This window comes from Actinokineospora inagensis DSM 44258 (assembly GCF_000482865.1).
In the GTDB taxonomy this organism is placed as follows: domain Bacteria; phylum Actinomycetota; class Actinomycetes; order Mycobacteriales; family Pseudonocardiaceae; genus Actinokineospora; species Actinokineospora inagensis.
In genome coordinates, this window is the sequence record NZ_AXWW01000010.1 from 1 (window position 1) to 57,671 (window position 57,671).

At 69.8% G+C, this 57,671-nt stretch carries 50 protein-coding genes (1 of these 50 running past the window's edge); 12 read left to right on the forward strand and 38 right to left on the reverse strand.

What is annotated here, in order from left to right; genetic code table 11:
- Positions 1 to 185: 185 nt before the first annotated feature.
- The 3 genes from H504_RS38335 to H504_RS0103095 are packed head-to-tail and all read right to left on the reverse strand — an operon-like array spanning position 186 to position 3,978.
- Positions 186 to 1,970 (reverse strand): dynamin family protein, encoded by a 1,785-nt coding sequence (locus tag H504_RS38335; RefSeq protein ID WP_026421574.1) that lies wholly within the window; start codon positions 1,968 to 1,970, stop codon positions 186 to 188.
- Positions 1,967 to 3,637, reverse strand: coding sequence for a dynamin family protein (locus H504_RS0103090; RefSeq protein ID WP_026421575.1), 1,671 nt, complete (start codon positions 3,635 to 3,637; stop codon positions 1,967 to 1,969). Before H504_RS0103090 ends, H504_RS38335 begins: the two co-directional genes overlap by 4 nt.
- Entirely contained in the window at positions 3,634 to 3,978 is a 345-nt protein-coding gene (locus H504_RS0103095; protein ID WP_026421576.1) for a hypothetical protein, read from the reverse strand. The genes H504_RS0103090 and H504_RS0103095 overlap by 4 nt, the downstream gene beginning before the upstream one ends.
- 82 nt (positions 3,979 to 4,060) lie before the next feature.
- Here H504_RS0103095 and H504_RS0103100 point away from each other — a divergent pair, with 82 nt between their 5' ends.
- Entirely contained in the window at positions 4,061 to 4,597 is a 537-nt protein-coding gene (locus H504_RS0103100) for an RNA polymerase sigma factor (RefSeq protein WP_026421577.1), read from the forward strand.
- Positions 4,598 to 4,607: 10 nt separating this feature from the next.
- Here the strand turns inward: H504_RS0103100 and grpE are convergent, their stop codons facing one another.
- The 17 genes from grpE to hpaD form a co-directional block, all read right to left on the reverse strand.
- Positions 4,608 to 5,426: a nucleotide exchange factor GrpE gene (grpE, locus tag H504_RS38340; RefSeq protein ID WP_051385434.1), complete on the reverse strand. Its 819-nt coding sequence runs from the start codon at positions 5,424 to 5,426 to the stop codon at positions 4,608 to 4,610.
- An 11-nt stretch (positions 5,427 to 5,437) separates the two neighbouring features.
- Complete coding sequence (locus H504_RS33045) at positions 5,438 to 6,088, reverse strand: hypothetical protein (protein WP_035303175.1); 651 nt, start codon at positions 6,086 to 6,088, stop codon at positions 5,438 to 5,440.
- 258 nt (positions 6,089 to 6,346) lie between these two features.
- The gene (locus H504_RS0103115; protein WP_026421578.1) at positions 6,347 to 7,609 is read right to left on the reverse strand and encodes an aspartate kinase; all 1,263 of its coding nucleotides are present in this window, start codon (positions 7,607 to 7,609) and stop codon (positions 6,347 to 6,349) included.
- Position 7,610: 1 nt separating this feature from the next.
- Entirely contained in the window at positions 7,611 to 8,987 is a 1,377-nt protein-coding gene (locus tag H504_RS0103120) for an aspartate aminotransferase family protein (protein ID WP_026421579.1), read from the reverse strand.
- Positions 8,984 to 13,039 carry a Pls/PosA family non-ribosomal peptide synthetase gene (locus tag H504_RS41800; RefSeq protein ID WP_051385435.1) on the reverse strand — a complete coding sequence of 1,352 codons (4,056 nt, stop codon included), beginning with the start codon at positions 13,037 to 13,039 and terminating at the stop codon, positions 8,984 to 8,986. The genes H504_RS0103120 and H504_RS41800 overlap by 4 nt, the downstream gene beginning before the upstream one ends.
- A 554-nt stretch (positions 13,040 to 13,593) precedes the next feature.
- A complete protein-coding gene (locus H504_RS0103130; protein WP_026421580.1) occupies positions 13,594 to 13,839 on the reverse strand; it encodes a DUF2630 family protein in 246 nt (81 codons plus the stop codon).
- Positions 13,840 to 13,955: 116 nt separating this feature from the next.
- Positions 13,956 to 14,468 carry a DUF3558 family protein gene (locus H504_RS43950; RefSeq protein ID WP_425394029.1) on the reverse strand — a complete coding sequence of 171 codons (513 nt, stop codon included), beginning with the start codon at positions 14,466 to 14,468 and terminating at the stop codon, positions 13,956 to 13,958.
- Positions 14,417 to 14,959: a DUF3558 family protein gene (locus H504_RS39385; RefSeq protein ID WP_157440171.1), complete on the reverse strand. Its 543-nt coding sequence runs from the start codon at positions 14,957 to 14,959 to the stop codon at positions 14,417 to 14,419. Before H504_RS39385 ends, H504_RS43950 begins: the two co-directional genes overlap by 52 nt.
- A gap of 11 nt (positions 14,960 to 14,970) precedes the next feature.
- Positions 14,971 to 15,357 (reverse strand): hypothetical protein, encoded by a 387-nt coding sequence (locus H504_RS0103140; RefSeq protein WP_026421582.1) that lies wholly within the window; start codon positions 15,355 to 15,357, stop codon positions 14,971 to 14,973.
- 71 nt (positions 15,358 to 15,428) lie between these two features.
- A complete protein-coding gene (locus H504_RS0103145; protein ID WP_026421583.1) occupies positions 15,429 to 15,836 on the reverse strand; it encodes a type III secretion system chaperone family protein in 408 nt (135 codons plus the stop codon).
- 65 nt (positions 15,837 to 15,901) lie between these two features.
- Positions 15,902 to 16,690: an SDR family NAD(P)-dependent oxidoreductase gene (locus H504_RS0103150; protein ID WP_026421584.1), complete on the reverse strand. Its 789-nt coding sequence runs from the start codon at positions 16,688 to 16,690 to the stop codon at positions 15,902 to 15,904.
- A complete protein-coding gene (locus H504_RS33055; protein WP_084467335.1) occupies positions 16,687 to 17,343 on the reverse strand; it encodes an SDR family NAD(P)-dependent oxidoreductase in 657 nt (218 codons plus the stop codon). The genes H504_RS0103150 and H504_RS33055 overlap by 4 nt, the downstream gene beginning before the upstream one ends.
- A gap of 506 nt (positions 17,344 to 17,849) precedes the next feature.
- On the reverse strand, positions 17,850 to 19,346 hold the full coding sequence (gene hpaE, locus H504_RS0103160) for a 5-carboxymethyl-2-hydroxymuconate semialdehyde dehydrogenase (protein ID WP_026421585.1): 1,497 nt from the start codon (positions 19,344 to 19,346) through the stop codon (positions 17,850 to 17,852).
- A gap of 32 nt (positions 19,347 to 19,378) precedes the next feature.
- Entirely contained in the window at positions 19,379 to 20,305 is a 927-nt protein-coding gene (gene dapA, locus H504_RS0103165) for a 4-hydroxy-tetrahydrodipicolinate synthase (RefSeq protein WP_026421586.1), read from the reverse strand.
- 45 nt (positions 20,306 to 20,350) lie between these two features.
- Positions 20,351 to 21,001 (reverse strand): GntR family transcriptional regulator, encoded by a 651-nt coding sequence (locus H504_RS0103170; protein ID WP_026421587.1) that lies wholly within the window; start codon positions 20,999 to 21,001, stop codon positions 20,351 to 20,353.
- Positions 20,998 to 22,395, reverse strand: coding sequence for a fumarylacetoacetate hydrolase family protein (locus tag H504_RS0103175; protein ID WP_026421588.1), 1,398 nt, complete (start codon positions 22,393 to 22,395; stop codon positions 20,998 to 21,000). Before H504_RS0103175 ends, H504_RS0103170 begins: the two co-directional genes overlap by 4 nt.
- Positions 22,392 to 23,258 carry a 3,4-dihydroxyphenylacetate 2,3-dioxygenase gene (gene hpaD / locus H504_RS0103180; RefSeq protein WP_026421589.1) on the reverse strand — a complete coding sequence of 289 codons (867 nt, stop codon included), beginning with the start codon at positions 23,256 to 23,258 and terminating at the stop codon, positions 22,392 to 22,394. Before hpaD ends, H504_RS0103175 begins: the two co-directional genes overlap by 4 nt.
- 265 nt (positions 23,259 to 23,523) lie before the next feature.
- Between hpaD and H504_RS0103185 the strand changes: the two genes are divergently transcribed.
- The 8 genes from H504_RS0103185 (at position 23,524) to H504_RS0103225 (ending at position 30,400) form a co-directional block, all read left to right on the forward strand.
- Positions 23,524 to 24,489 carry an AraC-like ligand-binding domain-containing protein gene (locus H504_RS0103185; RefSeq protein ID WP_026421590.1) on the forward strand — a complete coding sequence of 322 codons (966 nt, stop codon included), beginning with the start codon at positions 23,524 to 23,526 and terminating at the stop codon, positions 24,487 to 24,489.
- Between the two features lie 120 nt (positions 24,490 to 24,609).
- Positions 24,610 to 24,981, forward strand: a complete 372-nt coding sequence (locus H504_RS0103190; RefSeq protein WP_245614056.1) for a hypothetical protein — start codon at positions 24,610 to 24,612, stop codon at positions 24,979 to 24,981.
- A gap of 58 nt (positions 24,982 to 25,039) precedes the next feature.
- Positions 25,040 to 25,540, forward strand: coding sequence for a DUF3558 domain-containing protein (locus tag H504_RS33060; RefSeq protein WP_245614062.1), 501 nt, complete (start codon positions 25,040 to 25,042; stop codon positions 25,538 to 25,540).
- A gap of 86 nt (positions 25,541 to 25,626) precedes the next feature.
- A complete protein-coding gene (locus tag H504_RS33065) occupies positions 25,627 to 26,136 on the forward strand; it encodes a DUF3558 domain-containing protein (RefSeq protein WP_245614063.1) in 510 nt (169 codons plus the stop codon).
- 269 nt (positions 26,137 to 26,405) lie between these two features.
- Entirely contained in the window at positions 26,406 to 26,777 is a 372-nt protein-coding gene (locus H504_RS0103210) for a hypothetical protein (protein WP_026421592.1), read from the forward strand.
- A 45-nt stretch (positions 26,778 to 26,822) separates the two neighbouring features.
- Complete coding sequence (locus H504_RS0103215; RefSeq protein WP_026421593.1) at positions 26,823 to 27,344, forward strand: DUF3558 domain-containing protein; 522 nt, start codon at positions 26,823 to 26,825, stop codon at positions 27,342 to 27,344.
- A gap of 177 nt (positions 27,345 to 27,521) precedes the next feature.
- A complete protein-coding gene (locus H504_RS0103220) occupies positions 27,522 to 28,973 on the forward strand; it encodes an aldehyde dehydrogenase family protein (RefSeq protein WP_026421594.1) in 1,452 nt (483 codons plus the stop codon).
- On the forward strand, positions 28,970 to 30,400 hold the full coding sequence (locus H504_RS0103225; RefSeq protein ID WP_026421595.1) for an aldehyde dehydrogenase family protein: 1,431 nt from the start codon (positions 28,970 to 28,972) through the stop codon (positions 30,398 to 30,400). The genes H504_RS0103220 and H504_RS0103225 overlap by 4 nt, the downstream gene beginning before the upstream one ends.
- Positions 30,401 to 30,439: 39 nt before the next feature.
- Here H504_RS0103225 and H504_RS0103230 read toward each other — a convergent pair whose 3' ends face one another.
- The 3 genes from H504_RS0103230 to H504_RS33070 form a co-directional block, all read right to left on the reverse strand.
- A complete protein-coding gene (locus H504_RS0103230) occupies positions 30,440 to 31,105 on the reverse strand; it encodes a L,D-transpeptidase family protein (protein ID WP_026421596.1) in 666 nt (221 codons plus the stop codon).
- 545 nt (positions 31,106 to 31,650) lie between these two features.
- Positions 31,651 to 32,004 carry a hypothetical protein gene (locus H504_RS0103235; RefSeq protein ID WP_026421597.1) on the reverse strand — a complete coding sequence of 118 codons (354 nt, stop codon included), beginning with the start codon at positions 32,002 to 32,004 and terminating at the stop codon, positions 31,651 to 31,653.
- Positions 32,001 to 32,864, reverse strand: a complete 864-nt coding sequence (locus tag H504_RS33070; protein WP_084467339.1) for a helix-turn-helix domain-containing protein — start codon at positions 32,862 to 32,864, stop codon at positions 32,001 to 32,003. Before H504_RS33070 ends, H504_RS0103235 begins: the two co-directional genes overlap by 4 nt.
- 200 nt (positions 32,865 to 33,064) lie before the next feature.
- On the opposite strand from H504_RS33070, the gene H504_RS43955 reads away from it, so the two are divergent.
- On the forward strand, positions 33,065 to 33,364 hold the full coding sequence (locus tag H504_RS43955) for a DUF397 domain-containing protein (protein ID WP_084467340.1): 300 nt from the start codon (positions 33,065 to 33,067) through the stop codon (positions 33,362 to 33,364).
- On the opposite strand, the gene H504_RS0103245 is transcribed toward H504_RS43955, so the two are convergent.
- The 12 genes from H504_RS0103245 to H504_RS0103300 form a co-directional block, all read right to left on the reverse strand.
- Positions 33,333 to 34,364, reverse strand: a complete 1,032-nt coding sequence (locus H504_RS0103245) for a helix-turn-helix transcriptional regulator (RefSeq protein ID WP_026421598.1) — start codon at positions 34,362 to 34,364, stop codon at positions 33,333 to 33,335. The two genes, H504_RS43955 and H504_RS0103245, sit on opposite strands and share 32 nt — an antisense overlap.
- Before the next feature lie 353 nt (positions 34,365 to 34,717).
- Positions 34,718 to 34,882: a hypothetical protein gene (locus H504_RS40775; protein ID WP_157440172.1), complete on the reverse strand. Its 165-nt coding sequence runs from the start codon at positions 34,880 to 34,882 to the stop codon at positions 34,718 to 34,720.
- A gap of 36 nt (positions 34,883 to 34,918) precedes the next feature.
- Entirely contained in the window at positions 34,919 to 35,887 is a 969-nt protein-coding gene (locus tag H504_RS0103255; RefSeq protein WP_026421599.1) for an aldo/keto reductase, read from the reverse strand.
- The gene (locus H504_RS0103260) at positions 35,884 to 36,858 is read right to left on the reverse strand and encodes an alpha/beta hydrolase (protein ID WP_035303181.1); all 975 of its coding nucleotides are present in this window, start codon (positions 36,856 to 36,858) and stop codon (positions 35,884 to 35,886) included. Before H504_RS0103260 ends, H504_RS0103255 begins: the two co-directional genes overlap by 4 nt.
- Positions 36,859 to 39,048, reverse strand: coding sequence for a N,N-dimethylformamidase beta subunit family domain-containing protein (locus tag H504_RS0103265; RefSeq protein ID WP_026421601.1), 2,190 nt, complete (start codon positions 39,046 to 39,048; stop codon positions 36,859 to 36,861). It lies immediately after the preceding gene.
- 56 nt (positions 39,049 to 39,104) lie between these two features.
- Entirely contained in the window at positions 39,105 to 40,082 is a 978-nt protein-coding gene (locus tag H504_RS0103270) for a methyltransferase (RefSeq protein ID WP_026421602.1), read from the reverse strand.
- Entirely contained in the window at positions 40,079 to 41,209 is a 1,131-nt protein-coding gene (locus tag H504_RS0103275; RefSeq protein ID WP_026421603.1) for a zinc-binding dehydrogenase, read from the reverse strand. Before H504_RS0103275 ends, H504_RS0103270 begins: the two co-directional genes overlap by 4 nt.
- A gap of 168 nt (positions 41,210 to 41,377) precedes the next feature.
- Positions 41,378 to 42,244 (reverse strand): branched-chain amino acid ABC transporter permease, encoded by an 867-nt coding sequence (locus tag H504_RS0103280; RefSeq protein WP_026421604.1) that lies wholly within the window; start codon positions 42,242 to 42,244, stop codon positions 41,378 to 41,380.
- A 48-nt stretch (positions 42,245 to 42,292) separates the two neighbouring features.
- Positions 42,293 to 43,450, reverse strand: a complete 1,158-nt coding sequence (locus H504_RS0103285) for an ABC transporter substrate-binding protein (protein WP_026421605.1) — start codon at positions 43,448 to 43,450, stop codon at positions 42,293 to 42,295.
- 43 nt (positions 43,451 to 43,493) lie between these two features.
- Positions 43,494 to 45,254 carry a branched-chain amino acid ABC transporter ATP-binding protein/permease gene (locus H504_RS33075; RefSeq protein ID WP_035303182.1) on the reverse strand — a complete coding sequence of 587 codons (1,761 nt, stop codon included), beginning with the start codon at positions 45,252 to 45,254 and terminating at the stop codon, positions 43,494 to 43,496.
- Between the two features lie 33 nt (positions 45,255 to 45,287).
- Positions 45,288 to 45,989: an ABC transporter ATP-binding protein gene (locus H504_RS0103295; RefSeq protein ID WP_026421606.1), complete on the reverse strand. Its 702-nt coding sequence runs from the start codon at positions 45,987 to 45,989 to the stop codon at positions 45,288 to 45,290.
- Between the two features lie 258 nt (positions 45,990 to 46,247).
- Positions 46,248 to 48,197 (reverse strand): primary-amine oxidase, encoded by a 1,950-nt coding sequence (locus H504_RS0103300; RefSeq protein WP_026421607.1) that lies wholly within the window; start codon positions 48,195 to 48,197, stop codon positions 46,248 to 46,250.
- Between the two features lie 109 nt (positions 48,198 to 48,306).
- Here H504_RS0103300 and H504_RS0103305 point away from each other — a divergent pair, with 109 nt between their 5' ends.
- A complete protein-coding gene (locus H504_RS0103305; RefSeq protein ID WP_026421608.1) occupies positions 48,307 to 48,636 on the forward strand; it encodes a nucleoside triphosphate pyrophosphohydrolase family protein in 330 nt (109 codons plus the stop codon).
- On the opposite strand, the gene H504_RS0103310 is transcribed toward H504_RS0103305, so the two are convergent.
- On the reverse strand, positions 48,623 to 50,038 hold the full coding sequence (locus H504_RS0103310) for a chemotaxis protein CheW (RefSeq protein ID WP_026421609.1): 1,416 nt from the start codon (positions 50,036 to 50,038) through the stop codon (positions 48,623 to 48,625). The genes H504_RS0103305 and H504_RS0103310 overlap by 14 nt on opposite strands.
- Complete coding sequence (locus tag H504_RS0103315) at positions 50,035 to 52,842, reverse strand: PAS domain S-box protein (RefSeq protein WP_245614057.1); 2,808 nt, start codon at positions 52,840 to 52,842, stop codon at positions 50,035 to 50,037. Before H504_RS0103315 ends, H504_RS0103310 begins: the two co-directional genes overlap by 4 nt.
- 221 nt (positions 52,843 to 53,063) lie before the next feature.
- On the opposite strand from H504_RS0103315, the gene H504_RS0103320 reads away from it, so the two are divergent.
- Positions 53,064 to 54,191 carry an LLM class flavin-dependent oxidoreductase gene (locus H504_RS0103320; protein ID WP_035303184.1) on the forward strand — a complete coding sequence of 376 codons (1,128 nt, stop codon included), beginning with the start codon at positions 53,064 to 53,066 and terminating at the stop codon, positions 54,189 to 54,191.
- A gap of 355 nt (positions 54,192 to 54,546) precedes the next feature.
- On the opposite strand, the gene H504_RS0103325 is transcribed toward H504_RS0103320, so the two are convergent.
- On the reverse strand, positions 54,547 to 57,671 hold the 3' portion of the coding sequence (locus tag H504_RS0103325; RefSeq protein WP_026421612.1) for a M20/M25/M40 family metallo-hydrolase. Its footprint extends 376 nt past the window's final position; 3,125 of the gene's 3,501 nt are visible here — the last part of the coding sequence; the start codon falls outside the window, past its right edge; its stop codon occupies positions 54,547 to 54,549.

Consider the following 57,671-nt stretch of genomic DNA (forward strand, 5'->3'; position numbering starts at 1 on the left):
TGGCGGGTAAGGCCACGTCTTTCCAGTGGCCCCGCCTTTTTGCCTTACCCAGGCTGCCGCTAGGGGCCCCAAACAAAACAACTTCACCACAACGGGCACCCCCGCTTTAATCTGGCGCCCGAGGCCGGCGTCGCCGCCAGGCGACAAGGCCGAACAGCGAGGCGAAGCCGAAGCCCAGTGACCCCTCACACCTCCCCAAGAACACGCCCAAGCACCCCCGCCCGCTCCACCAGTCCCGCCGCAGCCCCCGCACCCCCTCCCCCCACACCAGCAACAGTCAACGCCTTCCGCCGAGCAACCAACCCCTCATGCTGCTTCACCAAAGCCTCATCAACCGCCTGCTCAGCCACCGCCCGCCAAGTCAGCACCGCCCGATCCACCGCATGCGTCATATCAACCGCCGCAGCCCCAAACGCATCCCGCAAAGCACTGGTCAAAGCCGCCCGAGTCCGCCCAGTAGCAGCCAACCGCCGCTTGTGCGTAAAGAACCCCACAGCCAACACCGACCCCAACGCCAGCGGCGCCAACGGCGACAACGCCGCAGCACCAAGCGCCGTGGCCAAATAGCTGACACTCCCCGCCATCATCACCGTCGGCAACCCCTCCGCAAAGAGATCAAACCGAGCCGCCACCCGAGTCGCGGTGAACGAAGGACCGTCAGGCCGGGCAAGAATCGCAAGATCTACCACCTCGGCATCCACCCCCGAAAGATACCCGGCAAACGCCGGAACAGCGATCTCCTCCACCGCCACCGTGATCTCCACCCAAGCAGCAGCCATCGACTGATCAAGGCTGTCCGGCAACGCGTCCACATACCGCGACATCGCCCCCGGCGAGCTCAGCTCAGCGATCTCATCCTCATACACCCGACGAAACCGATCCAAAACAGCCTTCACCTGCCGACCAGCATCACGAGCAAGAAGCTGCTGATCCAGCGCGTGCAGCTTCCGATCACGACGCCGACCGGCAAGCGCGGCCAACTCCCCGTCCACCTCAGCCAACCGAGCAGCCACCGCGGCCTCATCCTCAGCCGCCACAGCCGCCGCATCCCCTTCAACCGAGGCCAGTTCACGCGCCGCAGCCGTCGCCAACGCCAGCACACCCCCCGCCCGAATCAGCTCACGCCGCTCCGCCCACATACCCACATGCCGCTCCAGCGCCGAAAACCCACTCCGTTCCCGTCGCGCGGCAGCACGCTCACTCTCCCCCGCCGCAGCCAACACCTGAGCCGCCTCGGCAAGTTTCGCGCTGACCGGCAGCCACGGAGCACTCAGCAAACGCGCGGCAGAGCCATCAACCGATCGGGCGAGCCGCTCACGGTTCTCAGTCAGCAACTCACGCCACCCCGCCGAGTCCTCCACCTTGGTCAGCACAAACGCCACCGTGGGCACCCGCGAAGCAGCCTCACGAAGAAAGTCCAACTCATGCCGCAGAATCGGCTGATCCTGCGCGGACACCGCGAACAACAACACATCCGCCCGACACAGCGCAGCGACCGTCGCATGCCGGTGCCCCACCGTCAGGCTGTCCACCCCGGGCGTGTCCACCAGCCGAATCCCCCGCAGCACAGGGCTGTTGACCGTGATGTCCACCCCCGTGACACCACGACGCCGCGCCGGATCACCGAGAACCGAGGCGTACTCGGCAAGGCGAGCCGGATCGATGGTTTCGGACTCCTCACCCCGGCGAACCACAGCGGTAACCGAGTCCCCATAGGACAGTGTCACCTGCGTCTCACTGGCGATGTCCGCGTCGACCGGCAACAACCCGGGCACGCCCGCCAACGCGTTCACCAGTCTGCTCTTGCCGCGCTTCTGCGCCCCGGCGACAACCACCGTGGTGACCGACTCCGACCACCGGTTCGCCTGTTCAGCCAGGACCCCGGCCAGGTCTTCCCGCCCCAGCCGCACCGCGAGGCCGTGTGTGTCGTTGGCCAGCCGTAGGACCTGGCGGACGATGTCTTGGGTCACGAACGGCTCCCGGCAAGACTTTCGAAGGCAGCGCACGCGGCTTCCAGCGCGCGTCGGACAGCGGGCGGCAGCGGCCGGTGCAGCAGGGCGCGGAACCTGGTCGCCGTGCCCAATTCATCCACATCGGACGTTCGGCCGTCCAGCAAACACCGCACCGCCCGGCGATCCGCCTCGGCGATGAGCGGTTCATCGCGCAAACGTTCCACCAGCGCGCGATCAAAGCTCACCGGAGCAGCCGCGTCGGCGATGTCCTCCAACGCGGCGAGCACGTCGTGCGCTCGGTGCCCCGCGACGGTGTGACCCGAGACGAGCGCTACCTCGCGCCAGGACCGGGAAGCCTGACGAGCGGCCCGGACGACTTCCTCGGCCCTCGATCCCGGTGGGAGACCAAGTCGGGCAGCGGCCGTGTCCCCGCGAACCAGCCGGAACAACTGTTCGGTCATGTCCTGGTCCAGCACCAGACCACCGGCGGCCACGGCGGCACACGCGGAAAGCACCCGCAGGCCACCGAGTTCGTCCGCGAGCGGCCGGTTCTCGTCCACAGTGGACATCAGCTTGCCGATCAGGGCGCCGTCCGGACCACCCGCGAACCGGCTGCCGAGACCACGCAGCCTGACCAGGGCGGCATGCGCCTTGAGCAGGTCCGCGTGCCGGGTGAACCGACCGATCACCGCCGCCAGACCGGGTTCGACGAACCCGGAACACCGCACGAGTTCCCGGTGGACCTCGTCAAGCCCGGCGTCGGGATGGTTCCGCAGATACTCGACCGCGACGGTGATCCCGTACCTGTGCAGCCGCTCCACCAAGCGCTCACCGGCCGGGTCCGCGCCGAACTCGGTCAGGTCCAGCAGCAGGTCTTCCACCACGACCGGCGACTTCGCGGCCAGCGAGCGCAGCTCGACCAGGTCCTCGGTGCTCAACAGCCGCGCCCGCCCGGTCTCGGCGAGCAGCCCGATGACCGGGGTCACGTCCAGCACGGTCGGACCGAGTTCCGCCGCCGCGCGAGCCGTCAACCGACGCGCGGTCGGCCACGGGTCGGTGTCGTCGGCACGCCGGTCGACCTGGCTGAGCACGGCGGCCGTGTTGACCGCGGTGAGTCCGCACGCGGTGGCGAGCGACCTGAACTGGTCCAATGTGTCCGCGTCGAACCGCTGGACGTAGCGCAAGACATAAACCAGGGCCTGTGCGTGCTCGGCCGCGGCGTCGCCGAACAGGAGGGCGCGGGTCGTTTCCTCGGAGTCGGTGACGGTGTTGAGGCCCGGGGTGTCGATCACGGTGACGGTGCGCAGCCACGGGTCCGGCAGGCGCACCCGGATCCGGACGACGTCCCCAGCAGGCCCGCCGAGGTCACCGAGCGGCAGCGGGACCGACCGGGTGCGGCCCGCGGCGTCCTCGACCAGGGCGTGCGGGGTCGGGCCGTACTCGTACCAGGTCACGACCCGGGTGCACTCCCCCGCGTCGACCGCCGCCACCGGGCGACCGAGGATGGCGTTGATCAGGGTCGACTTGCCCGCGCTGACCGCTCCGGCCACGGCGAGCTGCAGCGGTCGGTCGAGCCGGTCGGCGATGGCAGCGAGCTCCGCGCGCAGGCCGAGGTCGGTCGCGCGGTCGGCACCCGAGCGGCACAGGGCGCGCAGGACCGCCGCGGCCCGGTCGGGATGGGTCACCAGTGCACTCCAGGATGGCCGTCGTCACCCTGCCCATCGGTGTGGTCGTACCAGTCGCTACCGGGATCACCGTGGTCGGCCATGTGGTGGTCATCAACGTGGTGGTCATCGGAGTGGTGATCGGCGTGGTCGTCAGCGTGGTGGTGGTCGAACAGGTCGTAGCCGAGGTCCTCGTGGGAGTGGGGCTCGGCGTGGTCGAGGTCGGGCAGCAGGTCGTGCTCGACGGGCTCGTGGCCGGTGAAGGTCACGTCGAGCATCGCCGCGCTGGTCTCCGGCGGCAGCGGCCGGACACTGTCGAGCAGCAGCGCACGCAGCGCGTCCTGGGAGAACTCCTCAGTCACCGATGACCTCCGGGCGATAACGCGACCCCCGGTCGCGGCGAATCACCGACTGACCCCGAGAGATCGTCGAGAGTGGAGCGCGGTGACCCCTGGCCCCTTCCCGGACCCGGAGGCCGACCTCGTGCGGGCCGCCGCGGCCGGTGACCAGGCGGCGTTCCGCGTGCTCTGGGCGGACGCGGAGCGGCGGGCGTACGCGCTGTGCGTGCGGCTCACCGGCAACCACGCCGACGCGGCGGACGCCCTGCAGGAGACCCAGGTCGCCGCGTGGCAGGGCCTGCCCCGGTTCACCGGGTCGTGCACGTTCGCGGTGTGGGTCTACGCGATCGCCCGCAACGCCGCACTGACCGTGCTGCGCACCCGCAAGCGCCGCGCCGAGGTCGACCTGGACGGTGTCGCCGAGCCCGCCTCCGGCCCGTTCGCCGACGCGGTCGCGACCACCATGGACGTCCGGTCGGCGCTGGCGACCCTGCCCGAGCGGCACCGGGAAGCCATCCTGCTGTGGGCGGGCGGCCTGACCTACGACCAGGTCGCGTCCGTCATGGCGGCCCCGGTCAACTCGGTGCGCGTGTGGATCCACCGTGGACGCCGCGCACTGCGCGAACAGCTCGGGCACCAGTAGCTCGACCTCCTCAGCGGTACAGGACGACGTCCGGCAACCGCAGCACGGCGCCGCGGTCGAGGTACCCGGGTTTGACCGTCTCGGCCACCCGATCGCGCAGGTCCGGCCGCGGCGCGTCAACCGAGCCGACGGCGGTGTGCCGGTGCGGGTCGAACAGCTCGCCGTCCGCGCGGACCGGCGTGACCCCGACCGCCCCCAGCGCCCCGAGCAGGTGGTCGGCCAGGCCAGGTCCGCGTTCGGTGAGCTGGTCACGCAACCGGATGGCTGCCTGGACGAGGGCGGCGCGGTCGTGCGGCTGGTCGAGCAGCCGGGTCACCTGGGTGCGGATCGCCTCGCCCGGCGCGTTGGCCGCGACCACCCGCAGCGCGTCCGCCAGCACCACGCTGTCCTCGGGCCGCCGGTGTTCGGGCAGACCCAGCATCGGCGTGGGCGACAAGCCGTCGCCGAACCCGGCGACAGCGGGCGGGACCGACACCCGGCGGCGGGTGATCGCGAACCCGGCGCCCGCCAACACGAGCACGCCGAACCCGATCAACGCGGGCAGCAGCCAGGGCGACCCGCCCGATTCCGGTTCGCCGGGCTGGGGGGCGTTCGTGCCGTTACCCGCCGTGGGCTGCTGGGTGCTGGGCTGCTGAGTACTGATCTGCTGGGTGCTGGGCTGAGCCGTGCTGGTCTGCGGCGCCGTGACAACGGGCGTCCCGGGCACCGCCGTTGTCGACGGCGGCGCGGCGGGCTGGGTCGGCTGCGGCTGGGCGTGCGCGGACGGCGCCGCAAGCACGAACAGGGCGGTCAGGACGCAGGCGACGGCGGACAGGCGGGGGCGGGTCACGGGGGGATTGTTCACCCGTCGATGGCGTCTTGAGCGCGGGAGATGGCCTGGTCGGTCCCGATGTAGAGGTCGGTGGCCGTCTCGTGCGCCTCGGTGAGCGCCGAGCGCTGCGCGTTCTCGACGGTGATCTGGTGGTCGACCTGGTCGGCGTAGATCTGGCCCTCCAGGGCGGCGGTGTTGCGGGACACGGTGTCGATGTGCTGGTTGGCGGCCGCGACGTCGTCGGCGGACACCGAACCGGGGTGCAGCGCGTCCTGGTAGAGCGTGTGCGCGTCGGCGAGACCGCTGGTGGTCATGTCCATGACTGCCTGGGTGCCGCTGGGGATGTCGTACGGCGCCGGGTAGGCCGAGGAGATGTCGCTGTAGTCGGTGTGGGCCGCGTCGGGGTAGATGGCGGCGGTGCTCAGGTCGCCGTAGGTCGGGTCCGTGGAGTAGCCCGGGTCGGCGGAGTAGCCGGGGTCGATCGAGTGGTCCAGGGCGGCCGTGTGGTCGTAGGCCACGTCGGCGTACCCGTCGCCGCTGAGGTCGTACACGGTGACGTCGACCTGGCCGTCACCGTCCACATCGGACGCGACGGCGTCCGCGACGTGGTCACCGTTGGTGTCGACCATGGCGGTGTCCACGGTTCCGTCGTTGTTGGCGTCGGCGACGTAGAGGTCCATCGTCCGTCCTTCCGTCCGGGGTTCGCTGACTACCAGACGGCGGTGGCGGCGGAAGAGTTACACCGACTTCGAAACAAGCTCCCCGGGTGCGTTGACCTGGGAGAAGAGGAGTGCGGCCCCGTCAAGGCTGATCGGGGGGCTGTCAGAAGACTTGGCCGGGGCCGCACTCACCAGTTCGCGGCACCGGGGGGCCGTGTTACACGCCCCCCGGAAACTCCCCCGGACGGGGCTGGTGTTGACCGTCGGTGACGGAATCGATCACCAGCCCCGGCCGCTGCCCGCGTAGACCACGGCCTGGTCCCCGGTGTCGCCCGCGCCCAGCTCGAAGACCTCGTGCAGGGCGCGCACCGACCGGTCCAGCTCGTCCTCCCCGCACAGGGCGGAGAGCCGCAGCTCGGACGTGGTGAACAGGGCGATCCGGACGCCGAGCGCGGCGAACGTCTCGTACACCGTGGCGGTGACGTCGGCGGTGAGCGCGGCGCCGACCACGGACACCTTGCCGACGCCCTGGTCGCAGGCCACCGCGTCGAACCCGATGTCGTCGGCGGCGGCGTGCAGGGCGCCGACGGCGGTCCGCGCCGCGGACCGGGACACCACGCAGGACAGGTCGACCCACCCACGCGAAGCCCGGTGCACCGGCATGTCGACCTCGACACCGGCGTCGGCGAGGGCGCGGAACACCCGGGCAGGCCGCAGGACGTCGTCGGGGACACCGGTGACCGACAGCAGGGCGGTACCGCGGTCGTGGGCGATGGCGGTGATCGCCGTCTTCTCCATCTCCACCTCCTGATCAGCCAGGATCGTGCCGGGTTGGTCGGTGAACGAGGACCGCACGTGCAGCACGACACCGTGCCGACGGGCGTACTCGACGGAGCGGGGCATCAGGACCTTGGCCCCGTTCGCGGCGAGTTCGAGCATTTCCGCGTAGCCGACCCGCTCCAGCAGCCGGGCGGTGGGCACGACCCGCGGGTCGGCGGTGCAGACACCGTCGACGTCGGTGTAGATCTCGCAGACGTCGGCCCGCAGCGCGCCCGCGATGGCCACCGCGGTCGTGTCCGAGCCGCCGCGGCCGAGGGTGGTGACGTCGTCGGTGTCCTTGCACAGGCCCTGGAACCCGGCGACCAGCACGACCTGGCCGCGGTCGAGCTCCTGCCGGACCCGGGTGGGCAGCACGTCGACGATGCGCGCGGCGCCGTGCTCCGGCGTGGTGAACACCCCCGCCTGCGGCCCGGACAGCGAGCACGCCGGGACACCCAGGTCGGTCAGCGCGATGGCCAGCAGCGCGTTGGAGATCCGCTCGCCGGAGCTGAGCAGCATGTCCAGCTCGCGGCGCGGGCCGGGCACTCGGGACACCCGGTCGGCCAGGTCGAGCAGTTCGTCGGTGGTGTCGCCCATGGCGGAGGCGACCACCACCACGTCGTGCCCGGCCCGGCGGGTCTCGGCGACCCGCTGGGCGACCCGCAGGATCCGCTCGGGGGTCCCGATCGAGGAACCGCCGTACTTCTGCACCACGAGTGCCATGTCAGCCCCGTTCCCGGTGTGGCAGGGCCTCGATCGCCTCGACGAGGAGGTCGCAGGCGGTGTCCAGGACCTCGGCGGTGACGTTGAGCGGCGGCAGCAACCGGACCACGTTGTCGTCGCGGCCGCCCAGTTCGACGATCAGGCCCTGGCGGAGCACGGTGTCGCGCACGGCGGCGGCCAGCGCCCCGGCCGGGGTGCCGTCGGGGGCGTCGGCCAGCTCGATGCCCCACATCAGGCCGAGGCCGCGCACCTCGCGGACCAGCGGGTGCCCCTCGATCCGGGCGAGCCGCTCGACGACCTGCTCACCGCGGGCGACGACGTTGCCGAGCACGTTGTCCCGCCGGATGATCCGCACCGACTCGGCGCCCGCGGCGAAGGCGAGCTGGTTGCCGCGGAAGGTGCCGGTGTGCGAACCGGGGGCCCACACGTCCAGCCGCTCGTCGTAGAAGATCACCGCGACCGGGGAGCCGACGCCGCTGAGCGCCTTGGAGGCGATGACGACGTCCGGGACGATCCCGTACTGCTCGAAGGCGAACCAGGTGCCGGTGCGGCCGCAGCCGGTCTGCACCTCGTCGACGACCAGCGGGATGTCCAGCTCGGCGGTGACCGCGCGGACCCGGCGGACGAACTCCGGCCGGGCCGGGATCACGCCGCCCTCGCCCTGCACCAGCTCCATGATCACCGCGGCGGGCTTGGCGATGCCGCCGTTCGGGTCGCGCAGGGACCGCTCCAGGTAGGTGACGCAGTTGGTCTCGCAGGTGTCCGGGCGCAGGCCGAGCGGGCACCGAGCGCACGACGAGTACGGGAAGAAGTGCACGCCCGGCATGCCGTTGGCGATCGGCCGCTTCTGCGACACGAGACCGGTCAACGCCATCGCGGCGTGGCTGGCGCCGTGGAAACCGCCCTGGAAGGACACGATGTCGCCGCGACCGGTGGCGGTCTTGCACAGCTTGATGGCCGCGTCGACCGCGTTCGCCCCGGTCGGCCCGCAGAAGTGGATCTTCGTCCGGTCCCGCATGGCGGCCGGGAGCATGGACAACTGCGCCTCGGTGAACGCGTCCTTGGCCGGGGTCGGGAAGTCGAGGCCGTGGGTCAGCGACCCGAGCTGCTCGACCATGACCCGCACCAGCTCCGGGTGGTTGTGCCCGAGGGAGAGCACCCCCGCGCCCGCCAGGAAGTCGATGAACACGTTGCCGTCGACGTCCCGGACGAAGCTGCCCTCACCGCGCTCGATGGCGATCGGCAGGCCACGCGGGTAGCTGCGCGCGTTGGACTCGGTGCGCGCCTGCCGGGCCAGGTACTCCGCGGAGCGCGGGCCGGGCAACGGGGTCTCCACCCGCGGCCTGCGCAGCTCGGTCTCGGCGATCAGGTTGGTCATCGGGTCACTCCCGGGGTGTGCGCGGTTGCGGGGGTCGCGGAGGCGGCCGGGGCGGCGGTCTCCGTTGGCTCGGTCAGCTCGACGGCGGGGTTGCCGCACCACCGGGACCCCGGGGCGGTCTCGCTGCCCTTCATCAGGAACGCGTCCGCGTCGACCACGGTGTTGTCGGCCATCTTCACTCCATAGTGGACGAACGCGGCGACGCCGACCGCGGTACCGGCGCCGAGCGCGATCCGGTCGGACTTGAAGGTGCCGTCCTCCAGCGAGTGCCCCTGGACGACGGCGAAGGCGTTGAGCGCGGTGTCGGCGCCGACGGTCACCAGGGACCGCTCCGGGATGCCCACGCCGTCATCGAACACCCGGCGGCCCATCCGCACCCCGAGCAGGCGCCACACGAGGACCTTGGCCGGGGTCCCGTTGAACAGGTTGATGTAGCGGCCGGAGCTGAGCTTCCAGTAGCGCTCGTGCCGCCAGAACGACCGGTCGTAGATGGAGCAGAACCGGGGCTTGAGCGGCCGGAACCCGTGCACCAGCCGTTCGGCGAGGGCACCGAACAGCAGCACGAACCCGGTGGTCGCCAGCAGACCCGCCGCCGTCGCCCAGGTGCCGTACCGGGGATAGAGACCCGCCGCGATCGTGTTGATCACCACGATGCCCCACAGGTCGACGCTGCGGGTGAGCAGGAACAGCAGGATGGTCACCAGGTTGAACCGGTTCTTGGCGGCCAGCCGCCTGCGGAACTCCGGTCCGGACTTGAGGTGGTCGAACCGGCTGTCCCGCTGGACCGACCGCGGGATCTCGAAGGCGGGCGAGCCGAGCAGACCGGTGTCACCGCGCGGCGGGCCGTCCACCGGCACCATCACCTTGGTCGCCAGCAACACGTTCTCGCCGGTGCGGCCGTCCGGCGGGTAGAGGATGTTGTTGCCGAGGAAGTTGCGCGGTCCGATCTCGGTGCGGCGCAACCGGAACGCGGTCGACGAGAACTCGGCGTTGGCCACCGAGAGGCCGTCGGACACCATCGTGCCGGGGCCGACCCGGGTGAGCAGCGGCGAGTCGTGCTTGACCTCGATGCCGAAGTTCGAGCCGGTCTGGATGTAGCCACGCAGGTTGTAACCCAACCAACGCAGGTAGTGCACGATGTAGGAGCTGTCGCCGAACAGAAACAGGTATGTGCGCATGTTCGTCAACCGGGAAGTCAGGCGCTGCATCGTGTACTTGACGCCGTAGAGCGGATACACCTTGTCCGGCTTGAGGAACAGGCTCAAGAACCTCGGAATCGCCGACACCAGAAGCAGACCGACGAGCACCGCGGCGACGAACACCGCGCCCGCTCCGGCCAAGTCGACCAGGTAGAAGCGCGGGTCGGCGGCGTTGACCGGGACCAGGTTCAGGAACAGCTCCCACACCAGGTCACCGACCAGCATCACGACCGGCAACGTCCAGCAGGTGAGGAACACCAACTGGGCCAGGCTGTAGAACACCCGACGCACCCGACCTGCCCGCGCCTCGACGTCCGGTCGGTAGTCCACTGTGGTCGGTCGAGCGGGTGAGCCGTGCCAGCTCTCCCCCGCCGGGACCGCCTCACCCGCGGACAGGTGCGAGGCGTGCGCGAGTTGCGCGTCGTCGCCCAGGGTCGTGTTGATGTCCAGGACCGCGGTCTCGCCGACGTAGGCCCCGGCGCCGATGGTGACCCGGCCGATGGTGATCTTCCCGGCCTCGGCGCGGTAGCCGAGCAGATAGGTGTCCTTGCGGACGACCGCGCCCGCGCCGATGGTGAGCAGGTCCGTGCACACGGGCACGTTCTGGGTCAGCACCAGCGCGCCCTTCCCGACCTTCGCACCCATTGCCCGCAGGTACAGGGAATACAACGGGGAACCGGTGAACATCCGGATCGGGTTGAACCTGGTGACCGAGCGGACGACCCAGAACCTGAGGTAGGTCAACCCCCAGATCCGGAACGTCCCCGGTTTCCACCTGCCGACCAGCAGCCATTTCAGCGCCACCGGCACTACGCAGGCGACCAGGAACGCGGCGCCGCTGAACCCGGCGGCCCGCAGGTACATGCTCGGCGCGCTCGTCCCGGCCATCACCCAATCAAGGCCGATGTCGAGGAGCAGACCGGACAGGTAGGTGTAGGCGAGGAAGAACAGGGCCTGCGCGGCGCCGCACAACACGTAACGCCACCCCTTGATCGGGTCGACCGCGGCGGCCACCCTGGCGGCGGTCCGCGGCTTGCCGGGCAGGGCATCGGCAAGATCGCGGACGGACGGGTGTTGGTACACCTGCTGCATGGTCACAGTGGCGAGGTCCGCGCGCGCACGGACCCTGGCGCAGAACCGGGAGATCAACAGCGAGTCGACCGCGAGGTCTTTGAAGAAGTGACCAACGGCGGACACCCGCTCGACCCCGAGCACGCCGGCCAATTCCTCGGCCAACGCCGCCTCAAGCGGCGACCCCGGCGCGACGTAGTCCTTTGTGGATGCTTGACGCCGACCGCTCGGCACGGGCAGGTTCTTCCGGTCGGCCTTGTTGCTGGTGGTCAACGGAATGGCGTCGAGCCGCTCCAGGTAGGCGGGAACCATGTACGCCGGTAAGCGCTCACGCAGGTGTTCGCGGAGGTCGTCCTCGTCCACCCGCCCCGAGGTCGAGTAGTAGCCCACCAACTCCACCGTGTCCGGGTTCGGGCGGTGGGTGTCCACAACGGCCGCCGCCACCCCGGGGGCGCTGAGCAGGACCGACTCGATCTCGGTCAGCTCGATCCGGTAGCCGCGGATCTTCACCTGGGTGTCGATCCGGCCCAGGTACTGGATGTGGCCGTCGTCGTCGACCCGGCCCAGGTCGCCGGTCCGGTAGATCCGGCCGGACGGGTTGTTCCCGATCCCGACGAAATCGTCGATGAACGCCTTCTCGGTCAGGTCGTCCCGGTTCAGGTAACCCCGGGCCAGTCCGATACCTGCGATCCCGATCTCCCCGGTCGCGCCGCGCGGCAGGACGACCTGGTGCTCGGGGTCGAGGATCACCACCGAGTAGGTCGGCAGCGGGACGCCGATGGTCACCGGGCGGTCCGGGGCCAACGGGGTCCACGTCGCCGTCACGGTCGCCTCGGTCGGGCCGTAGACGTTCAGGAACCGGCGATCCGCGTGGTGCCAACGGGCCACCAGGTCCTGCGGGCAAGCCTCGCCGGACACCAGCAGGAACCGCAGCCCCGGCAGGTCGTCCGGCAGGGTGGCGAGCAGCGTGGGCACGCAACACAACGCGGTGATGTCGCGCTCCCGCAGGAACTCGCCCAACTCGTGGCCGACGAGCGCCCCGCCTGCCTGCCGGGGCACCAGCGTCGCCCCCACCGCCCACGGCACCCACGTCTCCTCGACGGAGAAGTCGAAGGCGATCGTCATGCCCTGGTAGACCCGGTCGTCGGGGCGCAACCCGTACACCTCGGCCGCGACCCGCACGAAGTTGCAGATGCTCGCGTGCTCCACCGCGACACCCTTCGGGCGACCGGTGCTGCCGGACGTGTAGACGATGTAGCACAGGTCGTCGACCGGCCCACCGCACTCGTCGTCGGCCAACGGCGCGCTGTCCACCGCGTCGATCGCCGCCGCCGCCGAATCCACGCCGAGCACGGCCGTCTCGCTGTCGGCCAGCACCGGCACCAGGTGCTCCTGGGTGAGCACCAACCGCACGTCGGCGTCGCCGACGATGTAGCCGACCCGGTCCGGCGGGAACCCCGGGTCCAGCGGCACGTACGCCGCGTTGACCTTCAACACCGCCAACATCGCGATGTACGCCAGCCACGCCTGGTCGAACAGCAGGCCGACCCGGTCACCCGCGCCGACCCCGCGACCGAGCAGGTAGCGCGCCAACCGGTTCGCCCGGTCGTCGACGTCGGCGTAGCTGAGCACGAACTCGCCGGTGTCGACGGCCGGGTGATCCGACCGCCGGAACAGGTGCTGCAGGCGCTCCCCAGCGCGCCACCGCACCCCGTGTGCGAAGCCCACCCCCATCAGGACCCCGGTGTCGTCGACGAGCGCCTCGGACTCCGGTGCTGCCATATCGAATTCCCTTCACCTAGCAGCGACCCCACATGGATTACACGCAGATGCCGCCAACCGGCATTCACAGTCGTCGCCAGAGTTGCGACCCGCGAAACATAACCGGTGCTAAGTAACCACAACCAGCCCCTACCGGGTGTATGAATTCACAATTCACCACCTGAAAGGACTAGCATTCCCACAGGTTCCCATTCTGTGAATGTTCCGATACCAAAGTCTTGAACGTCCAACGACCAACACATAACGCTACCGACCAGTCCGGTCCGATTCGCTGGGAACCCTACTCAAGTGGTAGGCTGAACGAGCCATCAGTATGGCCCACGCGCGGCAGGCTGATTCGCCTTGTATAAGCTAGGCCAATAACACTCATCCATTCGTGGGACGTGCGCCGTTTTACCAGGATGATGACCTCAGCGGATGTTTACAAACTGTGCGCGCTATCCCGTAGTCCCCTGACACACAGCTAATTCACAGACCGGACAATCCACACGCGCTGGTTGTGAAAAACCCCACCGGCTCTCGTCCGGTGGGGCTTTCCGTGTTATGGACACGCGTTACTGCCGATATCCCCCAACCTCACCCGCCGACCGAGCCCGCGCCCCGTCCGGATCCAACCCGACCTCCCGCCGAGCCCGCCGCTGCCGCAACAGATCCCAACATTGGTCCAGCGCCGCCTCCACCGCCCCCAACCGCTCCCGCTCCTCGGCAGGCGGCACCTCCCCACGCCCAACCCGCTCCCGAAGCCCGTGCTCCTCGTCAACCAACGCCGTGATCCGCCCGAGAATGTCCGTGTCGTCCATACCCCCCAGCATGTCAGATTCCCGCCGCACAGCCTCAGGGCAACTTCGGCTCAACCAACTCCGCGGCAGCCTCGGCCGGACACAAAGCCCCACCTGATCACCACCCCCCACCGTCGTCACATCCACCCGCGACGTCCCGGTGACCCCCATGGCGACCACACAACCGAACTCGTTGTCATCCCCCAACGCCGCACACCGTCATGCCCACCGACCTTGACCTGCTCCCGCTGGTGGACACCGACGAGGTCCCCGACCCCCTGCGTCTCCAGGAACGCCACCGAGATGCTGTAGCTGTCACCCGGATCGGCCTTCTCAACCCGCCAAGTACACGCGCTGGAGCCCTTGACGTCTTTGGGCCTTCCCGAGGTATTCGCAACCCCCAACCGCGAGAGTTCGGCTTTCAACAGCAGTTGACACGGCTTGATGCTGTTCGAGGACGCAGCGGTTGTCACCACCCGCGTCGGTTCGGCCGCTGAGTTCCCGCCAGTCGGCAGCCCAGGCGTGTGCTCGGTGCAACCGGCCAGAACCCCGGCGACCAACACCAACCAATACGCGCGTTTCACCCGCCCGGCGTCCTTCAGGGCAGGTTGGGTTCGATCGCGGTCGCGGTATCCAGGGCGGGCCGGCACAGGGAGGCCGAGTCTCCGCCAATAGCTCGCACGTCCACACGCGATGTGTCAGTGATGCCGAATGTCACCACGCAACCGGTGTCCTCGGCGCCGAGGGATTGCACTGCGTCGTGGTGGCCGACTCGGACGGGTTTCTTGTCGTGGCCGCCGATGTCTTTCACACCGCGGTCCGAGAAGAAGGCGATGTCCAACAGGTAGCTGTCTGCGGCGGTCGCCTTTTCCACTCGCCATGAGCACGAGGAGATTCCGGTGAAATTCTTCTGCTTCGGTGTTCCCGCAGCGCCCAGGGAATGAGCCGCCGAATCGGACAGCAACGTACACGGCTGCACCGCAGGCGTGTCAGAGGAGGTCGTGGTCTGCGGTCCGCCAGACGTCGTGGGCAGCTCGGTCGCCTGGGAATCACCGGGGACAGGCGTGCCTCCCGTGGTGGACGTGCACCCGGCCAGCGCAAGGGCCAAGGCCGCGGGAATCAACCACAGCGGGCGCTTCATGGATTCGTCCCTCACCCGAGTGACCCTGCCGCCAGGTCGTCGGTTGCCCGGTAGTTCGCCATGGCCTGGGTGATGGCCTTTTCTGCAGTCCCGAGCGAATCGCGCAGTTGCGCTAGCTGGGTCAGGAATCCTTGGCCGTCAGAGGCGACCTGTTGCATGAACGGTTTCATCACCTCGGCGTTGGTGGAACTGCCGAGCTTGGCTCTTTCCCGCAGGTTCACCAGTTCCGACCGCTGGCTGTCCAGCCATTCGATCATGTTGTGGATCGCGGTGAGCAGCGCTTGGCCGCCGTGCTCGTTGACCTCGAACCCCCCGCTGGCGGCCAAGGCCGCGAACTCCCCCATCGCGCCACCGATGACACCCCCGAGCAGCGCGCCACCACCGTCCGCAGCGTCCATCCGCGAGCCCCCTTGTCGCCGATCCCGGGGGAACTCTAGCAATTACCCGTCGAGTGTTCAGCCGAACGGGGTCAGTACTCGTCGCCGCCGAAGAACATTTCTTCTAGTTGGTCGGCGGTGCCTGCGAGGAGTTCGAGGGGGTCGGTGAACTCGTGCAGGTCGAGGTCTTTGAGGGGGAGGGAGTGGCGCAGGACGACGTGGTTGCCCATGACGGCGGCACCGCAGGCGATGGAGGAGTTGCCGATTTCGGCGAGGAGGGCCTTGAGGTCGACCTTGTCGGCGAGGCCGATCGGGGAGGCGATCTGCACCCATTCGTGTTTGGCGTCCAAGACCTCAAGGGCGACGATGACGACCTGGGTGCGCTGGTCGTCCTCGTTGAGCTCCTCGAAGTTGAACAGGATGCGCACCTCGTCCTCGGTGATCGAGATGACCTCGTAGTTCAGCCGGACGTACTGGACCAGGTCTTGCCATGTCGCCATGGGCATCAGCGTAGCGGGACCGGACAGCGGTGGCGGCCCCCTGCCGAGCCGCCACCGCACCCGGGTCAGTCGAAGGCGATCGTGGGCAGGTCGACGGCGCTGGAGCCCGCGTCGGCGGTGACCACGGCGCCGCTGACGATGGAGGCGTCCCGGGAGGCCAGGAAGGTGATGACGGAGGCGACCTCCTCCGGCTCGGCCGGGCGGCCCAGCGGGACGTTCTCGGTGACGATGCGGTACGCGCCGTCCCGGTCGACGTCCTTGGCCTTGCCGAGCTCGTCCATCTGGTCGTCGGCCATCGGGGTGCGGACCCAGCCGGGGCACACGGCGTTGGCGCGGACGCCGTGCTTGCCGTAGTCGCGGGCGATGGAGCGGGTCAGGCCGATCAGGGCGTGCTTGGTGGTGACGTACCCGGCGACCGCGGGACCGGCGAACAACCCGGCCAGCGACGACACGAGGACGACGGAGCCGCCGCGCTCGCACAGGGCGGGCAGCGCCTCCCGGATGGTGACGAACGCCGAGGTCAGGTTCACCTCGACGGCCAGCTTCCAGCCCGCGTCGTCGGTGTCCAGGGCCGTGCCGAGGCCGTGGCCGCCCGCGTTGGCGACGACCACGTCGAGCCTGCCGAACTTCTCCACCGCCGCCGCCACGACCGCCTTCATGGCCGCGGAGTCAGCCGCGTCGGCGGGCACCACCAGGGCCGAGTCGCCCAGGTCGGCCGCGACCGCGCGCAGCGGCGCCTCCCGCCTGCCGGTGAGCACGACCTTGCCGCCCTCGGCGACGATCCGGCGGGCCGTGGCCGCGCCGATACCCGTGCCCGCTCCGGTGATCAGCGCCACCGTGTCCGCGAACCTCATGCACCCGTTCCTCTCGTCTTGATCGTCTGTCCAGCGAACCGCTCACCGGCCGGACCGACCAGGTCCAGCACGGCGGCGGCGATGTCCTCGGGCACCAGGAAATCGGCGCAGTCCGGGGCGAGGCCGCCGACCCGGATCCCGAGCGGTGCGACGTCACGGGCCACGGCGGCGGTGAAGCCGCGCATCGCACCGTCGACGGCGCTGTGGTGGGCCAGGTGCCCGCACTCGGCCGCCACGGTGATGATGACGCCGCCCTGGCCCTTCATGGCCCGCAACGCGGCGCGGGTGCCGTAGAAGGCACCGTCGAGCCGGGCGGCGAGGGCGGTGTGCCACTGTTCGTCTGTTATGTCCATTGTGGAGCCGGGGGCGGCTGGGCCGCATTCCCAACCGCCTGCGTTGTTGACCAGGACGTCCAGTTTGCCGTAGTGGTCGAGGACGGCTTGGACGGCGTGGTCGACCTGGACGGGGTCGGAGACGTCGGCGCGGACGACCATGCCCGCGCGGAGAGCTCTGGAGGCGAGCTCGGCGGCGGTGGAATCGGCGTCGAGCACGGCGACGGTGGCGCCCGCGTCGGCGAAGCACCGCGCGATGGCGGCGCCGACGCCGGAACCCGCGCCGGTGACGAGAGCCACTCTGCCGTCCATGCTGCCCATGGGTGGGGACGCTAATTCCCGTGGGGGTGGATGCCTGCATGGTCGAGGTCAGTGGTGCGCGGGCGAGCAATGAATGTTCGCCATGGGGCAACTGGGGGGTGTGAGGGGGCACTGGGCCTCGGCTGCGCCTCGGGGGTCGGCCTGGTCGCCTTCGGCGACGCCGGCGCTCGGGCGCCAGATAAAGCGGGGGTGCCCGTTGTGGTGAAGTTGTTTTGTTTGGGGCCCCTAGCGGCAGCCTGGGTAAGGCAAAAAGGCGGGGCCACTGGAAAGCGTGGCCTTACCCGCCGGCCGGCTTAGACCACCGCTCCCCCCAAACAAAACAACTCCACCACAACGGGCAGTTGGTATCGGCGGGTTTCGAGGCGCGCGGTGCGGGGGTGGGGGTTGGGGTACTTGGCCTGGGGTTTCGTTGGTGGTGGGTGGGTGGGGTGGGGTGGGGTGGGGGTAAAGGTGAGGGCGGCCCAAGTGTGTTGGGCCGCCCTCGATGGAAGAAACTATTGTGACAACTACTTGCCGAACTGGGGGACGTGGAGGTCGGCGACGGCGACGTGGATGGCGCGGAGGTCGCTGTAGAAGTCGATGCTGTGGGTGCCGCCTTCTTGGCCGACGCCGGAGGCTTTGATGCCGCCGAAGGGGGTGCGGAGGTCTCGGACGTTGTGGGAGTTGATCCAGACCATGCCCGACTGGACGGCGCGGGCGACGCGGTGGCCGCGTTGGAGGTCGGTGGTCCAGACGTAGCCCGCGAGGCCGTACTTGGTGGCGTTGGCCAACTCCACGGCCTCCTCTTCGGTGTCGAAGGGGGTGACGGCCACTACTGGGCCGAAGATCTCCTCCTGGAAGATGCGGGCGTCGGGGGCGACGTCGGCGAACACCGTGGGCTGGAGGAAGTTGCCCTCGGTCAGGTGGGCGGGGCGGGAACCGCCTGCGACGAGACGGGCTTCCTGCTTGCCGATCTCGACGTACTCCAGGACCCGGGCGTAGTGCTCGGGGTGGATGAGGGCGCCGACCTCGGTGGTGGGGTCGGCGGGCATGCCGACCTTGACGGCGGAGGCGCGGGCGGCGAGGGCGTCGACGAAGCGGTCGTAGATCTCGCGTTGGACGAGGACTCGGGAGCTCGCGGTGCAGCGCTCGCCGTTGAGGGAGAAGACACCGAACACCGCCGAGTCGACGGCGCGGTCGAAGTCGGCGTCGGCGAAGACCACGCAGGGGGACTTGCCGCCGAGCTCCATCGACACCTCCTTCAGGTTGTCCGCCGACGACTTCATGATGATCTGGCCGGTGCCGCTCTCGCCGGTGAAGGAGATGCGCGGGACGTCCGGGTGGGCGACCAGCGCGGCGCCCGCCTGCTCGCCGATGCCGTGGACCAGGTTGAACACGCCGTCCGGGACACCGGCCTCGGCCATGATCTCCGGGAGGAGGCTGGCCGAGAGCGGGGACCACTCGGCGGGCTTGAGGATCACGGTGCAGCCGGACGCCAGGCTCGGCGCGAGCTTCCAGGTCTCCAGCATGAACGGGGTGTTCCACGGGGTGATCAGACCCGCGACACCGGCAGGCTGGCGGATCGCGTAGTTCACCTGCTTGTCGCCGACGATGTAGGCCTCTTCGTGGATGGCCACGATGACGTCGGCGAAGTAGCGGAAGTTCTCGGCGGCGCGGTGCGCCTGGCCGCGGGCCTGGGTGATCGGCAGGCCCGTGTCGAAGGTCTCCAGCTCGGCGAGGCGCTCGGCGCGGACCTCGATGCCGTCGGCGATCTTGTTCAGGACCTTGGCGCGCTCGCGGGCGCTCAGCCGCGGCCACGGGCCCTCGGTGAAGGCGCGCTTGGCGGCGGCCACCGCCAGGTCGATGTCGGCGGCGTCACCGGCGGCGACCCGGCCGTAGACCTCGTTGGTCACCGGGTCGGCGACCGGGAAGGTCGCGCCGTCCACACTGGACGCGGGCTTGCCGTCGATGAAGTGCCGCAGGTCGCTGGGCAGGTCCGCGGGGCGGGGGACTTCGGTCGTCATGGTGGTCACTCCTAGCTGTCCGGTGCGGGAAGTCAGTTGGCGGGGCGGACGAGCAGGTGCTCGGCCTGGGCGCGCAGCGCGTTGATCCGCTCCAGCCCCTTGGCGGTGGGCTCGATCAACGGCGCGCGGACGAACCCGCTCTCGAGCAGACCCAGGTCCTGCAGGATGTGCTTGGCGGGCGCCGGGTTGGTCTCCACGAACAGCAGCTCGACCAGCGGCGCGAGCTGGTAGTGCAGGTCGATGGCGCCGTCGTGGTCACCGGAGACGTAGAGCTCGTACATCCGGGCGACGGCGGCGGGGGCGATGTTGGCCAACGCGGAGACGAAACCGATGCCGCCGATCGCCAGCAGCGGCAGGCACAGCAGCTCGATGCCCGACCACATCAGGAAGTCGCGGCCGCACTTGTGCAGCACGTGCGAGAAGTGCTCGAAGTCCTTGGTGGTTTCCTTGATGCCCACGATGTTGTCGTGCTTGCGGCGCAGCGTCGCCACCGTGTCCGGCGCGATGTCCAGCGCGGTGCGCGAGGGCACGTTGTAGACCACGATCGGCAGGTCGGGGAACTCGTTGGCCACGGTGCCGTACCAGGCGATCAGACCCTCCTGGGTCGGACGGCTGTAGTACGGGGTGATGACCAGCGCGATGTCGGCGCCGAGGTCCTTGGCCGCCGCGGTCAGCTCCAGCGTCTCGTCGAGCTTGGCGGAGCCGGTGCCGGGCAGGAACGGGACGCGGTCGTCGATCACCTCGGCGACGGCCTTCATCGCCGAGATGCGCTCGGCGATGGTCTGCGCGCTGGGCTCACCGGTCGAACCGCCGATGGAGATGCCGTGCGAGCCCGAGTCGAGCTGCCAGCGCACCAGGTTGCGCAGACCGTCGAGGTCCACGGCGCCGTCTGCGGTGAACGGGGTGACCACCGGGGCGATCGAGCCCTTGACCGCGGCGGGGGTGGAACGGAACTTCATCTACTTCTCCAGGCTGGTGTCTGAATCGGAGGTCTGCGGTGGGAGTTATGCCCGGCCCGCCACGGCGTTCACCGTGTTGAGCTTGTGCTGGCGGGCGAAGGCCTCGACGGCGGCGGCGGGGGCCCCGGTGCTCAGCAGGCGTAAGAGCTCGTCGTGCTCGTCGACGGACTCGCGCGCCCGGCCCGGGACGATGCTGAACGTGGAGCGGCGCAGCACGTCCAGCAGGTTCCACTCGCGGGTGATCAGGTCGCGCAGGTGCGGGTTCGCGCAACCGCCGCACAGCAGCAGGTGGAACTCGCGGTTGAGCCGGGTGAAGCCCAGCGGGTCGAACTCGGTGAGGGTGGACCGCATCCGGTCGTTCAGCTTGACCGCGCGGGTCAACGCGGCCGGGGTGAACTTCGCGGTGGCCATGGCGTGGCCCTCCAGCAGCGCGAGCGTGTGCATGGCGTGCCGGTACTGGTCCGGGTCGACCCCGGCGACCTGCGCGCCGACGTTGCGCTCGAACACCACCCAGCCCTCGGCCTCCAGCCTGCGGACCGCCTCGCGCACCGGGACGGCGCTGACCCCCAGGTCGCGGGCGATCCGGTCGAACACCAGGCGGGTGCCGGGGCCGTACCAGCCGTCGACGATGCGCTGCTTGAGGGTCTCGTAGGCGTACTGGGTCTTGGAGCGGCCCTCCAGCGCGGGGATGGTCACTCGCCCTCCCAGCGGTCGTAGGCCTCACGCCACTTCGGACCGAGCGGGTAGAGCCCGTCGACGGACTCGCCGTCGTCGACCCTGGCCAGGATGAACCGCTCCTGCCGCTCCATCTCCAGCGCGTCCTTGGCGACCTCGTCGACGATGGCGGGCGGGATCAGCAGCACGCCCTCGCCGTCGCCGACCAGGACGTCACCCGGTCGCACGAGGACACCGGCGCAGGCCACGTCCACGCCGATCTCCCACGGCACGTGCTTGCGGCCCAGGACAGCCGCGTGCGCGCCCGCCGAGTAGGTCGGGATCTCCAGCGAACCGAACGAGGGGCTGTCGCGCAGGCAGCCGTCGGTGACGATGCCGACCGCGCCGCGGCGGGCCGCGCGCAGCGCCAGGATGTCGCCGATCGTGCCCGCGCCGTGCTCGTCGCGGCAGTCGATGACCAGCACCTGGCCCGGTCCGATCGCCTCGACCGCGCGTTTCTGGGCGTTCATGCCGCCGCCGCGCTCGTCGAACATGTCCTCACGCAGCGGCAGGTACCGCAGCGTGTGCGCGGTGCCGACCATCCGCAGGTCGGGGCGGGCGGGGGCCAGCCCGGTGAGGAACGTGTGGTTGAGCCCGCGCTTGCGCAACTGGCTGGACAGGGTCGCGGTGGACACCCGCCGCAGCGCCGCCTCGGTCTCCGACTTAATGGCGGGGACGTCCTTGCCGAACGCCGCCGCCCGGTCGACCGGGGTGACCTGGGGCCGCGCGCCCGGCTTCGGCAGCTCGTCGACCGACTCGACGACGGTGTTGACCAGCTTCTCGGTGTCGCCGACGGCGATCTCGACCACGTCACCCGGCTCGACGACGGTGGCACCGGTCGGGGTGCCGCACAGGATGATGTCGTCGGGTTCGAGGGTGATCGTGCGGGACAGGTCGGCGATCAGGTACGCGAAGTCGAACAGCAGCTCGTCGGCCTTCGCCTCCTGCACCAGCACCCCGTTGACCCAGGTGCGCAGGGTCAGGTCGGCGGTGGTCGGGTCGAGCAGCACCGGGCCGACCGGGGTGTAGCCGTCGGCGCCCTTGCTGCGCAGGTTCGAGCCGCGGTCGGCGTAGCGCAGGTCGTGCACGCCGAAGTCGTTGGCGGCTGCGACACCCTTGACGTAGGACAGGGCGTCCGAACGCTTCACGTTCTTCGCGCGCTTGCCGATGACAACGGCGATCTCACCCTCGAACGCGGAGAGGACAGTGCCCTTGGGACGGATGAGGTCCGCTCCGCTGTGCGACAGCGACGACGGCGGCTTGACGAAGTACGACGGCTCCTCGGGGAACCGACCCCGCTCGGCGGCCCGACTGCGGTAGTTCAGGTGCACGGCGATGATCTTCGACGGCTGGAGACCCAGCGGGTGCGCGCTCACGCGGGCACCGGGAAGTCGACGATGACCTGGCCGGTACCGCTGCTCGGGAAGTAGTCGCAGAGCTGCTCGCCCTTGCCGGTGTAGTCCGACCAGCCGAGCAGGCCGAACATCATCGCCGTGTCGGCCATCGCGGCCTCACCGGTGCAGCGCTCGTTGTAGGTCGGCAGCGTCGCCAGGAACTCGGCGATCCGGCCGTCGCGCCACTGCTCCAGCACGATCCGGTCGGCCTGCTCGTTGAACGGGTTGGAGATCGTGTTCAGGTACTGCGACGAGATCTCGTTGGTGGGGAACTGGTGCGACAGCGAACCCGAGGCCAGGAACGCGACCTTGCGGTCGGAGCGCTTGATGGCGCGCAGCATCGCCTCGCCGACCCGGCGGTTCTCCGCGATGGTGGAGTAGATGTTGCAGCCGATCGGCAGCACGTCGAGCGGCTGGGCGTCGCCGATGTTCTCCTGGCGGTTCATGAAGTGCATCGGGACCAGCGTCGCGTACTCCAGACCGAGGTCCTTCACGTCGTGGACAAGGGCTTTCTGTCCACCGGCGTTGATCTCCTCGCCGATCAGGTTCGCCAGGTCGGGAGCGCCTTCGTAGTCGTACTCCAGGTCCTGGATGAAGTGCGGCAGCTCGTGCGAGGCGTACGAGCCGGAGTGCCGGGCCTTGGCGTTGAGGTGGAAGCCCATGCTGTTCATCCAGTGCGAGTCGGCCACCAGGAACGTGTCGGCACCGCGCTCCCGCGCGCGTCGACCAACCTCGGCCAACCCCAGCTCCGCAGGCCTGCGGATACCGTGGTTCTTGCCGGGCTGGATGGACAGCCAGATCGACGGCACGTGTGTGATCTTGGCGGCCAGGACCAGCTCACCCATGGTGACCTCCTCCATCGGACTTCATGGAGGGAATCATGTAGCGGATCGCATATGATTTCCACTCCAACGGCGGTGCACACCACCGATGGGAACAGGTGTACCCACTCGTGGCGTTGTTTGATTGGTTGGTCGTGCACAGCGGTTGACCCGGAGCGCATCGCAGTGTTGCGGGTCGGACTCGGTGCGGGACCGACCCTTGACGTGACTGGGCCGAAAGGCAGAGTGTTCCCAGTCACGCAGTGTCACTCTGGCAAGGAGGTCAGCGTTGACGTACTCGGTGACGACGGCGGGCGCGCCAGCGGCGCAGCAGTTCGACCTGTGGGAATCCGCGGTGTCGCAGACGTTCGTCCCGTTGGAGGCGGCCCCCGGTGAGCGGTCGGCCTTCCGCGGCCGCCTGCGCGGCCAGAACCTGGGCAGCCTCGCCGTCTACGAGGCCACCGCGGACGCGCACACCGTCCGGCGGACCCAACGCGCCATCGCCAGGGCCAACCCCGAACTGTACAAACTGGGCCTGCAGTTGCACGGATCGGCGCGGTTGAGCCAAGACGGCAGGCAGGCCGCCTTGGACCCGGGCGACTTCGCCATCTACGACACGACCCGCCCGTACACCCTCGCCTTCGACGACGTTTCGTCTACGCTCGTGTTGATGTTCCCGCGGGACATGCTGTGCCTGCCGTCCGGCCACGTGGAACAGCTCACCGCCACCCGGTTCAGCGGCGGCTCCGGGGTCTCCGGCATCGTGTCGTCGATCCTGGTGCAACTGGCCAGGAACCTCGACGACCCGCAGGTCTACGGCAGCGTCCGCCTGGCCCGCAACGTCGTCGACCTGCTCGGCACAGCCCTGGCCGACCGCGTCGACTACTCCAACGTCCCCGCCGAATCCACCCGCGGCGCACTGCTGGTCAAAATCAAGTCCTATGTGGAAACCCACCTCAACGACCCCGCGCTGAGCCCCACCGAAATCGCCGCCGCCCACCACATCTCCACCCGCTACCTGCACAAACTCTTCAGCGACGCAGGCGTCACCGTCTCCGGCTGGATCCGCCAACGCCGCCTCGAACGCTGCGGCCAAGACCTCGCCGACCCGTCCAAGCAACAATTGGCCATCGGCGCCATCGGCGCACGGTGGGGCCTGGTGGACGCCTCCTACCTGAGCCGAGCGTTCAAGACCGAATACGGCCTCAGCCCCAGCGAATACCGCCAACGCAGCGCCACGCATCGGGGAGACTGAGGTCCAGCACTCCCCTGCCTTCACAGTGACCGGCGAGCACGCCACAGATGCGCCCAATCCCCGGTTGAGTTCAGGGCAACGTTGCTAGGCTTCCGACAGGGGAAGACCAGGGGAGTGTGCGTGTCCACCGACGAGATCAGCGGCCTGATCGGCTCGGGCGTGGGTCAGTTCGCCGCGCTTGCGGCGAGCGGTGGCTTCGCGGTCAACGAACGCGGCGGCCAAGCCTTGATCGCGGCCATTGAGAGACTGGTGGGCTGGATCGACGACCAGCAGGCCTCACTGCTCCAGTTGGCCCAGACCGCCAAGCTGGGCAGTTCCACCAACGCCAAGGCCATGCAGCCGTTCATGAAGCAGGTCGCCACAGACCAAGCGGGTTTCCTCACGCAACTCAAGCAGTTGCGCGAGTCCCTGGTGACAGCGGAGACGAGCATCAAGCAGGCCATGGCAAACTACCGACAGGCTGACGACCACGCTGCCGGCACATTCGGCTGAAGGGCGACTGGGGTCTGTGGGGCGAACGTTCTCAGTGGTGTTGGTGGTCGCGCTGACGGTGCTGGCCGGGTGCACGACCCAAACGACCGGAACGCCGTCACCACAGGACACGGGGACAGCGCCGACGTCGACAAGCGCAACCGAGACCAGTGGCACACCAGCGGCAGCCGTGCGGCCCTGTGAGTTGATCACCGACTCGACGGCAGCGCAGCTCGGAATCACCGGGGCGCCCGCCAAGGGACCAATCCACGGTGTGGATTCGTGCCGCTGGCGGGTCCGCAAGGCGGACGCGGGCACGAGCTACACGATCGACGTTGCCTACTATCCAAAACTCGGGCTGGCGGACCTGGTGGCCGACGGGCAGCCGACCCCGATCAGCCTCGGCAGGCACAAGGCAGTTCAGGCATTCGGTCCGGACGGGCTCGGCTGCGTGGTCAGCATCGAGGTCACCGCGAAGTCGAGGGTGGACGTCTCGGTCCTCGGCGGCGACCCGAGCACACTCTGCGCACCGGCGAAGAACGCGGCTCAACTAGTGGAACCACTGCTCCCGCCGAGCTAGTCGACCCGACTGGTCCGCGTCAGTAGGCGGCGGTCCGGCTCGGCTGAAGGGTGACAGGGTCCGTGAGGCGCTCGTTCCGGTTCACGATGGTCACCGGTGCGTTACTTATCGTCACGGGGTGTACTGCGCGGCAAGCGGGGACACCTGTCCCCGGGAACGTCGTCGCCACTCCCCCTGCCTCGCCGAGCACGCATGCCACCAGCACGTCCGCGGCCAAGCCGTGTGACTGGTTGTCCGGCAAGACGCTCACCGACCTCGGGATCACCAGTTCACCGCGCCCCAAGGAAACCAAGGGGGCGACATCGTGCAGTTGGCGGGTTGAGAAGGCCACCGCCGCCGACAGCTACACGATCGACATCACCTACTACCAAAAGAACAGCCTCGACGACATGGTGGGCGACCAGCCACGCACTCCAGTGCGCGTCGGCACACACAACGGCGTCCAGACGCTCGACGACACGAACTCCGGTTGCGTTGTCGCCATGGGTACCAGCGCTACCAGTCGAGTGGACGTCTACATCATCGACGGGCCACAGGCCGACTGGTGCAAGACGGCGACCACCGTGGCCACCTTGATCGAGCCCCGCCTGCCCTAGTTTTCATTTGCAGTCAGACCGTGTCAGGTGGTGCTGCCACGGTGAGCGGGGTCGAGCGGGGATAGCCCTTGTGCGCCGACCAGGAACCTCAGCCGCGCCTTCAAGCCCCTCCCCCAGCGAATACCGCCAACGCGGCGCCACCCACCGGGGGACCGACCTGGTTCTCAGCGTTCGTGGCATCTCCACTGCCCGCTTCCGTCCAGTTCAATCCGCGCTTGCGCTGAGGGCACCGTTGGTAGGCTTCCCTCGAACACACCGGGGGAGCACGCATGTCGGCTGACGAGAGCACCGGGACCATCGGTTCCGCCGTGGGAGACTTCGCGGCACTCGCCGCCCGGGGCGGCTTCGAGGTGAACGAGCACGGTGGTCAAGCGTTGTTGAACGCGGTCAACAACATGATCGACTGGATCGATAGCCGGGCTCAGAACTTCTACGAGTTGGGCCAGACGGCGATGCTGGGCAGCTCCACCAACGCGACCGCCATGAAGCCGTACCTCCAGCAGGTCGCCACCGACAAGGCAGGGTTCGTCACGCAGGTCAAACAACTGCGCGGATCGCTGGCCGCTGCGGCAGTCGCCATCCAGCAAGCCATGGCAAACTATCGGCAAACCGATCAGCACGTCGCCGAGAACCTGACCTGAGGGGTGTCAACATCAGTGAGGCGCTGTTCCCGGTTTGTCGCCGGCGTGACCCTGCTGATACTCGCGTTGGCCGGGTGCACCGACCGGACACCCGGCACGCCGGCCGCTGTCCACCCACCAGGTCCCACAACCAGCGCCGAGTCCACGAACACGACCGAATCCACGAAGACGACCACCGAGGACATCAAGGCTTGTTCACTGCTGTCCACGGCGGATCTCGGTCGGTTGGGGGTGACTGGGGAAGCCAAGCCCGGGGCGAGCAAGGGGGTGACCTCGTGTGAGTGGCGGGTCAGCAACGCCCAGAGCGGGGACGGTTACACAATCGGCTTACACGTCTACGGCAACCGGAGTCTCAAGGACGCGGTGAGTGCCAACCCCAAGACGTCCGTGCGGGTCGGTGGTCATGATGGCCTTCAGTACGTCGCCGACGGTGGTACCGGGTGTGCGGTCGCGATCGGGGTCGGCGCCGCATCGCGGGTGGATGTGTTCGTGTCGGGGGCGGGTGAGGCGGCGCTGTGCCGGCCTGCGTTGGATGTCGCCAGGCTGGTCGAGCCGCGCCTTCCATGATCGGCGCGCCACGGTGAGCGGGATGGGCGTGGGGTAAGTACGTTGCTGGGGTGGACGCGGACAGTGGCACCGGGCACGCCTGGTCAACGGCCATGCGCTGACAGGCAATCACCGGGTGGCTTCGGCGTTCGACACTGGTTACCGCGTTCGTCCAGTGGCGGCAAGGAAGGGGAGCCGATGCGCACCGAGAGTCTGTACATCGATGGGGAGTGGGTGCGCCCGGAGGGCGTCGGCGAGTTCGCCAGCCTGGACCCGGCGACCGGGGAGCAGATCGCGACGCTGGTGGACGCCGGGCAGGCCGAGGTGGACGCGGCGGTGGCGGCGGCGCGGGCGGCGCTCCCGGCGTGGACGCGGTTCCCGGCGACCGAACGCGCGCGGATCCTGTGGAAGATCGCGGACCTGATCGAGGCGCACGGTGACGAGATCGCGGCGCTGGAGACGTTGGACCAGGGGCAGCCGCTGGGGGTGGCGAAGGCGGTCAGCGTGACGGGGGCGGTGGAGCACTTCCGCTACTTCGCCGGGTTCACCACGAAGATCGACGGCGCGGTGCGGCACGTGTCGTTCCCGGACACGCTGCAGTTCGACAAGCGGGAGCCGGTCGGCGTGTGCGCGTTGATCGCGCCGTGGAACTTCCCGCTGATGATCATGGTGTGGAAGCTGGCGCCCGCGCTGGCCTGCGGCAACACCGTCGTCCTCAAGCCCGCCGAGCAGACCTCGCTGACCGCGGCCTACCTGGTCAAGCTGTGCGTCGAGGCCGGTATCCCCAAGGGCGTGGTCAACCTGATCACCGGTGGCCCCGAGGCCGGTAAGGCCCTGGTCCGCCACCCCGGCGTCGACAAGGTGTCGTTCACCGGCTCCACCTCGGTCGGCAAGGACATCGTCGCCGCGTCCGCGAACGACCTGAAGCGGGTCACCCTGGAGCTGGGCGGCAAGACCCCGACCGTCATCGCGCGCGATGCCGACATCGACGCCGCCGTGGCGGGCTCGGTCGCCGGTGGCCTGCTCAACAGCGGCCAGGTGTGCGCCGCGTACGCCCGCCTCTACGTCGACTCCGCGCGGGTCGACGAGTTCGCCACCAAGCTCGGCAAGGCCGTCGACGCGCTCAAGATCGGGCCGGGCACCGCCGCCGACACCCAGCTCGGCCCGCTCGTCACCGCCGAGCACCTGGCCAAGGTCGACTCCTACGTGCGCAGCGGCGTCGCCGACGGCGCCCAGCTCGTCGCCGGTGGCTCGCGCGGCGAGGGTGACCTGGCCAAGGGCAACTTCTACCGGCCGACCGTGTTCGCCGGGGTCCGCGACGACATGGCCATCGTCCGCGAAGAGATCTTCGGACCGGTGCTGACCGTCCTGGACTACGGCGACGAGGACGAGCTGCTGCACCGGGTCAACGACTCGCCGTACGGCCTGGCCGCCTCGGTGTGGACCGACAACGTGCGCACCGCGCACCGGCTCGCCGACGGCATCCGCGCGGGCGCCGTGTTCGTCAACATGCCGTGCATCCCGGACGCCGTCGCGCCGTGGGGCGGGTTCAAGTCCAGCGGCTGGGGTCGCGAGATGGGCCCGTACGCGATCGAGGCGTACACCGAGGTCAAGGGCGTGTGGATGCACTACGGGCAGGCCGGGCAGTGACCGTGACGCCCTACTGGGTCGCGGGCAAGCCCCGCACCTCCGACTCCCCGGTGACCGTGCGCAGTCCTTACGACGCCGCGGTCACCGGGGTCACCAGCAACGCCACCGCCGAGGACATCGAGGAGGCGGTGGCCGCCGCTGCCGCCGCCCGCGACGAGGTCGCCGCGCTGCCCGCGCACGTGCGGGCCAACGCGCTCGACCACGTGTCCCGGCGGCTGGACGAGCGGCTCGACGAGGTCGCCGCGCTGATCACCGGCGAGTCCGGCAAGCCGATCACCTGGGCGCGCACCGAGGTGACCAGGGCGGTCGCCACGTTCCGCTGGGGCGCCGAGGAGGCCCGCCGGTTCTCCGGGTCGGTGCAGCGGCTGGACACCGACCCCGGCTCCGAGGACCGGGTCGCCCTGGTCCGGCAGGTGCCGCGCGGGCCGGTGCTGGGCATCACCCCGTTCAACTTCCCGGTGAACCTGGTCGCGCACAAGCTGGCCCCGGCGATCGCCGCGGGCTGCCCGGTGATCATCAAGCCCGCGCCCGCCACGCCGCTGTCGGCGCTGCTGCTCGGCGAACTGCTGGCCGAGACCGACCTGCCCGCGGGCGCCTGGTCGGTGCTGCCGATGACCAACGAGCAGATCGCGGGCATGGTGGGCGACCCGCGGCTGCCGGTCATCTCGTTCACCGGTTCGGACGCGGTCGGCTGGCGGATCAACGACGCCAACCCGCGCAAGCACGTGCTGCTCGAACTCGGCGGGAACGCGCCGGTCATCGTCGCCCCGGACTGGAGCGACATCCCCGGCGCCGCCACCCGCGTCGCCGCGTTCGGCATGCACCAGGCCGGTCAGTCGTGCGTGTCGGTGCAGCGGGTCTACGCGCACACCGACATCTACGACGAGTTCGTGCCCGCCCTGGTCGACGGCGTCCGCGCCCTGGGCACCGGCGACCCGGCCGACCCGGACACCCACGTCGGCCCGCTCATCAACGCCGACGCCGCCCGCCGGGTGTCCGGCTGGGTCGCCGACGCGGTGAGCCGCGGCGCGACCCTGCTGACCGGCGGCCGCACCAACGGCAACGCGATCGACCCCGTGGTCCTGGCGGACGTCCCCGAGGGCTGCGCCGTGGTGACCGAGGAGGTCTTCGGCCCGGTCATCGTCGTCGAACGGGTGTCGTCGGTGGACGAGGCGATCACCCAGGCCAACAAGTCCCGCTACGGCCTGCAGGCAGGCGTCTTCACCCACGACCTCCGCGTCGCCGCCCACACCACCGCCAAACTCCAGGTCGGCGGCGTCATCATCGGCGACGTCCCCACCTACCGAGCCGACCAGATGCCCTACGGCGGCATCAAGGACTCCGGCGTCGGCCGCGAAGGCGTCCACTCGGCGATGGTGGACCTGACCGAGCCCAAGGTGATGGTGCTGACCGAGTTCCTCGCCTGACCCGTGCTGAGCGCCCCCGCCTGCTGGGCGGGGGCATCCTCACGCGGTGCCGATGTCGATGACGGGATGGGCGGCCGGGTCGAGCCAGGTCAGGATCGTGTCGATGGTTGGCGCGGGGACGCTGACGCAGCCTGCGGTGGGTTTGCCGGAACTGATGTGCAGGAAGAAGGCTGAGCCTGCGCCCTTGACGACGGGGTTCCGGTTGTAGTCGATGACGACGGCCCGGTCGTAGACGGCGCCTACCTTGCCCAGGTCTTCCCCGGCCTTCTCGTTGAAGGGGCAACTGCCGGGTGCGCAGCGGTACGGGGTGTTGTAGCGCGGGGAGTTGACGTCGGAGACCCACCAGTCGGAGGTGTCGACCTGGCGGTAGGGCAGGCGGGTGCCGTTGGTCGGCTTGTGGCCGAAGGCCTCGGTGAGGGTCCAGACCCCGGCCGGGGTCTTGGTACTGCCCTCACTGGCGAACCCGACTCCGGCTTCGCCGACGTACGCGGCAACCGGCCCGACGTCAGCCCGCCACCCGCCCCCGGTCCGCCGCCACGCCGTCAAGGTCGCCGTGGTGGCTCCCGAACCGGAGGTGACAACGGTGATGACCTGGTCAGCCCCGCCCGAGTAGGGCAACGGCAACCCCCGCTCCACCGCCACCGCCGTCCCCGCACCAGCGACCAACCCGGCCACGACGAACGGTACGAGCAATCGACCCCGCATATGCACACCCTCTTCGATTCCGGCGCGGAAACCCGCCACAACACGCCTATCAGGTAAGCGCGCATATTTCGCCGGGACACGGACTGAACTACACAACCGGGTGGGCCGATCGGTCGAACTTGCCCCGTACGCGTTACGATGATCCGCAGGATCCCGACGATCCTGGTTGTACGCACTGGGATCCGTGGGAAGATGATCTTGCTGCCCAACCGAGCGGGGGAACCGAAGGTGCACCATGGTGAGTGGTTGTCAAAAACCGGCTCAGCACAACCGGTTCGAACGAGCCCACGCCACCGCATGAGCCAGTACGCTGGCCACACCCCGGACGCGCAGTGGTCAGGATTGGTTTCATGAACGCTCACAAGGCCCGCGTTTTCGCAGGTTACACCGCCTACTTCGCCGGTGTCGCGGTAGCGACCACGACTCTCGCGACGGTCGTTTCCGACGCTCTGTCCTTGCGTTTTCCCGCCAATGTGGCGCCATACGCCTGCGCTCTCATCGTTTCGTTAGCGGCAGGACTTTCCGCGGACCACTTGGCAAATACGTTACGAAGGCTTGCCCTTCCGCTTCCGGCTGCGCGAAACCGCCAGGCCCAACCCGGACCACATCAGGCTATCGGCACCGAACAGCGCGGCGCCCAAGGTTCTCGTTTCGGAGTAAGCGGCAAGTACACTGGAAATCACCAACAGCAACACTGAGCCGATGCAATATGTCACCACAACGACAGCGATAATCCGGTGCACGAAGACGACATTTCGTCGCGACATCTCGTTCTTGCTGTTCTTCGCCTCACCAGCAAGAAAGCCCAGAAGCTGCTGCAGCCAGCCGATCTGCTCGGTCGACTTGGGCTCAGGCGGGTCCGGCTCGGGAGGTCGGGCTCGTTGAGTCAGGTCGCTCACCAGCCGAGCCTCCGGATCTGCTCGGCGATCAGGTCACGCGATCCGTCCTCGGGGAGAGCCGAACTCAGGATTTCGTGCCATTTGTACTTGTACAGCCGCAACAGGTCTGAGTTGTCCCCGGTCAAGAAGTCGGTGTCGGACTGCTCCCGGTAGAGCACGGTCTCCGGCCCGCGCAGCGGGTTGTCGATGTCGAGCAGGATGAAGGGGCCCTCCAACCCGGCGTGCCAACCCGAGGCGAACGGGATCACGCGGATCACCTTGGTCGGGTCCTCGCTCGCCGCCAGCAACCGCTCCAACTGGCCGCGCATGACATCCTCGCCACCGACCAGCCTGCGGATCGCGCTCTCGTCGATCACCATCACCGCAGGCGGCTTGCTCGTACCGCAGTTCCGTTGTTGTCGTTCGCAGCGGGCCTGGACGGCGCGCTCCAGTTGGTCACCGACGTAGTAGGGCTTCAACTGCTCGCGGGCGTACTCGGGGGTTTGGAGTTGACCGGGAATGTGGAGCGGGCTGAGCACCCGGATCCCGGTGCAGATGGACTCGTAGGCGAACAGGCGCATGGCATTGCCGCTGAGCACATCGCGGTAGGGCTCGTACCACGAGGTGCCGTTCCCCTCGTCCGCCATGGCGAGGTACGCGCCGACCTCGGCCGGGGCGGTGACCTCGTACAACTCAAGGATGGCCCGCAGGTCGGGGGCGGACACCCCGTGGGTGCCCGCCTCGATCCGGACGACCTTGGACTGCGACCACCCCAGCGCTCGCGCGGACTCCGCCTGGGTCAGGTGGCGCTGATCGCGCAGGTCGCGCAGTGCCCGACCGACCAGCCTGCGGCACACCCAGGGGTCACGCTGTCCAGCCACGCCTTTACACCCTTCAGTGGTAACCCATCAGGAGGTCGACGCAGCATCGTGCCTATAGTCATGACGAACTTCACCGACCCGGGACCCAAAGTACCATCACCCCCGGGCGGGGTACCGCAGCGCCGGGGGTGTCGCTACCCGGTTGACGCCACCCGAAAGATACGTGTCGCTACCGTGGGTGATGGAAGCGCGCTGGCGGAATGCGGCCCACCCGGGCAGCGGATTTCTCCGGTCGGGAAAGTCGGAAACAATCGTCGGGTCGCCTCCACTCCGAGAGGCCGGAAACCCGGGTGGGGATTTTCGTGACCATCTCCGAAACCGCCCGCTGGCGGACCAGCAGCCGTTGCGAAGCGGGCAAGTGCGTTGAGTTGACAACCACCGCGGTGCGGAATTCGACAAATCCGAGACAAATACTGGACATGCCCGCGGCAGCAATCCGCGGCCTGGTGGAATTCGCCTGCGGCGTCCTTACGGCCAGGTCGGTTCCGCGCCGCGGGTGAGGCGGGGGAGGTGGCCGACGCCGGTGGGGGTTGGGGTGGGGCGGATGATGCCCGCGCGGGCGGCTACGCCTGCGGCTTCGCCGCGGGATTGGCAGTCGAGTTTGGCGAGGAGGCGTTCCACGTACGTCTCGACGGTGCGCCTGCTGACGACGAGGCTTTCGGCGATGGCCTGGTTGCTCAAGCCCGCGACGATGCCGGTGGCGACGTCTATTTCGCGGGTGGTGAGGCCGATGGCGTTGGCGTAAGGCGCCGTGGCGAGGATGACGGCGGTGCGGACACCATCGGTGATGCGCAATAACCGCACCCGGTACCAGCCATCGGGGCTCGGCCACAGGAATGCCACCGTGCCGACGCCGAGGTCGCCGAAGGCGGCGCCGAGGGCGGTGATGGCGGGGTCTTCCGCGAGCGGGGACGGGTCGCGGTCCGCCAAGGCGAGTGGGGGGCCGCCGGGGACGAGGTGGCTGGCGGTCCACTCGGGACCGAACCAGGCGTCGAAGCGGGGGGAGCGCAGCGGGTCGACGCGGCGGGCGATGGCGGTTTCCAGTTCGCCGACGAAACAACGGGCGCGTTCACCGAACGAGCGGGGCAGCGCGGCGCTCAGGTGCAGGATGCCGACGACCTGGTGGGCACCGCCGCGCAACGCGGCGGACAGGCCGTCCTCCAAACCCGCCGGGCGGAGGTTTTCCCGGTAGTGCGGGGATTCGCGGAAGTTGTGCGGGGCGTCGTCCATCAGCAGCGGGACCGGGGAGTCGAACAGCAGGCCGCCCCAGCGGGTGCGCGGCAACTCGTGCGCGAGGTCGTGCGAGATGGACCGGGAGTAGCCGCGCTCGGCGAGGACGACGAACCGGCGCAGCACCGGGTCCCAGCCGGTGACCTGGGCGGCGCGCAACTGCGGCACCGCCCCGGTGATGGCCTCGAAGACCTCGTCCCACTCGACCGCGGCGGCGGAGCCGAGCGCGGACCCGATCCGCACCGCCGACGCCACCATCGTCGGGTCCATCGACGCCGCCCACCTTCCGCCTCGACCAGCCCAGCGAACTTACGATCATTCCGCCGAACGGGGCAATACGGTGGGGCCGGGTGACCCGCGGCGCATGCGCACCGTGCGCCACGGGTCAACCCGGGGTTCTCGGAGGGACAAGTCCCCTGCGGGACCGTCTAGCGGCTCGACCCGGAACGTTGGCCGGGTCTCGACCTGCCCACGACGTCCCTGGCCGCGTTGCCGAAACGCCCAAGTACGAGGCCGTTCCGGCGCCTCGCCAAGAACACCGTGGACAGGCCGATACCCAGCAGGCGTCCGGGTCGGGTCCACCACGTCGCGGTCGAGCCAGAGGTCGGCGACGGCCTCGCGGATCACCAGGCCGTGCTCCTCGGCGAGCGCAACACGCCGAGGCTGGCCCCGAGCTGGGGAATCCGGTGACCCACCTCGTCCGGGTAACCGAAGTGCCCCGGCGACAGCGGCGCGACGAACGCCAGGCCGAAGTCCTCGACTCCCAGCGCCGCAGCGCCGCCTGCCACTGCTCATCCGCGCGGACCAGGAGGGACAACTACCGTCTAGCGCCCGGTCGGGTCCACCACGTCGCGGTCGAGCCAGAGGTCGGCGACGGCCTCGCGGATGGCCAGGCCGTGTTCCTCGGCGAGGGCGACGGCGCCGAGGTTGGCCTCGAGTTGGGCGAGTCGGGAGGTGCCGAACAGGACGGTGGACACCAGGGGGTCGGCCAGGCAGAACGCGATCCCGGCCTGGGCGGCGGTGGCGCCGAAGCCCTCGGCGATGCCCGCCAGCTTGACCGCGGCGGCGGCGACCTGCTCGCGGATGCCGCCCGGGTCGCGGCCGATCATGCGGTCCGGCACCAGCTTGCCAGCCAGGATGCCGCCCTCGAACACGTCGGAGGCCTGGATGGTGATGCCGGTCTCGTCGGCGAGGGCGCGGAACGGCTGGCCGTCCGGGATGGACCGGCGGACCACGCTGTACTTGAGCTGGGCCATCTGCGGGCCGGGGACGCCGAGTTCGGCGGCGGCGTCGTGCGCGGCGCGCAGGTGGTCGACCGACCAGTTGTTCACGCCCCAGGCGCCGAGCTTGCCCTTGGCGACGAGCTCACCGAGGGAACCGGTGAGCGCCTTCATGTCCGGCTCGGTGCCGAACAGGTCGCCCAGGACGGCGAAGTCGGCGTGCTCGACGCCGACCCGGGTGAACAGGTTGTCCAACTGGCCCTCGAAGGTGTTCTCCGGGAAGCCCTGCAGCCACAGCTTCGCGGAGAGCTTCCAGTCCTCGCGCGGGATGCCCGCGGCGGCGATGGCCCGACCGAACAGGATGTCGGTGTACGACTCGGGGACCACGGTGCCGTCGGTGGAGAAACCGGCGTAGTAGGCGGCGTCGAACAGGTTGATGCCTGCCTCGTGCGCGCGCTGCAGCATGGCGACGGCCTCGCGGAAGGGCATCCGGTCGTAGATGTGCCAGGAGCCCATCGACAGCACGGAGACCTCGGGTCCGCTGGTGCCGATGCGGCGGCGGGGAATGGTCATGACTGCCTCTCGGTGGTGTTGGTCAGGGACAGGCCCCGGGTGAAGACCTTGCGCAGCGAGTCGATCGCCCGCTGGTGGGCCACGGCGGAGATGCTGAGCCGGTCGGCCAACAGGGCGAAGAACCCGTGGATCTGGCCGTGGTACCGGACGAGTTCGGTGGGCACGCCCGCGTCCATCAGGCGGTGCCCGTACTCCTCGCCCTCGTCGCGCAGCGGGTCGTACTCGGCGGTCATCACGAGGGCGGGCGGCAGGCCGGTGAGGTCGGTCGCCTGGAGCGGGTTGAGGTACGGGTCGCGCAGGTCGGTCGGGTCGCGCGGGTACTGCTGGAAGAACCACTCCATGCTCGCGCGGGTCAGGAAGTGGCCCTCCGCGTAGTCCACATAGGACTGGCGGTCGGTGCTGGGTGGGGCGATCACCGGCGCGGCGAGGACCTGCAGCAGGGGTAACCGGCCGCCGCGGTCGCGGGTCTTCAGGCAGGCGACGGCGGCGATGTTGGCGCCGGTCGCCTCCCCGGCCACCGCGATCCGGGCCGGGTCGACGTCGATCTCGGCGCCGTGCTCGGTGATCCAGGCGAGCGCGGCGTCGGCGTCGTCGGCCGCGGCCGGGAAGCGGTTCTCCGGGGCGAGCCGGTACTCGACGGACACGACGACGGACTCGGCTTCCCGGCACAGGACCCGGCACACGGCCTCGTTCTCCGCGAACGACCCCAGCACCCAGCCGCCGCCGTGGAACCAGAGGACACCGGGGAACGGGCCGTCCCCGGTCGGCACGTAGACGCGGACGCGCAGCTCGCCGCCGGGTCCGGGGATGGCGCGTTCGTAGACCCGCCCGACCGGTTCGAGGTCGTCGGGCAGCCGCCAGTTCGCGGCGAAGGTGGCCCGCAGCTCGGCGGCGGGGACGCCGAGCGGGATCAACCCGCCGAGGGCGTCGGTCTCCGCGATGATCGCTCTCGCCTCGGGGTGCAGCGGCATCTAGCGCTCCTTTCCGTACCGGTCGGCGGTGAACGAGCGCAGGACGGCGGCGGTGAGCCGGGAGACGTCGTTGGCGTCACCGCGGTGCGACAGCGCCGCGCACCAGCCGATCGAGCCGACGGCGAACACGCGCCCGCCGCCGGGGGTGTCCAGCAGGGTCAGGTCGGACCGGCGGCGGTCCACCGGGTCGGACAGCGGGTGCGGGGTGGTGGGGCCGGTGTCGGCCTGCATGTAGTTCTCGCCGAGCGGCGCGCGGCCGATCAGCCGGGTGTCCGGCGGGCTGCCGAGGAGCTCGTCGTAGCCGTCGGTCTCGAAGGACGCGGCGGCGCCGAGCAGGGCGCCGAAATCACCCAACGGGGTGTCCCGGTCGATGCCGCGCAACAGTTCGTCGACGGCCGCGTCGCCGGGCTTGGCCCGGATCTCGTAGGCGGCGCCCGGGGTCAGGCCGGCCGCGGTGGTGCCGATGCCGAACAGCCGGTGCGGGGAGCGGCCGCGCTCGGCCCACAGCCCGCCGGGCTCACCGGTGGACGCCAGGTGCAGCTCCCCCGGCTCGCTCTCCCACATCCGGACCCCGGAGTAGCCGCGGCGCAGTTCGGCGACGTGCCGCTTCTCCGGGTGGATCGCGGTGACCCAGTAGGCGCCGTTGCCGCCGAGGTACGCCAGCGCGCCGCCGCCGTGCAGGTGCCCGGTCGCGGCGTCGAGCATGGCGCCGGTCCAGTACTCGGGGTGGCTGCCGGTGACCACGGCGGCGTACCCGGCGAGCGCGTCGGCGCCCTCGGCGTCCAGGTCGTGGTCGGTGACCAGGTCGAAGTGGAAGCCCTGGCGGCCCAGCCAGCCGACCAGGTGCAGGTCCTCGCTGTACTGGTGCGGGCCGCTCGCGTGCCGGAACACGTGGTCGTCGCGCAGGCCGAGCAGCGGCCGCAGCAGCGAGGCGGTGGCCGCCCCGGCGCCGTCGTGGTGGCGGTCGTAGAGGCTGTGCAGCCGGTTGCGGCGGGCGAACGGGGCGGCGATCTCGCGCGGGTCCTCGGGCAGGAACGGCATGTGCACGTGTTCCAGCGCGTACGCCAGGTAGCTCAGGGTCGGCACCAGGAACGCGATCGGCGCGCGCGGGGCACCGGCCCTGGGCCGGACGAAGAACGGGACGCGGTCGACCCCGGCGTCGGAGGCGAGCTCCACGCAGTAGCAGCCGCCGGGCAGGTCGTCGGGCAGGTCGACGGTGAGCACCGGCTCCCAGCCCGCGTCCTCCAGGTCGGTGCTGTGGAAGTGCACGGCGCCGTAGCCGGTGTCGGCGAACCGCCAGTCGAGCACCTCGCCGGTCCAGTCGTGCGCGGTGACCCCGCGCAGCGGCCCGTTGTGCAGGGTGCCGTGCCTGCCGTCGACCAGGTCGAGCAGCCGGTCGCCGCCGATCTCCTGGCCGAGGTCCCACTGGGCGGCGGCACCGCGGTGCCAGGCGCCAGTGGTGTCCGCGGCCAGCTCGGCGACCTGGGCGGCGTCCAGCGCCCGGTCGAACAGGCAGGGCGCGCTGAGCTTGCCGTCGAAGTTGTCGGTGACCACCCCGTCGACCACGCGGGCGGCGAACACCAGCGGCTCGTCCGATGCGGCCAGCGCGCCGCGCGGGGCGGAGACGACCACGGTGGCCGGTTTCTCGCTCGCCAGCGGCGACCCCGGCCGGACCTCCAGCCGGATGCCGCGCTCGGAGTAGGAGCCGGTGAGCAGGTACCAGCGGCGCACGCACAGCGGCGCCGACGCGGTGACGGTCAACGAGCCGTCGTCGGTGTGCGCGGTGAACTCCGGGCGGCCCGCCGCGTCGACGCCCAGCTCGGCGACCCCGGCCTGGGTCAGCACGCCGACCCGGCCGTCGCCGAGCGCCGTCGGCCACACCCACACCGCGAACGTGGTCGCCCCGGCGACCGCGCCCGCCCCGCCGCCGAACGACGGCGGGTTCGGCACCAGGCCGTAGGAGCCCTGGTCCAGGTGCTGGTGCGGCACGGTGACCCGGTCCGGGAGCCCGGCGTTGACCGGGACCCGGACCGGGGCGGTGCCGTCGTGGTCGACCAGCAGCAGCCGGACCCGCACGTCCGGCTCGGTGGAGCTGGCGCGCACCACCACCCGCTCCCCCGGCCGGGCGGAGAGCCGGTCGAGGTAGCCGGTGATGGGGGCGTCGGTGTGGTCGACCGGACGACGGGTCACGGCGGGGTCATCCCTTCAGCGACAGTGCTGCCTGCGGTTTGTTGCGGTACGGCTGGTTACACGGCTTCCGCGACGATGACGCGCGGCGAGCCGGGCACCGGGCGGGTCTCCACCCAGCGCCAGCCGGTGGCCTCGAGCCAGCCCTTGACCTCGTCCTCGGGGTAGACGACGGTGCCGTCGATGACCAGGTACTCACCCGCGAGGACCGGGTCGAGGCGGCGGCCGTCCGAGGCGTCGAGCAGGAAGTCCAGCACGAGCAGCTTGGCGCCCGCGTCGACGACCTCGCGTGCCTTGGTCAGGATGGTCTTGTTCTCCTCCGGGGTGAACCGGTGCAGGACGTGCTCGAGCAGCACTCCGTCGTAGTGGCCGGGGACCGACTGGGTCAGCGGGTCGGCCTCGTGGAACTCGACGTAGTCCGAGAAGCCCTCGGGCGCGCCGCCCTTGGCCATCTGCAGCATCATGTCGGTGCTGACGAACGCGCCGCGCAGCTTGGGGTTGCGCTTGTGCGCCTCGTCCAGGAACGCGGTGGACAGGCCCGCCAGGTCGAGCAGGTTCTCGTGCGCGGTGAAGTCGTAGACCTCGGCCAACTGCTGCGCGTGCAGCGAGTTGTAGGTCTGGACGCCGCCCATGAAGGTGCCCATCCGCTCGCCGCCCATGTCGAACGGCTGCGGCTCGGCGGTGCGCATCGAGTCGGTGTAGCCCAACCAGTGCGGGTAGCTCAGCGCGTCCCAGAACGCCAGCCACGGGCGCAGGTCGAGGCCGTCGCCACCGGAGAGGTAGGCGGCGGTGGCCTCGGTGTTGGTGTACTTGCCGTCGGCGTAGGTCAGCAGGCCGAGGCCGACCATGGCGTCGGTCAGGATGCGCGCCGAACGCTCTGGCACGCCCGCCTTCGCGGCGACCTCGGCGGAGGTCGCCGGACCAGCGGCCAGCGCGGCGAAGATGCCCAACTCGCTGGCGGCGAAGAACTGCTTCGCGGCCATGAAGCCGGACGCGACCGCGGCCAGCGGGCTGGGGTCAACGGGGTTGGTGGTCATCCGGAGATCTCCTCACAGTCGAGTGCTGGGTCGACGACGGCCTTGACCGCCGCCATGGACGCCATGTCCTTGATGGCCTGGTCGGCACCGCCCAGGCCAACGGGCTCGCCGAACATGGCGTCCCAGTCGAAGCGGTCGCGGAAGGCGTTCAGGAACCGCAGCGAGCGGTCCAGGTCGGACACGTCCCCGTTGAGGGAACCGATGACCTGGATCTCCCGGCTCAACACCACGTCCATCGGGACGGGCATGGCCTGCGGGCCGGTGAGCCCCACCACGACGTGCTTACCACGGAGGCCGCACATCAGCACGCCCTCGCGGTTGGCCGAGGGGGACCCGGCGAAGTCGAACACCAACTCCGCGCCCCTGGCCTCGGTCAACTCCTCCACCCTGGCCACCCGCTCGTCCGGGTCGGACACCTCGTCGACCGAGATGGTGACGTCCGCCCCGTAGCGCGCGGCGATGGCCAGCCGGGTGGCCGGTCCCCCGATGGTGATCACCCGGCCCGCACCCGCCGTACTGGCGAGCGCGGTGGCGACCAGGCCGAGCGGCCCGGCGCCCTGAATGACCACTGTGGACTCCGGCCGGACCCCGCCCGCGTTGGCGAACGCGCGCAGCACGGTCTTCACCGCGCAGCCCGCGGCCGCCGCCCACCGGTGGGGGATGTCGTCCGGCACCACGAGGCGGTGCGCGCCCGGTGGGAGGTAGGTGTACTGGGTGAGCCCGCCGACGACGAACGGCCACTTGTCGGCGCGTTGGCGGAACCCGTAGCCGCGTTCGGCGCACAACACCGGCTGGCGCAGCACCGTACACGCGTGGCAGTGGCCGCAGACGGACTCCGACCAGACCAGCCGGGTGCCGATGTCGACCGGGCGGCCGAGGGCATCCTCGCCCGCGTACGGGCCGAGCGCGACGACCTCGCCGACCGTCTCGTGGCCCAGGACCATCGGCAGGCCCGCGAACGGCAGCACGCCCTGCCACAGGTGCGCGTCGGTGCCGCACAGCGTGGCGGTGAGCACCTTGACCAGCGCGGCGCCCGGCGGCAGGTCGACCGGCAGCGGGAGCTCCTCAAGCTCCAACGGGGCGTTGAACTCGCGCAGCACGGCGGCCACGGTCACTCTCGGCCTCATGCGGTCTCCTCGCTCACGGACACGGGCACGCCGTCGAGCACGGGACGCGGCGCGTCGGGCGAGCGGCCTCAACAGGATACATTATAAGTCTCCCTTCGTAGACCAAAAGATCCCGGCAGGGCACCAAAATCCTCCGATCGACCTCCTTCCCACCCCCGGGTGGGGTGACTACGCGGGCTCGTCCCAACGATCGGCGCGCCGGGTCCACACGAGCACGACCAGGATGACCACGAACGGCAGCACGCCGCGGAACTGCTGCACGTCGGTCCAGGTGCTGGCCACCCCCTGCAGCACGCCGAGGGCCAGCCCGCCGACCAGGGTCAGCGGGAAGCTGCGGAACGCGCCGACCAGCACCGCGGCCAGCGCCGGGGTGATCAGCCCGGCCTGCGAGCCGAAGTCGCTGGCCAACTGCGGCGCGATGATCATGACGGCGAGCGAGCTGGCCGCCCCCGCGACCGCCCACACCACCATGGACAGCCGCGGCACCCGCACCCCGATCAGCTCGGCCGTGGTCGGCCGCTCCGACTGGGCGCGCAGCAGCAGCCCGGTGCGGGTCCGGTTCAGCAGCACCGCGGGCAAGACGGCGAACGCGATGGCCAGCACCAGGGTGACCACGGCGGTCCAGGTGACCACGACGCCGCCGGTGGTGAACGCGGGCGCGTCGAACGGGCTGGGGAACCGGTGCGGGTGCTGCGCGCCGAACAACCGCAGCCCCACGGCGACCAGACCGGCGTAGACCGCGATCGTCACCGCCGCCTTGACCCCCTCGCTCGCCTCGGAGAACCAGCGGACCATGACGGCGCCGAGCGCGCAGTGCAGCACCGCCCCGATGACCATGCCGGTGGGCACCGCGAGGTAGAGCGGCACGCCGTCCTCGTAGGGCACGACCATGGCGAACGCGCCGAAGGCGCCGACGGCGGCCTGGGCGAAGTTCACCACCGACACGAGCCGGTAGGTCAGCAGCGTGGACAACCCCATCAGGGCGTACGCGCCGCCGGTCACCAATCCGGCGATGGCCGCGGACAACTGGAGCACGGGCTGGGGCCTTTCGGGCTCGACGGGGTTCAGCGGGGCTTGGGGCCGTCAGTTGGCGGCGGGAACGGTGATGAAGTCGCCGAGCGGGACCCAGGTGCCGCCCTGGAGCTGGACCATCTTGCAGGTCTTGCTCGGCTGGTGGACCTGCTCCGGGCCGAACACGAACGGGTTACCCACCATCGGGTCGCTGATCGGGCGCATGGCGCGCAGGGCCTTGTTGACCGAGTCGCGGGTGATGTCGCCGCGGATGCTCCTGAGCACGTCCACGGTGAACTTCGCGGCGAGGTAGCCGCCCTGGGAGAACGCGGTGGCCGGGGCCTTCGCGCGGGCCACGGTGTCCCGCCAGTCCTTGTTGGCGGCGGAGTCGGCGGTGAACGGCTCGAACTCGCTACCGGCGTAGACCTTCAGACCGAGCCCGCCGACGGTCTTGGCGACGCTGTCGGTGTAGGCCGAGGCCAGCAACAGGAAGTCGGTGCCCGCCATGCCCTGGGTGCGCGCCGCCTTGAGGAACGGCACCACCAGTTGCTCGGTGGGGTTGAACATGATCGCGTCGCAGCCCGCCTGCTTGGCGCGCAACAGGTACGGGGTCGGGTCGCCGGACTGCTGCACGGTCAGGTCGTTGACGACCAGGTGCTTGCCGGTGATCCGCGACCACTGGTCCAGCGCCTTCTTGACCGGGTCCTCCGAGCCGGGCAGCACGACGGTGAAGTTGCACAGCCGGGTGTCGTTGAGGGTTTCCGAGGCGAACAGCAACTCGGCGGTCATCAGCGTGTACGGGCCGACGTTGACCGGGGCGATGTTCGGGCTCTGGTAGCACTTGGCGCTGGCGCCGACGGCCATCACCGAGCTGATCTTCTTCTGCCGGTAGAAGGCGTCGTTGACGTCGCAGTCGGTGAAGCTGGCCGAGGCGGCCATCGACACGATGTCGGAGTCGGCCAGCTCCCTGGCGACCTGGGCGGTGCGTTGCGGGTTGCCCGTGTCGTCCTTGACGATGAACTCGATCTTCCGGCCGCCGATCCCGCCCCGGTCGTTGACGTCGTCGAAGACCCGCTGCGCGGTCTTGACCACCTCGGCCGTGATGAAGCTGCCGGTCAGCCCGGCGATCGCGCCGATCTTGATGCTGTCGTCGGAGCTGCAGCCGGTCAGCAGGGTGGACGCGAGCGCCGCCGCGGTGGCGAGGCTGCCTAACTTGGTTGCCGCTCTCATGCGGGGCGCTCCGGACGGGATCGGGGACGGGGACGCGGGGAGGTCAGTGCCGGGTGCGGGACTCGCCGAGGTAGGCGGCGATGACGACCGGGTCGGTGAGCACCTGCTCCGGCGGACCGGCGGCGATCACCTGGCCGAAGTCGAGCACCACGACCTGGTCGCAGGTCGCCCGCACCACCTCGATGTCGTGCTCGACCAGCAGCAGCGAGGTGTCGAACCGCTCCGGGATCTCCACCAGCCGCTCCACCAGCAGCCGGGTCTCGTCGGCGGAGTGGCCGGCGGCGGGCTCGTCGAGCAGCAGCACCGGCGGGCGGCCGACGGCGAGCCCGGCGACCTCCAGCAACCGGCGGGTGGCCACGTCCACCGCCTCCATCGGGGTGTCCGCGGGCGGGCAGCCGAACAGCGCGAGCTGCTCGTCGATCTCCTTGGGCGACACCGACCGGCCCGCGGCCACCTGCAGGAACATGCCGACCGAGATGGCGGTCGGCACCCGCAACTGCTGGAACGAGCGGCGCACACCCGCGCGGGCGCGGTGGTGGGCGGACAGGTCGTCGATCGGCTTGCCGTCGAGCAGGACCCGGCCGGTGTAGCCCGCGGCGAAGCCGGTGACGGCGTTGATCAACGTCGACTTGCCCGCGCCGTTCGGCCCGACCAGGCCGACCACGTGCCCGCGCGGGACGACCAGGCTGACGTCGTTGACCGCGACCAGGTTGCCGAAGGCGACCCGCAGGTCGCGGACCTCCAGCGCGGGGGCGCCGCGGCCGAGCACCCGCACCGGCCGCATCGGGCCGAACACCGACACGTGCGGCACCGCGGCCACCGGCGGGTTCTTCGCCAGCCTGCGGCGCCGCCAGCGTGAGCGGGTGAGGTCGGTCTGGCTGCCGCCCATCCGCAGCACCTGGATGGCGCCCACGGCGAACAGCAGCGCGGCCAGGTCCTGCGGGATGCCGATGGAGTCCATGACCTCGGGCACGACCGCGCCGATGAGACCACCGGCCAGCGCGCCCTCGATGTGGTTGGTGCCGACGAAAAGCGCGATGGCGAAGAGGGTGACCGAGGTGAACGAGGCGAAGTTGCCCGCGGTCAGCACCCCGAGCTGGCCGGCCATCAACCCGCCGCCGATGCCGGCGACGAACGCGCTGAGCGCGAACGCGGCGAGCTTGCCGATGGTGACGCTGATGCCGTGCGCCGCGGCGGCCCGCTCCGAGTACCGGATCTCCACCAGCGCGCCACCGAGGCGGCTGCGGTCCAGGAAGTAGAGCGCCACGAAGATCACCGCGACCACGATCGCGGTGAGCACGAAGTAGGCCTCGTCGGTGTCGAACAGGTCCGGCCTGCGCACGAAGTCGTAGGTGTCGAGGCCGGGGTAGGCGACCCCGCCGAACACCACGTCCAGCGCGGTGGCGAAGGCGAAGGTGGCCACGGCCAGGTTCACCCCGCGCAGCCGCAACGCCGGGAGCCCGATGAGCAGGCCCGCCACCACCGCGGCGAGGCCGCCGAGCAGCAGCCACACGTAGAAGCCGCCGGGGACGTCGGCCACGTTGGCCCAGCCGACCACCCAGGCGCCGATGCCCGCGAAGGACAACTGGCACAGCGAGATGACACCGGCCCGGCCGGTGATCAGCCCGTAGCTCTGCATGAAGACGACCGACACGGCGGCCGTGGTCAGCACGAACAACTGGTAGCTGCTCGCCACGCCGGTCAGCACGGCCACCACCACCGCCGCGGCCACCAGGCCGAGGACGAGCGGTCTGGCTGGCCGCGCGGCCTGCCGCGACCGGGGAGACTCCAGCGCAGTGTCCACTTCAGACTCCAGTCGCGGGTTCGGTGGCGGGGTTCAGTGGCGGGTTTCGCCGAGGTAGAGCGCGTGCAGCAACCTGCCGTCGGCGCGCAGCGCGGACCCGTCGCCCGCGTAGACCAGTTCACCGCGGGCCATCACGTAGGCGCGGTCGGCGATGCTGAGCGCGAGGTTGGCGAACTGCTCGACCAGCAGCACGCCGACGCCGTGGTCGGCCAGCCTGCGCACCGCCCTGGCCAGCCGCTCCACCACGATCGGGGCGAGGCCGAGGGACATCTCGTCGATCAGCAGCACCTTGGGCCGACCGAGCAGCGCCCGGCCGACCACCAGCATCTGCTGCTCGCCGCCGGAGAGCAGCCCGGCGGGCGCGGAGATCTGCTTGCGCAGCTCGGGGAACAGGTCGAGCACCGGGTCGATCGCCCGCCCCGGCGGACAGGCGGCCCGCAGGTTGTCCTCAGTGGACAGATCGCGGAACACGGTGCGGTCCTGCTCGATGTGCGCCAACCCGGCCCGCGCCCGGCGCCACGCGCGCAGCCGCTCCACCCGGGTGCCGCCGAGGGTGATCCGCCCCGAGGCGATCGGGATGGCCCCGGAGATGCCCTCCAGCAGGGTCGTCTTGCCCGCCCCGTTCGCGCCGAGCAGCACGGTGACCGCGCCCCTGGCCACGGTGACCGTCGCACCGCGCACGATCGGCAGACCCGACCGGTGCACGTACACGTCCTCAATGGACAGAACGTTCACAGGGAAAAGCACCATCCTAGGGGATAACGGGGCGCGGCGGTGTGGCGAACAGCCTGCGCCCGCGCGCACACCCCCGGTGTCCGTAGAAATACCGAAAAACCGTGGAACCGCTGGACACGCCGACCGGAAACCGGCACGCGCGCGAGAACGGCCCACCCCGAAGTCCAGGGCGGGCCGCTTTCTCGTCGCCATCCCGCCAACCGCGGGACCACTATCGGCAACAAACGGAGACGAACGTTCGGTCGTCGGACGAAAGGACTAATGACCACAACCGCATTGCCCCGGCGGGCAGTGCGCGCAGCCCTTGGCGCCGTCGGGCAGGTCGAGGGCGGGGTTGCGGTCGCAGAAGCCGTGGGGGCGCAGCAGGAAGCCGCTGTAGTCGACCGGCATGACCGGCCAGTCCTCCGGCCGGGGCACGTGCGTCGGGCCGAACACGTGCCAGAGGACGAGGTCCTGGCCGTCGAGATCCCGGTCGGCTTTCGTCCACGTCGGTAGACCCGATCCGCCCGGGTGCTGGTTCGGGTAGTCGCCAGCCGGGAAGTTCTGCGCCTCGTCGTGCCGGGTGACCCACAGGTGCTTGGTGGCGAACGCGGCGCGCTGGGCCACGGTCGACTCGGGTTGGGCGAGCAGCGCCGGGCCGGTGTGCGGCATCAACTGGTAGGCGCGCGGCTTGCCGAGCCGGTTGGCGCTCTCGGCGCTGCGGATGATCCAACTGCGCGCCTTGGTCGAGTCCGACATCCGCTGGGCGGTGGACTCGCTGGTCAGCGGGGTGGTCGTGGTGGTGAACGCGTTGCCGTACGGGTTGTCCGGCCCCATCGGGATGCCGACCACGTCGACCTCGTCGACCGAGTTGCGCTCCCCCGCGACCTCCATGTCCAGCCGCGCGCAGAACAGGTGCTGGTGCACCGGCGCCATCAGCCCCGGCGCGATCTCCGCCGCGTACGGGGAGGTGCTGCCCGGCTCGGCGGCGCCGCAGAACACGATGCCGGTGGCCTTGGCCTCCAACTGGATCGAGCCGTCCTGGTAGAAGTACCAGAAGAAGCCGTAGTCGTAGTTGCCGATGGTCGCGAAGAACGACACGACCAACCGGCGCGAACGCCGGACCTCCACCGCGCCGGTGAGGATGTTCGTGTGCTTCCAGAGGATGCCGTAGTCCTCTTCGTGCATGCAGATGGCCTGCGGGATCGTCACCGCGTTGGCGTGGTCGTCGGCGACGACACCGTCGAAGTAGTGGATGACGCCCAGGCAGTCGCAGCCCAGCTTGAGGCTGTTGGCGTTCTTGCCGAGCAGGTACTCACCCGCGTCGAAGTACGAGATCCAGTACCGCCACGGCGCCGGGTCCCCGTAGGGCACGACCATCTCGGCCATCGACGCCCGGTACGCGACCGACCGGTACTCCCCCGCGTTCTCGGCGAACTCGATCCGGTGCAGGGTCAGCCCCTCCCGGGCGTTGAACCCGACCCGGAACCGCCAGCCCTCCCAGGTCACCTCGTTGCCGTCGACGGTGAAGCTCACGCCATCGGGCTGGGTGATCTCGATCGGCTTCAGCGTGGTCCGCGCGGGGCCGACGTGCTCGGCGTCGAAGTTGCCGTGCTCGGCGGGGACGGGGACGTCGCCGGAGTCCTCGACCGAGATGACCTCACCGGTGATCAGGTCGACCTTCGCGAGCAGCCCCTCCACCGGGTGCGCCCACGGGCTGTCCTCCTCGAAGTCGCGCAGGAAGGTCAACGCGCGGAGAACCCGGCGCCCCTCTTCCTCCGGGTAGCCGAAGTGCCCCGGCGACAACGGCGCGACGAACGCCAGGCTGAAGTCCTCGACTCCCCGGCGCCGCAGCGCGGCCTGCCACCGCTCGTCCGCGCGGACCAGGTCGGCGCTGCGGTCGTACTCCTCGAGCAGGACGGCGGGCTGCCCGGTGCCGACCGCGAGGTCTTGCCAGCTCGTCAACTCGCCCTTGACCAGGTCGACGGTGGCCTCGCTGGCCACCCCGGTCGCCACGTCGAGCACCACCGCGAGCGCCCGCCTGCTGAACACGTCGCCCTCGACGAAGCTCCTGACCTCGGCCTTCGGCGGCTCGACCAGCAGCACGCTGGGGAACCGGGTGGTCTCACCCACCCGCCCGGCCGCGACCAGGACCTCGCGGACACGGGCGATCTCCGCGCCTGCCAGCGGGTCGAGCGGGTGTCGGACGAGCGGGGTCGTGGCAGTCATATGGCCGAGTATCGCCGCTGCGGCCGGGAGGGGTCTTGCCGTGGGGTGCCCACCGGTTGACCGGCAGGGAACCCCACCCGATCGAGTGGATGCCGTACGGTGTCCGGCCATGGAGCTCGGGGAGTTGGCCGATCAGGCCGAGTCGGTGTCGGCGGCGTACGCGGCGCGCAACGGGTTCGCCCGGGACGGCGACTGGTTCATGGTCAAGCTGCAGGAAGAGATCGGCGAGGTTGCCCAGGCGTACCTGCGTCGCGCCGGGCGTGGACGGTCCCAGGGCGCGAGCGCGGCGGAACTCGACGCCGCGTTCGGGGACGAGGTCGCGGACGCGCTGTGCCACCTGCTGCTGTTGGCCCGGCACGAAGGGGTCGATGTGGCGGGGCACGTCACGGCGAAGTGGCTGAGCCGGCTGCCGGGCGCACCCGAAGTCACGGACGCGTAGTACCGAGATCCACCAGGCTGACCTCGGGCAGGGTGCGCGCGGGTCCGTCGCCGCTGACCCGGATCAGCGGGAAGCCGCGGGGGTGGGTTGAGCCCGCCGTCTCCTCCCACACCGAGTCCTCGATGGCGTGCAGGGCGGAGACCACGAACCCGACCAGGTCCGTGCCCGTGCCCACCAGCAGGACCTTCCGCTCCGACGAGCCGGTTTCCGGTTTGCCCAGCGCGTCCGCCAGTTCGACCAGCGGCACGGCGGAGCCCCGGTGGGTGAACAGGCCGAGGATGCCCGGCGTGCTGACCGGCAGCACATCCGCCGGGTAGTCCAGGACCTCGTTGATCTGCATGAGGTCGGTGGCCACCTCGATCCCGGCGCGGTAGGTCAGCATGGACCGCGTGGCGGGCCGCACCGCGCGACCGGTGTCGTCGGTTTCCCGGACCACGGCGGGAGCCTCGTCCGGGGTGTCGACGACCGCCAAGGTCAGCGCGCCGAGGCTGAGCACCTCCGGGTCGGCGACGACGGCGTCGGAGTCGATGACCAGGTGTTGGACGTCGTTCTCGGTGAGTGTCCCGGCCAGGAACGGCATGGCGGACCTGACCGCGCGCGGCGGCGGCATGATGTCGTCGGACACGATCGACGCGACGTTGGTGACCTCACCGACGGCGAGCACCACCATCCCCCGGCCGAGCCGGAGGCACACCCCGCGCGTCAGTTCGGCCTGCGTGCCCAGGCCGAGCAAGGCGAGCGTGTCGACGACGGCGACCCACGAGTCGCCGACCTCCGCCACACCCACGCAGGCACCCTTCGCCATCGGCGACGGCTTCACCCGCAGTTCGGGCACCACGGAGTGCACGTGCTCGACCCCGACGCACAGCCGGGTTTCCGCGCAGCGCAACAACAACACCGTGTTCAGCGACGCCCCGGTCTCCCGCTGGTGGGTCCGCAACTCCTCCTCCTGACGTCCACGATCGCGCACCGAGGGAACCCCCGGGAGCGCGGTCACGGCGTCGAAGTCGAGGATGCTGACCAGGCCCGCCGCGGACTCGAAGCTCGTCGAGAACAGGCCGTCGGAGGCGCCCGCGAAGCGCAGGTGGAACAGGTCGTCCGGGACGACCGACTCGACCCCGAGGATCTCGTCGGCGAGCAGACCGATGACGTGGCCGTCGTGCGCGGCGACCACGATCACCTCCGGTTCACCGGTCGGGTCGCCGCCCACCAGGTCACGCAGGCTCAGGACCGGGATGGCCAGGTGGCGCAGGGTGACCGCGCCGCGCACGGCGGCCGAGCGGATCGGCAGCGGTTCGAGGCGGTCGGGCGCCGGGATGACCTCGCGCAACTGCGACAGCGGCAGCGCGATCCGGCGACCGTCGACCAGGAACGCCCCGTACAGCAGGTCGACGCCGGTCACCGGGTCTCCCCGGTGAGCTGCTTGATGAGCGCGTTCACCTCCGAGGAGGTGTCCTGCTGGCGTCGGGTCGACTCGGCGATCACCTTGATCGACTCGGTCGTCTTCTCGACGCTGGCCAGGATCTCGGTGAACGCGACCTGCGCGCGCTGGGACACGGTGGCGCCGTGGCCGACCCGCTCGGCCGAGTCGCGGATCAGATCGGTGATCTCGCGGGCGGCGTCCGACGAGCGCTCGGCCAGCTTGCGGACCTCGGCGGCGACCACGGAGAAGCCGACGCCGTGCTCACCGGCGCGGGCGGCCTCGATGGAGGCGTTGAACGCCAGCAGGTTGGTCTGCCCGGCGATCTCGGAGATCACCCGGACGATCTGGGCGATCTTGTCCGAGGACCGCTCGATCAGCCCGATCGCCTCGATCGACTGGTGCAGCTCCTGCGCGCCGACCTCGGCGTTGCGCTGGGTCTGCCCGGCCAGGTCGCTGGCCCGAGCGCTGCTGCGGACGATCTCGTCGATCGAGTCGAACAGCGCCTGGATGGCGGTGCTCATCTGGTCGGTCTTGCTGGCCAGCCGCTGCTCCAGGGCGACCTGCTCGGTCACGTCGTAGGCGTACTTGACGACCTTGAACGGCTCGCCGCGCAGGTTGAAGATCGGGTTGTAGCCCGCCTGGATCCACACGTCCCGGCCGAACTTGCCGACCCGGTGGAACCGGCCGGCGAGGAACTCGCCGTTGCGCAGCCGCAGCCAGAAGTCGCGGTACTCGGCGGAGGTCACGTAGTCCTGGGTGCAGAACAGGCTGTGGTGCTGACCGACGATCTCGCGCACCGAGTAGCCCATGGTGCGCAGGAAGTTGTCGTTGGCGCTGAGCACGGTGCCGTCCAGGTCGAACTCGATGACCGCCTGGGACCGGCTGACCGCCTCGACCTTGCCCTCGAACTCGGCGTTGCGCAGCTTCTGCTCGGTCACGTCCATCGCGTACTTGACGACCTTGTACGGCCGCCCGTCCAGATCGTAGATCGGGTTGTACGTGGCCTGGATCCAGATCTCCCGACCGTCCTTGCCGATCCGCTTGTACTCACCCGCGTCGTGCTCACCACGACCCAGGCGCTCCCAGAACAACTGGTACTCCACGCTCGCGGCGTGTGCGGCGTCCACGAACATGCGGTGGTGCTGGCCGACGACCTGGCCGCGGCTGTACCCGACCAGGTCGAGGAAGTTCGCGTTGGCGTCGAGGATCTTGCCGGTCAGGTCGAACTCGATGACGGCCTGCGCGCGGTCGATCGCGTTGACCTTGCCCTCGAACTCGGCGTTGCGCAGCCGGGTCTGGGTGACGTCCATGGCGTACTTGACGACCTTGTACGGGTTGCCGTCCAGGTCGTAGATCGGGTTGTACGTGGCCTGGATCCAGATCTCCCGACCGTCCTTGCCGATCCGCTTGTACTCACCCGCGTCGTGCTCACCACGGCCCAGGCGTTCCCAGAACTGCCCGTACTCGGCGGAACCCGCGTAGACCGGGTCGCAGAAAACGCGGTGGTGCTTGCCGATGACCTCTTCGTGCGAGTAGCCCAGCAGCTTGAGGAACACCGGGTTGGCGCTGATCACGGTGCCGTCCAGGTCGAACTCGATGACCGCCTGGGCGCGGCCGAGCGCCTCGACCTTGCCGACGAACTCGGCGTTGCGCAGCTTCTGCTCGGTCACGTCCATCGCGTACTTGACGACCTTGTACGGCCGCCCGTCCAGGTCGAAGATCGGGTTGTAGCTGGCCTGCAGCCACACCTCGTGCCCGCCGCGGGCGACCCGCTTGTACTCGCCGGTCGCGTGCTCGCCGAGGCCGAGCCCGCGCCAGAAGTCCCGGTACGCCTGGCCGCGGGCCTCGTCCCGGTCGACGAACAGCCGGTGGTGCTGGCCGACGACCTCGTCCCGGCTGTAGCCGAACAGGGACAGGAAGTTCTCGTTGACGTCGAGCACGATCCCGGCCAGGTCGAACTCGATGACGGCCTGCGCGCGGCCGATCGCGTCGACCTTGCCCTTGGCCTCGACGCTGCGCAGCTTCTCCTGGGTGATGTCCAGGGACAGCTCGACCACCTTGTGCGGGGCGCCGTCCAGGTCCAGGATCGGGGTGAACGACGTGCGCAGCCACACCTCGCGGCCGTCCTTGCCGATCCGCTTCACCTCGGCGGTCGACGACTGACCGGCGCGCAACCCGTCCCACAGCCTGCGGTAGGCCTCGCTCGCGGTGTGCGCGGGCTCGCACAACTGCCGGTGGTGGACACCGGTCAGCTCGTCGTGGGTGTAGCCGAGCAGGGCGAGGAAGTTGTCGTTGGAGGTCAGCACGCTGCCGTCGAGACCCAGCTCCAGCACGGCCATCGAGGAGTTCACCGCGGCCTGCTTGGCGGCCAGTTCGTGCGCGTGGCGGTAGCGGTCGGTCAGGTCGTCCCACACGACCAGCACCTCGGCGCCCTCGCCGATCGGGCTCGCGCCCAGCCGCACCCAGCGGGTCCGACCGGCGCCGTCGAGCACCGGCTGGTCGGTGGCGCGCTCGCCGGTGCCGTCCAGCAGCCCGGCGACCACGGCGGCGGGCAGCTCCCACAGGCCTGCCAACGGGGTGCCGACCAGGTCGTCCAGGGTGCGAGCGGTGAACGTCAGCGCGGTCTCGTTGGCACCGAGGATGGTGCCGGTCGCGGCGACCTTGAGCACGGCCCGGTTGACCAGGACCATCCGCAGGCTCGCCGCCTGGGTGGCCGCGTCACCGGGGCCACCACCCGCGACCAAGGCGTCCAGCGGGGTCAGGCCGTCGATGCTGTCGCTCACAAGTACTCCCTCGTGCCTCACCGGGGGGCGAACCCGCTCCCATCGGACCCCATCGGGTCTTGGCCGGTTGAGCTGAGGCAGGCGCGCGACATCACACCGCGTGGAGCGGGAAGACAACCCGACCCGGGGTGGGGCTATTCCGGGTGCCCACATCCCGGGCTGGGTGTGACCAGGCGGGTAGCGTCGGTGGGGACCCATACTGGCGAGGAAGGGGACCTCCGGTGGCTACCCCGCTGTCCATCCTGGATCTGGCGCCGATCGCGGCAGGCCGAACCGCAGGCGACGCGCTGCGGGAGACGATCGAACTGGCGCGTCGGGCGGAGGAGTTCGGCTACCAGCGGTACTGGGTGGCCGAGCACCACTTCACGCCGGGGGTGGCGGCGTCGGCGCCGCCGGTGCTGGTGGCGTTGATCGCCTCGGCGACGAGTCGGATCCGGGTGGGGTCGGGGGCGGTGCTGCTGGGGTACTACCCGGCGGTGACCGTGGCTGAGCAGTTCGGGACGGTGGCGTTGGCGCATCCCGGGCGGATCGACCTCGGGCTGGGGCGGTCGGGGTTGGTGAAGGCGGCCGACTTGGTCAAGCGGTTTGCCTCGGTGAGTGCTCCGGCTGCGGTTGATCGGGTGGTGGATGGGTTACTGATTCCTGGGAAACCCCGGTCCACGCTGAATCGGACTGAGGTGTTGGAGCGGCTGGAGACGAATCAGCGGCTTCTTGGTGCTCGGGATGAGAAGGTTGATTACGGGGATCATGTTCGGCAGGTATTGGCTTACTTCGCCGGCGGGCATACTCATGCTGATGGGCGGGTGTTTCATGCGCCTGCTGCTGAAGGTGCTGATGCGCAGGTTTGGGTGTTGGGGTCTGGGGCGGGGCCGAGTGCTCAGGCCGCGGGGGAATTGGGGCTTCCGTTTACTGCCAACTACCACGTGAGTCCGTCGACGGTGTTGGAGGCTGTTGAGGCTTACCGTTCCGCTTTTGTGCCCTCGCCGGCGTTGGCTGAGCCGTATGTGATGGTGTCGGCGGATGTGGTGGTTGCGGAGGATGGGGAGACTGCGCGGGAGCTTGCTTCGCCTTATGGGCAGTGGGTTTTGAGCATTCGTCGTGGCGAGGGGGCGATTCCGTTTCCGTCGCCGCGGGACGCCGCGGAGTTTGAGTGGACGGATGAGCTTCGGTCGTTGGTGGCGGATCGGATTGCTACCCAGTTCGTGGGGACGGCGGCGGATGTGGCGGAGCGGTTGCGGACGTTGCAGCGGGTGACTGGGGCGGATGAGTTGATGGTTACGACGATTACGCATGAGTTTGCTGATCGGGTGCGGTCGTTTGAGCTGTTGGCTAAGGAGTGGGGGAGTTAGGGGTTCGGGATTTCGGCCTGGTCGCCTGGCGGCGACGCCGGCCATTGGCGCCAGATAATGCTTGAGTGCCCGTTGTGGTGAAGTTGTTTTGTCTGGGGCCCCTAGCGGCAGCCTGGGTAAGGCTAAAAGGCGGGGCCACTGGAAAGCGTGGCCTTACCCGCCCGCCGGCTTAGGCCACCGCTCCCCCCAAACAAAACAACTCCACCACAACGGGCGGTTGGGATCGGCGGGTTTCGAGGCGCGCGGGGCGGGAGTGGGGCTTCGTCGATATGGGCGGGCTGGTTCGAGGCGCGCGGGGCGGGTATGGCGGTGTGGGCGGACCACCGGTAGCGGTGGTCCGCCCACACCTTGTGGGTTAGCTGGTTTGGAGGGTTACGTCGTCGATGAGGAAGCTGGTTTGGAGGCTGGCGTCTTCGACGCCGGTGAACTTGATGGTTACGGACTGGCCTGCGTATTGGCCGAGGTTGATTGAGCGCTGCTCGTAGCCGCCGTTGGCGTCGGTGTTGGAGAAGGTGCCGACGGTGGTGCCGTTAACGGTGACGGCCAGGGTGTCGTACTGGACGGCTTCCGTCTCGGCGGTGGTGATGTGCAGCCAGTAGGTCAGCGTGGAGTTGGAGCAGCCCGCCGGGATGGTGACGGTCTGCGCGGCGCTGTCCGTGCGGGGGCTGCCCCAGCCGTTGAGCCATGCCTTGTAGTTACCGGCGCGGGGAGACTCCTGGGCGGAGTTGTCGATTACGCCGGAGGTGGTGGTCCAAGGGGAGGTACCACTCTCAAAGCCGCCGTTGACGATGACGTCTTGGCCGCAGCCGCCGGGGTTGCCCTGGTTGACGGTGAGGGTGAACGACGCCGAACGGGTTGCCGAGCCGACGCCGGAGATGGTGATGGGGTAGGTGCCTGCGGCTGCTGATTGGCCGACCGAGATCGTTGCCGTGGCGGACGATCCTGTTTGGATGGAGGTGGGGTTGAACGCCACTGTGACGCCGGTGGGGGCGCCGGTGGCGGACAGGGTCACCGTTTGGGCCGAGCCGGAGGTGGTTTGGGTTGAGACGGTGGTGGTGACGGACTCGCCGGGCTTGGCGGTGCCGGAGCCGGGGTTCACCGCGACGGTGAAGTCGTTCACCGGGGGTGGGGTGTTGGTGACGGCCTGTTTCCAGAGGGCGTAGGCGACGCCGTCGGCGGAGCGATCAAGCGCAGTGGTGTTGATGTTGCTGGTCGTGTCGCAGGCGCTGTGGTAGCAGGAGTCGTACGCCGCGTTGGCGGTGCCGCCCCATTTTTGGGCCTGGGCGGCGGTCTTGCGGGCCGACGCGCCGGTGGCGTAGCCGGAGGCGGCGATGCCCGCCTGGGTGAAGGGGTAGTCGTCGGAGCGGCCGACGCCCTCGACGTCTTCCTCGGGGGACAGGTTGAGGGTGTCCCAGTAGGCCTTGAGGGGGGCGGAGGCGGCGCTGTTGATGTTGTTGATGAAGTAGCCGCCGTTCTTGGAGGCGACCATGTCGAAGTTGTAGTAGGCCTTGATCGCGGTCTTCTGCGCCTGGGTCAACTGCGCGACGTAGTGCTTGGAGCCGTTGAGGCCCTGCTCCTCGTCGGTCCACCAGGCGAAGCGGACGTGCTTGGCCACGGTCGGGTTCTTCGCCGCCAACTGCAGCGCGACCTCCAGGATGGTGGCCGAGCCGGAGCCGTTGTCGTTGATGCCCGGACCCGCCGAGACGCTGTCCAGGTGCGCACCGAACATGATGACCTGGGAGGCGTCGCCGCCCGGCCAGTCGGCGATCAGGTTGTTGGACACGTAGGTGCAACTGGTGCAGCTCTGCTCGGCCACGGTGAAGCCCGCCGCCTGCAGCTTGCCCTTGATGTAGGCGACCGACTGGGTGTAGCCGGCGCTACCGGCGCGACGGGTGTTCCCGTTCTGCTGCGCGATCGTGTAGAGCTGGCTCAGGTGCGCCTGGATCGCGGCCGGGTCGATGTTCGGCGGGTTGTTGTCGCCGGGCGGGTTGCCGGTCCCCACGGTGAGGCTGTAGGTCGCCGTGTGGCTGGTGGAACCCTGCGCGGTCACCGTGATCGAGTACGAGCCCTGGGCCGCCGACTGTCCAACCTGGACGGTCGCGGTGGACGCGGCGCCGGTCTGCACCGACGACGGGTTGAACGACACGGTCACACCCGCGGGCTGGCCGGTCGCCGACAGCGTCACGTTCTGCGCCGAACCCGAGGTGGTCTGGGTGTTGACGGTGAAGGTGCCGGAGCTGCCCTGGGTCACCGAACCCGAGGACGGGTTGAGCGAGAGCGAGAACTCGTTGCCGCCCTGCGGGGTGCAGGAGGTCGGCTCACCGGACTGCGTGGGCAGCGAGATCGCGTCCCAGGCGGCCTTGGTGCGGTTGTACAGGTTGCAGGTCTGGTCCAGGCTCTTGGCCGCGGTCAGGGTCGCGACGCGGTACTTCTTGTAGGTCATGCCGCTGGTCTTGAGCAGCATGGCGCCGTAGAAGACCCGCCCGGCGTCCTTGACACCGACGCCGGTGACGCTGGAGCTGTTGCAGGTCGGGCTGGTCGGCTTGCCACCGCCCGGGTTCGAGCCCTCGGCCAGCAGGTAGAACCAGTGGTTGATCGGACCGGCCGCCGCGTGCACCTCGGTGCTCGGGATGGACGCGCTGTAGCAGTTCGGGTTGTTGCCGACCTGCGAGGGGTTGTACATGTTCCGGATCGGACCGGAGCCCTGCAGGTTGATCGTCTCGCCGACCAGGTAGTCCGGGGTGTCCTTGGGGTTGTTGGCGTACGCCTCGGTCAACGCGCCGAAGATGTCGCCGGTGCCCTCACCGAGACCGGCCTCGGACGAGGTGCCGCCGGGGGTGTTCTGGTCGAGGCCGTGGCCGTACTCGTGGCCGACCACGTCCATCGACGCGATCCACTTGTTGGCCGAGTTGTGGCCGATGGTGATCTGCGAGCCGTCCCAGTAGGCGTTGAGCTCGTTCAAGCCGACCTTCGCGGGCCAGCTACGGCCGGAGCCGGTGTGACCGTTGCGGCCCAACCAGTCCCGGAGCATGTTCCACTCCTGGCTGGCGTCGTAGACGACGTCGCCGCAGCCGGTTTCCTTGCTGGACGCGCTACCCGTGCCCCAACTGTCCGAGGACTTGGAGAACACGGTGCCACCGCTGTAGTCGGCGCACTGCAGACCCGGACGGGTCGGGTCGGCCAGCGTGTACGTGCTGCCGGAGTGGGTGGTGTCGATGGACACCTGGCCGTTCCACTCGCTGTTGAGCGTGCCGTCGGCGGCGTCCTCGACCTGGTCCAGGACAGCGCCGGTGGTGGCGTCCACCCAGACGGTCAGATGGCTCGGGCCGCCCGCCTTCTTGGTGCCGATGAGCAGGTGCTCCCAGGCCAGCGCGGGCTTGTCCGCGGTGACCTTGACGACCAGCCTGCCGGTCTCGACCTTGGCGGTGCTCGCCTGCAGGCCGCGGGCGGTGCGCTCGGCGTCGGCCTTGGCGACCTTGG

Coding starts and splice junctions, on each gene's coding strand:
- H504_RS0103150 (WP_026421584.1), bottom strand. CDS start 16,690: ATGAGGTTCGCGGACACGGTGGCGCTGATCACCGGAGCGGGCACGGGT.
- H504_RS0103145 (WP_026421583.1), bottom strand. CDS start 15,836: ATGGCGACATGGCAAGACCTGGTCCAGTACGTCCGGCTGAACTACGAG.
- hpaD (WP_026421589.1), bottom strand. CDS start 23,258: ATGGGTGAGCTGGTCCTGGCCGCCAAGATCACACACGTGCCGTCGATC.
- H504_RS0103270 (WP_026421602.1), bottom strand. CDS start 40,082: ATGACCACCAACCCCGTTGACCCCAGCCCGCTGGCCGCGGTCGCGTCC.
- dapA (WP_026421586.1), bottom strand. CDS start 20,305: ATGAAGTTCCGTTCCACCCCCGCCGCGGTCAAGGGCTCGATCGCCCCG.
- H504_RS0103305 (WP_026421608.1), top strand. CDS start 48,307: ATGGAGCTCGGGGAGTTGGCCGATCAGGCCGAGTCGGTGTCGGCGGCG.
- H504_RS0103230 (WP_026421596.1), bottom strand. CDS start 31,105: ATGCGGGGTCGATTGCTCGTACCGTTCGTCGTGGCCGGGTTGGTCGCT.
- H504_RS33065 (WP_245614063.1), top strand. CDS start 25,627: ATGGTCACCGGTGCGTTACTTATCGTCACGGGGTGTACTGCGCGGCAA.
- hpaE (WP_026421585.1), bottom strand. CDS start 19,346: ATGACGACCGAAGTCCCCCGCCCCGCGGACCTGCCCAGCGACCTGCGG.
- H504_RS43955 (WP_084467340.1), top strand. CDS start 33,065: ATGCGGCCCACCCGGGCAGCGGATTTCTCCGGTCGGGAAAGTCGGAAA.
- H504_RS0103120 (WP_026421579.1), bottom strand. CDS start 8,987: ATGACCAACCTGATCGCCGAGACCGAGCTGCGCAGGCCGCGGGTGGAG.
- H504_RS39385 (WP_157440171.1), bottom strand. CDS start 14,959: ATGAAGCGCCCGCTGTGGTTGATTCCCGCGGCCTTGGCCCTTGCGCTG.
- H504_RS41800 (WP_051385435.1), bottom strand. CDS start 13,039: ATGGCAGCACCGGAGTCCGAGGCGCTCGTCGACGACACCGGGGTCCTG.
- H504_RS0103220 (WP_026421594.1), top strand. CDS start 27,522: ATGCGCACCGAGAGTCTGTACATCGATGGGGAGTGGGTGCGCCCGGAG.
- H504_RS0103130 (WP_026421580.1), bottom strand. CDS start 13,839: ATGGACGACACGGACATTCTCGGGCGGATCACGGCGTTGGTTGACGAG.
- H504_RS0103255 (WP_026421599.1), bottom strand. CDS start 35,887: ATGACCATTCCCCGCCGCCGCATCGGCACCAGCGGACCCGAGGTCTCC.
- H504_RS0103300 (WP_026421607.1), bottom strand. CDS start 48,197: ATGACTGCCACGACCCCGCTCGTCCGACACCCGCTCGACCCGCTGGCA.
- H504_RS0103210 (WP_026421592.1), top strand. CDS start 26,406: ATGTCGGCTGACGAGAGCACCGGGACCATCGGTTCCGCCGTGGGAGAC.
- H504_RS0103260 (WP_035303181.1), bottom strand. CDS start 36,858: ATGCCGCTGCACCCCGAGGCGAGAGCGATCATCGCGGAGACCGACGCC.
- H504_RS0103245 (WP_026421598.1), bottom strand. CDS start 34,364: ATGGACCCGACGATGGTGGCGTCGGCGGTGCGGATCGGGTCCGCGCTC.
- H504_RS0103115 (WP_026421578.1), bottom strand. CDS start 7,609: ATGGCACTCGTGGTGCAGAAGTACGGCGGTTCCTCGATCGGGACCCCC.
- H504_RS0103275 (WP_026421603.1), bottom strand. CDS start 41,209: ATGAGGCCGAGAGTGACCGTGGCCGCCGTGCTGCGCGAGTTCAACGCC.
- H504_RS0103140 (WP_026421582.1), bottom strand. CDS start 15,357: ATGGACGCTGCGGACGGTGGTGGCGCGCTGCTCGGGGGTGTCATCGGT.
- H504_RS0103285 (WP_026421605.1), bottom strand. CDS start 43,450: ATGAGAGCGGCAACCAAGTTAGGCAGCCTCGCCACCGCGGCGGCGCTC.
- H504_RS33055 (WP_084467335.1), bottom strand. CDS start 17,343: ATGGGCAGCATGGACGGCAGAGTGGCTCTCGTCACCGGCGCGGGTTCC.
- H504_RS33045 (WP_035303175.1), bottom strand. CDS start 6,088: ATGGACCTCTACGTCGCCGACGCCAACAACGACGGAACCGTGGACACC.